A 57671-nucleotide genomic window follows, 5' to 3' on the forward strand; every position below is an offset into this window, starting at 1 on the left:
TGAGGGTCGCAGAAGATGACTGCGTTGATAGGCTATAGGTGGAAGTGCAGTAATGTATGGAGCCGAGTAGTACTAATCGCCCGACAGCTTCCTTTTTTCTTTTAACCGCCCCCTCTCCTCTGGAGAGGCTGGGAGAGGTAAAAGAAGTCTACGAAATAGTTAAGCAGTATACTATGTTATACCTTGAACTTATGAGTAGTTGAAAGAGAAGACTGACGCTTGACAGGATTAATTTTATTATTAGCAAACAAGGTCTTTGTAGCTCACAAAGAATCCCGCATGCCGTTACTGGCTGCATCTCTTATCACTCTTGTTGATCGTACACTAAAGTACTCGATCCCGGAAGGGGTCAAAAGACTTTGGTGGCTATTGCGGGCAGGATCACCTCTTACCATTCCGAACAGAGAAGTTAAGCTGCCCAGCGCCGATGGTACTTGGACATTGATCCCGGGAGAGTAGGTCGCCGCCAATTTATGAAAGCCTCGCTTGCAACCGCAAGCGGGGCTTTCTCCGTTTACGGAAAGGCCTGTCGGAACCGACAATTGCCCAGCCGCTTGTTTCACTCCGTACCTACTTACCTTAGCGCCATGCAAATCTTTTACGCGCTTCGGCAAACCGCGCGCCGCGCACGGCGGGCAGTTGGTGGGGGAATCCGCTTTCGGACTTACCTGCTGGGGATCATCCTGGCCATCCTGTTTCTGCTCCACATCGGGGCGATGGTAATCTTTGAAGGCTTGTCATTCGGAGACGCCGCCTGGCTCACCATAACGACGGCTACTACGGTAGGCTATGGTGATATGTCCGCCACTACTACGGCCGGCCGATGGGCTACGGTTCTGTTGATGTACATCGGTGGCATCTTTATCCTTGCTCAACTAGCTGGGCTGGTATTCGAAAATGCGCAGGATGGAATGGAGCGCCGCCGCAAGGGGCTCGTAGCCATTAAAACAAATAATCACATCGTCATCTTCGGCTGGCGGGAAGCTTACCTCCGTCGGGTAGTCCGGGAAATACGGTCGAGTATGTCGGATTTGAGCGATGCCGAAATAGTCATCGTCAGCCCCAACCTGGAATTACTTCCTGAGGATTTGATCAAGCTTGACGTCATCCACGTTCAGGGCGAATTGTACGACCCTGGCACTATCGCCAAAGTAAATCTTGCGGCAGCTGCGCGTATCGCCATCTTACCCGAGCGCGGTGACGATGAAACGGCCTATACTAATCTCGAACTCATTTCTCGGGTCAACACTTTTCCCGCTGACGTAATCTACGCCGCCAACAACGTCAATGCCCTCAAGATGGCGGAAGATCTTGGTGCCGCCGACGCGTTGATCTTCGACGCCAATTACCCCGAAGTCTTTGCCCGGTCAATCATCACCGTGGGAGGAGAAGATATCATCACCGAACTCATTGGCCGCAATGGGGTAGAATTGATCATGGTTCAACGACCCATGAATACTACTATCGGCGAAATTGTCACACTGACCGCGCCACACGGTACGCTACTAGGTGTCCAGACTTCGGGGGAAGGTCATTATGATCTTCATCCAGCTAAGGCAACCAAGATTACCAACCAAAGGCTGATTTACCTAGCAGACGTAGAAAGGCACCAATCAGATGAAGCGGCTCTTCAAGCTATCGAAGATGCCCTCCAACCGCTAATCGTAGCGTCAGAACTAATTCCTTACGGAGAACCCGCTAAAGTAGGATTGATCGGAACCACCAAACGCGTTACCGATGCCTTCATCGAAAGCCTCCAACAGGAACTGAATGACCAGGAGATCGAATACCTCGGCGCGGGTGTCCTCAGCGCAGGAGGCAAGTGGAAAAGTGAAGTTCTTCAGGAACTCGACGCCGTGGTGGTCATGGCCAGCAACCCTACGGACCCCGCAACCGATGCCCGGACTTACCTGCTCATCCGCCAACTCAGAAAACTGGGCTTTCGTGGGCGGATCATCGCGGAAGCCCTGCTTCCGGAGAGTACGGTGCGCTTTACTGAAATTGGCGCGAACAACATCCTCCGCCCCATCACCAGAAACGTCAATATCCTGGCGCGGTGCATCGCTACGGGCGCAGAGGAAATCCTCGATAACCTGTACAGTAGTACCGGCGACAGCGAACTGCTAGGCTTTGAGGTGAACATCACCGAAGCGTGGAGTACCTTCAGTGAGCGTATCCACTCCGCCGGCCTGCCCATAGCCTTTCGCAATGATTCGGGAGACCACCTTATTCCTACGGTTGATTTCGTCGCGGGCCGGGGAAAATTGTTTTTGTTGGTGGATACCGAAGCGAATGGAAATATCAAGATAGTGCGCCAAGTACTCCGTCCGTACTTGGCTGACTAAACTCCACAAATTGCCAGGCGAGCAGGGTGCCTCGGGAACTAAGTTCAACACCAGAAGTACCGTGTAATACTGGTCACCTCACATACAAGCGAGGACAAGCGCTATTAGGTGCTCATTTATTCCTCTGTGTCTCCAGTTTCATCCGTGGGTGGGAACCCAATGTGTACATGGATATTCTTTGCGGAATAATCCACCGCTTCATCGTAGGCTCCGGGCCGAACGTACAGGTCAGTAGCCAAATTCGAATCTGCCTGGTCCACGGCATCCTGAATGGTGGCGTGCCACGTGCCCGCTTCGGCGTTAAAGACAACGTCTTCGGCGGTCAGTGCGTAGATCGCGTAGGATTTGGCCGGTACGTTGATCTGAAATTGATCGCCCTCCGCGACGACCGTTGAGGTCGGTGCGTTCCCCGTCACTTCGGTAAAGAGCGGCGCGCCGAACTGGCTCACGCCCGGAATGGTCTGCTGAATGTCCAGTGGGACGTCGTTGAAGTTGATCGCCACAATCACCTCCGCTGCGCCCGGAGCTCCCCGCAGTTGGTAGACCATCGCCTGGTTACTTACACCACTGTTGTAGGTAGCCGTATAGGGCGTACCGAAACGGTTCAGGTAGTCTACGGAAGTAGCGTTGACGATGTACTGTTGGTGAATGCTCATCAACTGGGTCAATTCTTCGCTGAGATCGATCTGCGGTGCGTTGGGTAGCTCCGTACCAAAGAAGTCGGGGTAGAAGATACTCGGTACGCCCAACTGGTTATTCGTCATGATGTAGGCGTAGGCTAGTAAGGGGTCATTCATCACTGCTTCGCCGGGCCCTCTGAAGTCGTGGTTATTCACAAAGGTCACCACGTTGAAGCCTGTCAAATTAGTCGCATCACGCAGGCTGCGGTTGTATACTTCGCGCACGTCGAAACCACCGTTGTCGCAGGCTTGCTTCAAGGCTTCCCGAAGGGTGAAGTCGAATACCTTGACGGCAGCCTGCGACTTCGTTTTGCTGGCGTTCACGGCATTCACCCAGCCGGCTAGTTTGTTGGCATCGCCATCAAAGAATTCACCGACGACCATGCCCGGCGTCAAATTATTATCGTGGAGGTCGTCCAGTATCTGCCCTACGAAGGAAGGCGGGAAGTGCTTCACGGCGTCCATCCGTAGCCCGCCGATGCCTACGGAGTTCATGAGCCATTTCGACCAGTCCGCGTATACCTGCCGGGAGGAAGGGTTGGCCTGAACGACGTCGTAAAAAAATAGCAGGCTCTCCTCGTCCCCGTTGAGTCCGGTTGTATTTGTATTAGTAGAATTCGGGCGGAAGTTCTCAAAGTTCATCCCTCCTTGCGCACTGGGTAGTTGCGTAAAGTCCGTGTAGGTCTCGTACTTCAGGTCCGCGAGGTTGACGTTGAAGCCGTTTCCATTCGTCGGCTGGTAGTAGATGTCGTAGATCCGGTGGTCGGAGTAACCACTTTCAAAGTTGGTCAGGCTGATCAACAGATCGTCGCCGCTGGCCAGAAAGTCGTTGTCAGTGATCGTAAGTTTGAACTCATCGGTATAGCAACCACTGAAATCATAAAGGTTGGCGATCAAATCCTGGTCGAGTTGTACGTCATCGAAAGGTTGGCCACAGTCGCCGCCGCCGTTGGGTTCGGTCTCGTCGATTCGCCCCTGAAACGGCTGGTCCACACCGGCTACGGTTGCGTAGAACTTGTACCGGTTCGGCCCGAAATTCTGGGTTTTGGAACTGATCTTAATGTAGTAATCCCCCGCGCCATAGGTGCCACCGAGGGGTAGCCGGTTGCGGAAGCGGTCGCTCGGGAAGGGCTGTTCGCCGCCACCGTCGTAATTGGTTTCTACGTAAGCCTTTACGGCCGGGTTGTCCTCCGGCGCGCCGCCGTCGCGGTGGTTGTACACTACGTCGGCCACGGCTTCCATGCCCCCTTGGGTCAGAGAAGCAATTAGCGCATCCACCTCGGCACGGGTGCCAAAGCCGGTACGGCCCAGTCCGTATTCACCGAGGTCGTACAGATCCTTCGGGTCGTATCCATTGGAGCAGGCGCCAAAACTCGCCCGGCTCATCGGGGGGAGCCACACGTGGGTGATCCCGGCCTCGCCGAGGGTGGTGACCTGGTCGTTCAGCCGGTCCGCCCAGTTGGGGCCACTGTAACCGTTACAGCCATCCTTATCGTAATCCCAGTACCATCCCTGGAGCATGAAATCCTGTCCGAAGGCCATGCTGGAACAGACCAGGGCCAGCGCAAGTGCAAAAGTTCTCATTTGATCGACGTATGTATTCACTTAAGAAATCGATTGCGAAGATAGCCGTTTTGCATGTTTCTGGTAAATGCACCATCCCTGGCAAATCTTTCAAATACGTTTATACAGAACGCCCCACTGAAGATGACACAATTCAGGGGCGCTGCCGCAGGTGCAGAGTAAATAGGAAGGGTGGTGCCCACTAAGCAATGGACTAACCACGATGAATAGTTACATCTTTAATACCACAGGAAACGGGCGAGTAAAGGAAACGACATCGGGTAGCGAGCAGCCCCTAAAGTTCCTGGGTTCCGTAACGGAGGCGGATGGCAGGCCATAAAGAGACAAAAAGTCCAATATGTCCGTAAGACTTACGCTGCTGATCATCTCATTTTTGGCCTACAACTTCGCTGCGAGCGCGCAAGTGGGCGTCAACAATCCCGATCCGGAGCAGGCGCTCGACGTGAGTGGTAAGATCCGGGTAACCGATGATGCCACTCTACCTTCTAACGGGACCATCCGCTACAATGATTCTGAACAGTCATTTGAGGGATTTACCAACGGAGAATGGCAGACATTCAACAAAGCCGCCACTCCGGAAAACGTGGACTTCCGACAGATTTACGAGACCAGTTCCGCAGCCGATGGCAATTGGAAATTAATGCGAAACCAAGCCAGCCCGACTTCCGGTTTTGCTCAAAGTATTACCTCCGTCCCCTCGGGGAAGAAGTTTCTGGTGACCATGGTCGAATGCGTGGCCCGTGACGAACAACCGAACGAGTTTTTCTACGCCTGCGTTTCTCCGTCCAGATCTCCATTTACGGATCAGTTTGGTCTGCGCAACCCAAGGATCTATCTGTCGGGCAACTCCAATAACGGAAACACGGTCGTGCACGCCAATCGAACTCCGTTAATGACCATTCACGCCGGAGATTGGCTAGCGGTTTGGAACAGTTCCAATTCCCAAACCAGTCTGCGGATCGTGGTCACGGGCTTCATGGTTGACGCCGATGCTACGGATGACTACTTTAGCTACTGATCCCTTAGTAGGTACCGCTTCACGCCTTACATTGGTGGCCAAACGCTCAAGCTTATGGTCATCCGTTCCCTTTCCATCGCCCTCCTTGTTCTTTACCTCGCACCCGCGGCAGCGCAAAATGAATTGAAAGAAAAAGCCGCCGCCAGCGTAGACGAACAGTACGTGGCCCTGACGGAGCTGAGCGACAAGATCTGGTCCTACGAAGAAATTGCCTTTCGGGAAACGCAGTCCGCCGCGGCGCTGAAGGCCTACGCGCGGGCCAATGGATTTACCGTGACGGAAAATGTGGGGGAAATGCCAACGGCCTTCATCGCCGAATACGGCTCCGGAAAACCCATCATCGGTATCCTCGGGGAATTCGATGCATTACCAGGTCTGAGCCAAGCCACCGTGCCCGAAAAACAGCCCCTCAACGAAGGCGGCGCCGGCCACGGTTGCGGCCATAACCTCTTCGGGACGGCCAGCCTCGGTGCCGCCACCGCCATCAAAGAGCTGATCGAAGCGGGCCAACTGAAGGGCACCATCCGCTTCTACGGTACGCCGGCAGAAGAGAAATTTTTCGGCAAACTCTGGATGGTCCGCGCCGGCGTCTTCGACGACGTGGACGTGATGATGGACTGGCACCCCTCCGCCTCCACCAAAGTTTCGGTGCAGACCGGGCTGGCGCTGGTCGACTTCGTCGTGGAGTTCAAAGGCCAGGCCGCCCACGCCGCCGCCGACCCCTGGAACGGCCGCGATGCCTCCGACGGGCTGGAACTCTTTACGACCGGCATCAACTACTACCGCGAACACGTAAAACCGAGCGTACGCATTCATTACGATATCCAGAATGCAGGCGAAGTCGTCAACGTCGTACCGGACTACGCGCGGGTGTGGACGCGCGTCCGCGACGGCGACCGCCAGGGCGTGCAGGTCGTCTACGATCAGGTGAAACGCATCGCCGAGGGCGCCGCCATGATGGCCAACGTCGAGTACGAACTGACGCTGATCTCCGGCATCCACGAAGTACTGGTGAACCGGACGGGCGCCGCCGCCCTCCAGGCCAACCTCGAAGCCATGGGCCCGATCACTTACACCGAAGCGGAGCAGGAATTTGCGAAGGGCATCCAGGCCGCCGTGGGCAAACCGGAGATCGGCATCGAAAGCAAGATCGAACCCCTGGAAGAAACGCAGAAAACCCCGAGCGGTGGCTCTACGGACGTGGGCGACGTCAGCTATGTCGTCCCCACCATCCGCCTACGGGCCACCACGGCACCGAGCGGGACGCCCTGGCACAGCTGGGCCGTCGTTGCCTGCGGCGGCATGAGCATCGGCCACAAAGGCATGAAGTACGCCGCCGAAGCCATGGCCCGCACGATGGTCGATCTGTTTACGGATGATGATCTGCGGGAGGAGATCCGCAAAGAATTCGTGGAGGACCTGGATGGGTACGAGTACGACGGGATGGTGCCGGCGGGGCCGCCGCCGGTGGATAGTCGGTTTTAGGGGGATTCTTGGAGCTACATCACTCCCGAACCACCCGCCAAGCCCAATCCGAACTCCTCGATCTTATTACGTAAAGCCCAGTTTTGCTTGGCAGCGAAACAGTGTACCAACCACCGGGGTGAGCGTACTCCGCTACCACCGCCCCGGAAACATCCGTGAGCCGCAGGACGTCCGGCCCCGGTCGATGGACCGATACATCGCCATTACTCGGGTTGGGGTAGGGGAGGTAAGCCGCAGCGGGCAGGATAGTCCGGATCGGGCTGTACGCCACCGCCCCGTCGAGTTCCCACATCGCCAGGCGGTAGTAGCGTTCGGTGGATGGATCATCCTGCTGGTCGATTAGCTGGTACGCTGCGTTAGCTTTCACCCTGCCAAGTGTCTGCCACGCACTGCCTGGCGTGGACCGCTCCACCGTGAAGTGGGAGAAGCCGGGTAGCGGTAGGGCCGTCCACTCCAGCTGAACGTTTTTGCCGGTGCGGCGGGCGTCGAAGCTGAGGAGCTCCACGGGGAGGGCGCGGGCGGAATAGTCCCCGTACAACCGGGGTGCCTGAAACTGAGTGTTTTCCCGACTGGCAAAGGCTATGGCATTGGTAGTACTAAACACACGGGTGACGATAAAACTCACCCGCCCATCCGTATCGGCGTTGATAAAATCAGCCAGTGCTTCGTTGCTGAGGTTGACCTTTTCGCGCTGCCCCTGCCGGGTACTGAAGGTGCCGAGGAAGGTGGTGCGGGCGTGGTCCACCCCGCCGGAATTGGGGACGGCGGGGTCGTAGGTGCCCCCGTTAAAGTTGTTGTCCGTGATGTTGGCCGGAAGCGTTTCGTAGGTGACGCCGCCGTTGGTTGCCCCGCCGGTTTGGTCGCCTTCGATCCAGTCTTCGCCTTCGTCCAGATCGTTGAGGCCGAAGACGTTGTAGGACCAATCTTCAATCAAGCCGGTATTGGTGGTGGCTATCTCGAATTCCAGCAGCGAATGGTCGAGTTGCTGCACGTCGAGGCCCGTCAGGTCGAAGCGGACGATGAATTTATTGGGAAAGCTGAAGTTGTTTTTCGCCAGTAAGCCCTGCGAGGCACCGTAATTGTTGGTGAAACCGCCCCAACCCTGGGTGGACGCATCCGCACCGGTACCGCTGGCTACCCCGTCGGCGTCGTGGTCGCCCGTACTGGTGAAGCTATCGAAAACGTGGACGGTGACCCGGTCGCTGACTTCCAGGCTGCCGTCGTCCGCAACTAGCTCAAATTCGTAGCGGCCGGCTTCGGGGAACTGTACGGACGTGGATCGCTCCGTGGGCGAGACAATCGTAGCGTCTACGGGGCCAGCTACCTGCGTCCAGTTGGAGGCTGTAAAGCAGTTACCGGTGGGGTTGGCGTCGTCGTTGATCAGGCCCGTCAGTTGAGTCTCGTGGGTAGGGAGTAAGAGGATCTGTTCTTCGCCCGCCTCGATGGTGGGGGCGACGTTAGTCGCGGACTCGTCCACGTAGGCGACCAGGAGCGGCGTACGGATGACGTTGTCGGGGTTGGCCAGTTCGTTCGTTACTCCGTTGCGGGTTTCCCGTAGCTTGATGTCGTAGGGGTCGAAGATGTAGGTGAGTTCCTTCAGGCCGGCCACGCTGAGCTGGCTTTCGTTGGCGACGTACAGTGGTTTGGGGTCCACCTCTTCGGCGATCGTACTGTAGTGAAAGGCGCCGAGGATCTCCACCCGCGCGCCATTGTTCGCTTCAATGATGGTACCCTTCCGTTCCGTCTTGACGCCGAGTGCCCAGAGCATACCACCGTTGATGGTTACGTTGTTGACGTCCCGCTCCAGGTTGAACTGTCGGGCGTATACGTCCTGCTGGTTGAAGGACCAGGGGCCACCGACGACGTCCTCGATGAAGACGTCCCCGGAACTACCGTCAGGGTTGCTTACGTAATCGCGGATGACTGAGTGTTTGAGGATCAACATCCGGTCACCCGAATGGGAAATGCCGGATACGCTGACCATGTCCTCAATCACGAGAGGTTCGGTTCCGTCGCCAACGATGAAGCGGTAGGTGCCCGCCACCAGTCCCTTCGTACCGATGATCCGTTTCACCGTGGGTGGAATTACGAAGTCCCCGAAGGCAATGTACCGCTGGGGGAAGGGCGCCCGGGGTTGGGGGATGACGATGGTCTCCCGCCCGTTTTGCGCGGCGAAATCCAGGGCGTCGCGGATGGCCTGGCTATCGTCCTGCACGGAGCCTTCGCCGGCGAATCCGGGGTCGAGGGCGGCACCGAAATCCGCGATACTGACCCACAGGGACGTGTCTTCGTAGGCAATCTCGGGGGTCTCCAGTACCGGGAGGTTGAGGCTGCGCAGGACGTTGTCGCACAGGCTCACGGGTGGGGCGGAGGTGTATTCGTCCACCGTGCCGTTGGGGAGGCGGCCGAGGTCGAAACCGTTCTGGAATTCCTGGTAGGCGAGGTTCCAGCCGCTAAAGGTGACGTTGCGCATGAAGACCGGCCGCCGGTTCTGGTTTTGGAAACCGATCAGGCTGGAGGCGGCGCCGGTTCCCCGCAGTTCGCTGTCCACGAGGGTGATGGTGGAACCACCGTCGCCCTGGTTGGTGATGCCGCGGACGTCGCCCTCGAAATCTAGGTTACGGATGGCGACGGGGTGCTGGCGGTTGAAGAGGCCCACTTCCCCCTGGTTGCGGAGGGTGATGCGCTCCATCCAAATCCCGTTCTGGTTGCCGAAGGTGTAGATGCCGGTATCGAAACCGTCCACCACAATGTCGTTGTAGAAGGCGGGCCCGGACTGCTCGTTCGGGCTCAGGTTTAAGCCCCGGAAGCCCTGGCCGTCCTCACTGCGGATCTCAACGTGGTGGATGCCCCCCACGTTGCTGGCCATGAAGCGGATGCCGGTCGCGCCGGGGTTGCCCGTCCCGGTGGAGACCGTCAGGTTACGGATGGTGTTTTCAAAGGCCATGGCGGCGGAGCTGTTCGTATTGATCAGGCTCTGGCTGTTGGTCGGGTCCTGAAAATCCGGGTGGTTGTCGTCCAGCTGCAGGAGGGTGCGCTCCTGCCCGGCGCCCGTCAATCCGATGTAGCGGCGGCAGGTGAAGGTGGTCCCCGCTTCGCATCCGGGTGGGTCCTGCCAGACGACCGGGTTGGAGAGCCGGTAAGTTCCCGCCGGCAGGTAGATCAGTGTATGGCTGTCGTTAAAATCGAACAGCGCCTGGTTGATGGCTGCGGAGGCATCTACCACGCCGGTGCTATCCGCGTTGTAAGGCGGCTTGGTGATGTCCACGATCCCGGATTGCTCCGGGTAGGCGAGGGGTTGGGCGGCGAGGGAGCAGGAAAGGCACAGCAAGGCCAGGGTCTGGAGGACCAGGCGGGGGAAGCGGGGGGGCATTTTTGAGTAGGTTTTGGGGGGCGGGTTCAGGAGTAAAGATATGCGATTCTCGATTCTCGATTCTCGATTTTTGATTGGCTACCGCTGTTATCTGCTCACTGCGTTAGTTCCGGACTACTTTTTTGGTTCACTCCTTTCCATGGGGATTGGTGATACTCGATATTCGATTCTCGATTTGCTTCGCAGTACTTCGTGCTCTCGATTCTCGATTCTTGATTGGCTACCGCTGTTATCTGCTCACTGCGTTCGTTACTAACTACTTTCTGTCTTACTTCTGTTGGCGGCAGTACTCGCCACTCGCTACTTGAAACTCGCCACTCGCCACTCGCCACTCGTTACTTGAAACTCGCCACTCGCCATCTTTAACCCTGCACCCGCGGCAGCGCCATATGAATTGCAGTGGAGAGATCAAAAATGAAATCGGTTGGGTAAGCACTTACTAGGATTACCTATCTATGCGTAAATGAACGTTTTGAAAGCACTCTTTTTAGCTCTTTTCCTGGCCTGCGGGCTATCCCTGCATGCCCAGGCGGACCGGGCCTTGTTGAACGATGGTAGTCCGGTGTTTGTGAAGGTGGGCGTTGGTTTGTACCCCAATATTTCTGCGTTGATGGGGGAGCTTTCCGCTTCCGCCGGCTACCGGTTTAACCCGCGGTTTGGGTTGGGCGTAGAAATAAGGGGTAGCTCGAGACACAACGAAAGCTTTGGGAATAGCGTGACCGTGCTGGGGCTGCACTTACACCAGCAAGTGGGCCAGCGGTTTTTGCTGGGTTTGGGGGCGGGTGCTACACTAAAGGCCATTAAGGGGAGTGACGGTTTTACCGCCTACGAATATGACTCCGGCGGCACCTACGGGGCGTTCGACTTTGCTTATTACACGCGTTGGGGTGGGACCTTTGGTATTTACACCACGGTTGCGGGCGGCTCCAATTTTGAAAGACTTCAGTACAGTGATGCAACGAACTTATATGAACCGACGGGGGAGCTGGTAGAAGACGGAGTTGTGAGCGCGGGGTTTAAGGTTGGATATGCGTTTCCTGGGCGGCGGGGGCGACGTGAATAGGGAGAGATTTATTTTTGTTCATATCGTTGTCGGTACCTAAAAACGATACTCGCCGGCTATCCAGATACCGGATATTTTGCTCTTGACGGCTGCGGCTGGCAGGGCATCGGCCAGGCGATTGTAGGTGATGCGGAGGCCGAACCGATCGTTGTACAGCACGCCCACGGCGGCGTTGTAGCTCAGGGCAAGGTTCATTTCCAGCTCTTCGTTGCCGGACGTCTGCATGCCACCCGGAAATAGCGTGTAGCCGATGCCCAGCTGACCGTAAGGTTGTAGTTGCTTACTCGGTAGGACGTAGCGGAAACCAATCGGTAGGTCAATGGCAGTTGATTCCAGGACGGCCGTGCTCATCCTGCCTAGATTTTCCACCTCCTGTTCTACGCTGAAAGAATAGTAGCTGGGGGTGAAGTTGACTGATGCTTCACCGTCACCAAAACCTACCCCGTAGATGATTTCGACGCCTACCCGGACGTCGATCCCTGAGCCATAGTCGACTCCCCGAGTTCGCTGAACGGAGTTTTCCGTTGCGTAATTAAAAATATTAGGGCCCAGCAGTACCCCCAGGCTAAATGATTTTTGGCGGACGTTGGATAGCGATCGAGTGGTGCCGCCCTGACAATCGTTATACGCCACTACGGCATTGAGGAGCTCGCGCTCCGTGTACTGCACGCCCCTCATTTGTTTCGGGGTGCCACCACAGTCAAGCGCCGCCCGCAGTTGTTGTTGGTAGCGGTTATCGGAAACGATATCGCCGTCCTCGTTCAGGAACCGGTCAAATAGGAGCGCCACGAACTGTTCGGACTCAGTGGATAGGTAGTACTGCGGCCCGCCAGACCCCCGGAATAAGTAAAGGCTCGCCGGCCCCCTAGCCAGCTCCAGTAAGGGTAAGCGAGTGGTTGCGCGCGTGGCGGATTGCCGTTGGGTGACCGCACCCGCCGCCTGCCGACCCTCCGCAAATTCTACCGCGCGGACGACGTAGCGGTAACTGCCGTCGACGCCAAACTCACTAATGTCCGCCAGGCTTATTTCCACCGGGTTGCCTCCTCCAGCGGAAGCTTCGGTCAATACTTTTGGTGCCGCCCGCGCCGGCGTCGCAGGTAGGATGATCGAATACCGGTTACCGCTGGCGTTGAGGTAGTAGCCGTTGCGTTGGTCCTGAGCGAGTAGGGCGGTGGAGAGTGATAGGATGATGATAACCAGATAAGTGGCTAATTGGGGGGTGTATTTCATGGGGTAGGGTAGGTGTGGTTGGGTTTCGCCGAATGCAAAGAGCGCGAATAAAAGTACGTAAAGCTGAGTGAGGATTCCACGCTCACTAGTTGAACCCTCCGCGTAACGGAGTTCCGCCATAATTTTTTTGGCATTTGCGAGTTAATTCTTTAATCAATCGATAAGTAGCTGCACGCGCCAGGTGCGCCGGCTATCTACGCAACTAATTAATCGGCGCTGCCGCAGGTGCGAAGCAATGGATCAAGCGGTCCGGACCGGGCCAATTGTCAGGTATTAACCACTCTCGCGTAGGAAGTAAACCAGTTTAACTGAATGCCCAAAAACTCCGGACAACGACCTATCATATCAGCGGGATGGATATGTATTTTATTCTTCACGTCTTCTTTAGTGCTCTCCGGTCAGGATAATGCGCAAGGGGTTACGGGCCCTAATTTACTCCGGAACTCATCGTTCGAAACCCTCCGCAACCTAACTACGAAAGAACGGCTATCGACAAATGGCAACATGGCCTACCAAGTGCCGGGTTGGGAGGTCGCCGGGGGAAGCCTGGTCGTTTGTACCGCCGCTTACGACGGGGCCGCCGTGGACGATACGAGCGCAGACTGCGAGAAAGGCGCCGTCGTGGCCCCGGACGGGCGCGCCATGGTACAATTAGAATACTCCGCAAATTGCCTTTCACGGACCTACCGGGCGGGCCGCTGTTCGGATTACCTCGGCCAGCCTCTCGGCGCGCCACTGCGCCTGGGGACGACCTACGAACTGTCCGCGCTGATCTACGTGCCGACGGCCATCGACCCCACCTACGCCCGGCACGTCGGCTTTTCCCTTTATCCGGAGCACCCCGGCGTGAAGGCCAACCGGATGCTGGAGGGGCACGAATTTACCCTCGATACGGTCGTTTTCAACCAGTGGTACCGGGTGAGTTGGCGCTTCCGCCCCACCTGCGATCTCCAGTATCTGGCCCTCGGCGTATTTAGCGGCCGCGACGGACCGGCCACCTACCGCACGGGAGGAGGCCAGGAACGGTTCTATCTGGATGATCTCTCGCTCCGCGCCGTACCCGGTGAGGGAAGGGATGCCCCCGCGTTTTGCCGCACGCTCTCCCAGGAGGAACGAGTAGATTTCGTGGCGGGCGGTACCGCGTACTTCGCCAGCGGACGGGCGATGCTGGCGGAAGACCAACGGGCGGCCCTCGACTCGCTCGCCCTCAGAATCAGGGCCAACCCGCAATCGATCTACCGCATTTCCGGCCATACCGACGCTACGGGCTCCGACCACCTGGAGCTGTCGGACAGAAGAATCGATTCAACGCTCGCCTATTTGCAGCGCTACCACCAGATCTCCCCCCTGCGCTTCCTGCGGCAACCGGTTGGAACGGCCCGTGCCATTGACGCGGCCGTGGACGGGGCGAGAAACCGGCGGGTGGAGATCAGCCACCTCGGCGGGGACCAGGCAGCCTTACTGTACCGCCACTTACTGGAGGCGGTGCGGCGGGAGGATACGCCAACTGCCGGGGCACTGCTGCGCATTTGGTTGGCAATTGCTCCGGAAGAGCAGGTCGCCCTGGCTCCCTACGATCCCCGGTTACGGCCGGTATTAAAAATAATACCGAACCGTAAACGGCTGGAGGCCAGGATCAACGACAGGTACTCCCGGATCGACCGCGAAAATGGGACTTGGCTCCTCGATTCACTTTGGCGGGAAGACCAACTCCCCCGAACGCTCGGCCGCTACCTCGAAAACATGGCCTACTACGACCGGGAGATGGATGCGGATGATCCTTTCTGGGACGTCTCCTACCCCGAACTCACCGAAGCCATCATCAGCGCGAGGGACACCCGCCACGCCCTCCTGGCGCAGGATTGGTTAGCAGCAAACGGGTGGCCCCGGGCCTCGGTAGTCGGGGAAACAGCCGCTCGCGCCATTCCGCTCGCCCTGATCCACGGCGGGGACGCCGACGCTTTGGATCAAGCCCTGCCCCGGTTCAAAGCCGCCTGCCACCGGGGAGAGGCCGACTGGGCCTACTACGCCCTCCTCTACGACCGGGCCCAACAACTCCGCGGGCTCCCCCAGCGCTACGGCACGCAGTACGTAGACGGGAAACGGTGGCCACTGGAGAATGCGGATAGCCTGGCCAGTTGGCGGTGGAGGATTGGGTTGGAGTGAAGGGGGGGGTGATTGGGCCAGGCCAAATTAGTGCTGCCTTAGTGACAGTGAAGGTGGCTGATGATTATCTGGAACAGCTCGGCTCAGCTAGGGTGCACCATCGTAGTCAAGCCCCTCCTGGTAACCAGCGTGTGCGGTGCGGCTGATCTGCGGGATTAGGAAGATTTGAGGCTGATGGATCATTTGGGCGCTGGCGCGGGTGCGGAGTTATGGGGAAAATAGGGTGGGGTGGATCGTTGATGGTGGTTTCAAGTAATCAATATAGATCAATTTGTAAAGTTGAGTCATTAACTAAATACGCCTCGTCAATTACCAATCGATGAGAATACTTGTTCAAATTTATTATGGTCTTCCATTCGAGACCACACAGGGAAGTGTCTGAAACCGCGTATAAATAAAGTTTCTGAGGCTCACAAAATTTAAGTCTTGTATTTAGATCTCGCCAAAATGTAACCGAACTATCAAAGGGATTAATTCTACTGTCCGGTACCCAGGTAATTACCTGATTTTTATCTACTAATGAATCTATACAACGCAATTTTGTAACAGTATACTCATCGTTGTCGCAAAAAAAGACGTATTGTACTGTATTTTCGGTCCTGTTATTTACTATGATTCTGTCGGATTTTTCGTAGCAAGATTGAATGGAAATGGCAAACATTACGATGAATACCCATTTCAGAACTCGATATAAGGGAATCATAAAGACCAAGCTGTTAAATAAAATGGTACCCCCCCCCAACCCCTTATCAAAAATCGCACGATTGTGGGCGACGGAAGTATAGTTGCGAAACTCAAACGTTAATTGTGAGCATAAGAGGTTGGGTAATAGCAGGGCTATTAAGCAGGGTAGTAGTAAACGCATGTTTGTTTAGACTGGGTGGTAAATGTCGAATACAACCCGTTTATACATTGTTAATCAGCCTTGTTCGGTGGAGTCATAAAATTTTTCAAAAAATTTTAATTATCGCTTTTTGTAGCGATGTATTTCTCCGCTGTAACCGATTGTGTGGCAAAACACACAATTAATGGAACAATACAAATGGCTCGCTTGCAGCGATTACCCGCTCCGTAACACCAATACTGTTTTCGGTGAAATGGATTGAAAAATTAAAGTAGCTAACCCACATCCCTCAAATAATCTAATCGCTCAATCAACCAGGCAATTTTAAAGTTCAACTTTAAAATTACCTGGTTCCCTCTCTTCGCCTCACTCGTTCCCCATCACCCGGCACCCGCGGCAGCGCAAAAAAAACACTATCCCATCACCTCCCTCAAATACCCAGCCGTATACCCCCCACCATCCGCAACCAGCCCCTCCGGCGAACCCTGAAACACAACGTACCCACCCTCACGGCCCCCCTCCGGTCCAAGATCAATCAAATAATCCGCCGATTTGATCACGTCGAGGTTGTGTTCGACGATCAGCACCGTGTGCCCCCGTTCCACCAGCGCGTTCAGCGCGTTGAGCAGGATGGCCACGTCGTGGAAATGCAGCCCCGTCGTCGGCTCGTCGAAGATGAAGAAGATGTGTTCGCCCGCTTTCTCCCGCGTCAGGAAGCTGGCGAGTTTTACGCGTTGGGCCTCCCCGCCGGAAAGGGTGGAGGAGGACTGCCCCAGGGTGATGTACCCCAGGCCCACGTCCTGCAGCGGCTGTAATTTTTTGCTGATGCTGCTGTCTTCGGCGAAGAAGTCGACGGCCTCGTCCACGCTGAGGTCGAGGATCTCGGAGATGTTCTTGCCATTGTAGAGGACGTCCAGCAACTCCCGCTTGAAGCGCTTGCCGTTGCACTCTTCGCAGACGAGTTTGACGTCGGCGAGGAACTGCATCTCTACCGTCTGTTCTCCTTCCCCTTTGCAGGTGTCGCAGCGGCCGCCATCCACGTTGAAGGAGAAGTGGCCCGCTTTGTAGTCGCGGATCTTCGCCAGCTGCTGGTTGGCCATCATGTTGCGGATGGTATCGTAGGCCCCGACGTAGGTGACCGGGTTCGACCGGCTCGATTTGCCGATCGGGCTCTGGTTGATCATCTCCACCTGGGTGAGCACCTTCAGGTCGCCGGTGATCTCGGAGTGGGCGCCCGGGCCCTGGCTGGAACCTTCGCCCAGGATGCGGCGCAGGGCGGGGTAGAGGATCCCCTTCACCAAACTCGTCTTGCCCGATCCGGATACGCCGGAAATGACCGTCATCGCGTTCAGCGGGATGCTGGCGTCGATCTTCTTCAGGTTGTGCATCCGCGCACCCTTGATGTGTAGCCAGTTCGTCAGCTTGCGGCGTTGTTCCGGGACGGGGATCTTCATCTCCCCCGTCATGTACTTCGTCGTGTAGCTGTCCGACGCATCCTCGTAAATGTTCTCGTACGGCCCGGCGTAAATGATGTCGCCTCCGTGGACGCCGGCCGCGGGGCCCACGTCAATCAGGTAATCCGCCGCGGCGATGACGCCTTCTTCGTGCTCGACGACCAGGACGGTATTGCCCAGATCGCGCAGCCGTTTCAGTACGGCGACCATCCGCTCGGTATCGCGGGGGTGGAGGCCGACGCTCGGCTCGTCCAGGATGTACATCGACGCCGTCAGGTTACTGCCCAGCGTCCGCGTCAGGTTGATGCGCTGGCTTTCGCCGCCGGAAAGGGTATTACTGAGGCGGTTGATGTCGAGGTAGCTCAACCCGAGGTCCATCATGGACTGCAAGCGGTTATTGATCTCCAGCAACAGGCGGCGCCCGATCGTCCGGTCGTGCTCGTTGAGCTCCAATTCCTGAAAATGCTTTTGCAGTAGGTCGATGGGGAGGTCCAGCAGGTCCGTCAGCGCGTGGCCGCCCACTTTTACGTAGTCGGCTTCCCGCCGGAGCCGGCCGCCGCGGCAGGTGGGGCAGGTCGTCCGGCCCCGGTAGCGTGCAAGCATGATGCGGTTCTGGATCTTGTACAGCTTCTTCCCCAAGTCGTCAAAAAAGGTCGTGATGCCGCCGACGTGGCGGTTGCCGTCCCACAGCGTCCGTTTTTCGTCCTTCGTCAGGTCGGCGTAGGACGTGTGGACAGGAAACTGAAATTTGCTGGCCTGGCGTACAAAGTCCTTCTGCCACTGCCCGTAGGTGCTGCCGGACCACGCCGCCACCGCCCCGTCGTAGACCGATTTGCTCGGGTCGGGGATCACCTTGTCCTCGTCGATGCCCATCGTGCGGCCGAAGCCTTCGCAGGTCGGGCAGGCGCCGAAGGGGTTGTTGTAATTGAAGAGCGACGGGCTGGGTTCCACGAAGGTCATCCCGTCCAGTTCGAAGCGGTTGTTCCAGGTTGTAAAGTCGTCCGCACTGAGCCAGACGATCACTTCGCCGCCGCCCTCACCGAAGGCGGTCTGGACGGAGTCGGCGATCCGGCTTTCGTTTTCAGAATTGTCCTCGGCCACCACGAAACGGTCGATCAGGATCAGTACTTCCTCCTCCGGTTTGAGTTCCCGCAGGGTCTGAAACAGCACGTGTTTGCCCGATTCCAGTACGTCGTTGATGTCCGCCAGTTCGCCCTCGAAGAGTACGCGCGTGTAGCCCTTTTGCTGGAGCATCTCGAGCTCCTTGTGCAGCGTCCGGTCGTCGTATTCCTTCGGCAGTGGCGCGTACAGGTAGACCCGGCTTTTCACGGGTAGCCCAATGATGTGGTTCACCACGTCACTCACGCTGTGGCGCTTCACTTCCTCGCCGCTGATGGGGCTGAAGGTCCGGCCGGCGCGGGCGTAGAGGAGCCGCAGGAAGTCGTAGATCTCCGTCAGCGTCCCCACCGTAGAGCGCGCGTTGGCCGTCGTCGTCTTCTGCTCGATGGCGATCGCCGGGCAGATGCCCTTGATGTAGTCTACTTCCGGCTTCTTCATCCGCATCAAAAACTGCCGCGCGTACGAGCTCAGCGACTCCACGTAGCGCCGTTGCCCCTCCGCGAAAAGCGTGTCCATCGTAATGCTCGATTTCCCGCTGCCCGACACCCCCGTCACCACCACGAGTTGGTTCTTCGGGATCACCAGGTCCACGTTCTTCAAATTATTAGCGCGCGCCCCTTTGATGTAGACGGAAGTCCGCAAGTCCGCGGAAGAGAGGTCGGTATTTTTTGACAAGAACTGTTCTTTTTAGCTGTTTCGAACAACAAATATACGGATAATGTGGGCGCTGCTCCCGATAAAATGCGGGACAAGTTGGGCGCTTGCGCAGGTGCAAAGTGAGTAGGGAAAAGGACAAAACCCATTAGTAAGTACCGATTCTATTTACCCAACACGTCCAACCTCCTTTGAAGATTGGTCGGGTGGAGAGGGCTACCTATCACCCAAAGCCAACTCCCCCCCATCCGGTTCAGTGGCCCCTCCCCAGAAATCAGCTTTTTCCGTCTGCTGCAGGGAGCCCATTTGTCTTTCCGTCCCATTTCTGTGCACCTGCGTCCGCGCCCAAACTTTGTTAGTGAGTGTTGACAATCAATGCAGTACATTAAACAACTGATTGGTCCGGACGGGTTGGAAACTTTGCTTTTGCGAAGCGCCGGATAACTTACTACACCGCTTCGTTGGGCAGTTGCGCCCGCCACCTGAATGACCATTAGGATTGTCGACTTTCTTTTTAAATCATGCAAAAACCTATCTACACATGCAAAAATTATACACTAAAGGCGTCGCTTTCGCGGCCCTGCTACTGCTGCTTTCGGCAACGGTAGCCGCCCAGATCACCGGTACCGTGACGGACGCCGACGGCTTCGGCCTGCCGGGCGTCAACGTAGTAGTTAAAGGCACCACCACCGGTACCGTTACCGACGTTGACGGCTCTTTCAGCCTGAACGCACCGAGCGATGCCACGCTCCGCTTTTCCTACCTGGGTTTCGCCACCCAGGAGATTGCCGTCGGTGGCCGCTCGAACTTTGACGTACAGTTGGTGGAGGACGCCAACGTGATGAACGAAGTGGTCGTGGTGGGCTACGGCACCCAGCGCCGATCGGATGCCGTGGGGGCGATCTCCTCCGCCGGCCAGGAAGAATTTGGTGACGTAGCCGCCGCCCAGGCTTCGGAACTCATCACCGGTAAACTGGCGGGCGTGCAGGTCGTCAGCAACGGCGGGGTGCCGGGTTCGGGGACGAACATCGTCGTCCGGGGTATCGGATCCTTCGTGAATGCTTCGCCGCTGTACGTGATCGACGGCATCCAGGCTTCGAGCACCCTATTCAACCAGATCTCGCCCTCCGACATCGAATCGATCACCGTACTGAAGGACGCCAGCTCGATCGCGATCTACGGTAGCTCGGCGGCCAACGGCGTTGTACTGGTCACCACCAAACGGGCCCGGACGGGTGCCCCCCAGGTGAACTACAACGGCTACGCGGGCATCGCCCAACCCTGGAGAAAACTCGACCTAATGAACGCCGACCAGTACTTCGACCTCGCCGAGGAACTGATCGACGACATCCCCAGCACCGCGCCCCTGCTCAACGAATTGGGCCGCACCGACCGGACGGACTGGCAGGATGAAACCTTCCGCAATGGCCTCGTCCACGAGAACACCCTCAACATCACCGGCGGCACCGACAACGTGACCTACAGCGTGACGGGAAGCTACCTGGACCAGGAAGCCATTTCCGGCGACTTCAACTTCCAGCGGGCGAACGTGCGCCTCAGCCTGAACGAGAACATCGGTAGCCGGATACGCCTCGGCCAGACCCTCTTCTTTACCAACGAGAAGCGCGACGGCAGAACGGCCGACTTCGGCAGCGTCACCCGCCAGGCTCCCCAGTTGGGCATCTTCGACGAGACGAACCCCGGTGGTTTTACCAACGTGACCAATACCACTTTCGGCGCCGACATCCGCAACCCGATCGCCCAGTACGCGCTGGTGGACGAGGTGAGCCGGACCAACCGCACCTACTTCCAGTTCTTCGGTGAGTTGGACATTTTGAAGGGGCTCACCTTCCGTTCCCAGGCGAGTATCGAATACTCCAACTTTGCCTCGGAGAGCTTCCAGTTTGAAAACGTCAACGCCGGACTGACCAATCCCAATGAGGCGCGGGAAAGCATCGGTAACTTCTACCGCCCCCTCGTAGAGAACATCCTGACCTATGAATTAGAGTTGGGCGACATTCACCGCGTTTCCGCACTGGTGGGTAACACCTGGTCGGACGGGCAGCGCTTCCGCAACTACTCCCTCGTCGGTTCCGACTTCCCGAATACGACGATCCCCAACCTGGGCGCGGCCCAGACGCAGGAATTGGCCTCTTCCCCTGGCTACGGCGCGGGCGCCCTGCTGAGCTACTTCGGCCGCGTGCGCTACTCGTTGATGGACCGCTACAACATTGAATTTTCGATGCGCCGCGATGGTGTTTCCCAGGTCTTCGAAGAGGGCAACCGCTTCGGCAACTTCCCCGGCGTGGGTGTGAGTTGGGAGGTCCACGAGGAACCTTTCTTTAACGATGCCGGAGCAGTCTCCAGCCTCGCCCTTCGCGCCAGCTGGGGTAAATCCGGTAACTCCAACATCCGCCCCTTCACCTACCTGGCGAACGTATTCCGGGGAGGGAACAACAACGTCGGCTTCACCTTCGGCGACGGTAGCGTCTTTACGCCCGGTGCCTCCGTCTCCTTCAGCCCCACCGTTGGTTTGAAGTGGGAGGAAACGACCCAGACCGACATTGGCGTAACGGCCTCCTTCTGGGACTACGCCCTGACGCTGGACGTGGACGTCTACCGCCGCAACAACGAAGACCTGCTGGTGAATGTGCCAATCGCCACCAGTACCGGTTTCGGTACCCCCGGCCAGACGGCGAATGTACCGGCCAATGCAGCCAGCGCGGTGAACAAGGGAATCGAACTTTCACTGGGCTACAATGGCAACGCGGGTAGCGACTTCAACTACTACTTCAACGTCAACGGCGCTTACAACGACAACGAGGTGACGAGCCTCGGTAGCGACGACGCGACGCCCATTCGTGGCGGCGGTGCCTTCGGGATTGCGTCCACTACCATTACGGACGTCGGGACCAGCATTGGTGCCTTCTACGGTTACGTCGTGGAGGGAATCGCCATCACCCAGGCGCAGGTGGACGAGCTGAACGCCGGCGCCCCGAACAACGATGATGGCAGCCCGGGCACCTACCAGGCCGGTTTCGCCCCCGGTGACTACATCTACGCCGACCTGGACGGAGACGGACAGATCACCAGCGAAGACCAGCAAGTGCTCGGTAGCCCGCTACCCGACTTCATCTACGGGGCCAGCTTCGGTGCCTCCTACAAAGGTTTCGACCTGGCCGTATCTCTGCAGGGCACCCAGGGCGTAGAGACGTGGAACTTCCTCGACTACAACCTGGCCAACGGATCCCGCCTGTACAACAGCTACGCGGATTTCGCGACCGACCGCTACATCGACGAAACGAGCGTCAACGCCATCTACCCCAAGGTGGGCCAGAACGCTACGAACGACGGCAACCTGCGGCAGTCCTCCCGTTACATTGAAGATGGGGACTTCCTCCGCGTCCGGAACCTGACCCTTGGGTACACGCTGGATAACGACATCTTCGGTGGCATTACCCGCAATCTTCGCGTCTACGTCACCGCCCAGAACCTACTGACAATTACCGATTACGACGGCTACGACCCGGAAGTATCCAGCAACGGCAGCTTCCTGTTTGGTCGTGGGGTGGATACGGGGCAATTCCCGCAACCACGAACTTTCCTATTCGGTATCCAGGCCGGTTTCTAAGCCGGCGAGTGACCACGCGATCGCACGCGTTACCACCGAACCGCCAGGGGGAAATAACCCTAAACACTAAGGTGGCTGCGGACATCCATTTTACTTAAAGTTGCATAAATACCTTTTATAATGAAACTCAAATCCTTACTCGCGCTCTTTGCCGTCCTGCTCCTGGTGAGCTGTGACGAAGAGATCCTGGAGCAACCCAACCTGAACGAGTACAACGCTACGACCTACTTCTCCAGCCCCCCACAGCTGAACGAGGCCGTGGTCGCGCAGTACTCTACGCTGTTGCTGCAGGGGATGTACTCCCGCGATTACTACTTCATGTTCGACCTTTTGGGGAACGATGCTCAGCCTGGTAACGCCCTCCTGGGTGACCTCCGCGCCCTGGCTACCTATCAGCACGGGCCGCAAAACCCCCAGGTCAACCAAATGTGGGAGGCCCTGTACCGGATCTCTCTGCGGTCCAACTTTACCTTGGAGCGCCTCGATGATTACGAAGTGAAAATTGGGGAGGAAGACCTCATCAATCAGTACCGGGGAGAGTCCCTCTTCTTCCGGGGTTACACCTACGGCAAGCTGGCCCGCCTCTGGGGCGACGTCCCCTACCGCGGTAGCTACGACGAGCACCTTTCCTTCAACATGGCCCGCACCCCCGTCGCCGACGTTTGGGCCGCCGTGGAGGCTGACCTGACCGAAGCCATCGACCTGTTGCCGGATTCTTACGACGGTGCTAGTGCCGGCCGGGCTACCTCCGGCGCCGCCCGCGCCTTGCTGGGACGCTACCAAATGTGGCAGGGTGATTACGAAGCCGCCCGCGCTACGCTGGAACCTCTGGGTCCGAACGGCGCCCACAACTACGCGCTGGTGGCCAACTTCGACGACCAGTTCTCCGAAACCAACGGCCAGACCTCCGAGACCATTTTCGACATCAACCATGTCTGGACGAGCTGGAGCGTCGGCAACAAGTACTACATGTTTGGCGGCCAGGAAGGCTGGGGTGGTACGACCACCCACACCGGGCGGAGCCAGGAATACGGATTCAATGATTGGAACAACGTCACCGTTTCCCTCGGCCTCGTTAATACTTTCACTTACGAGGACGAGAGCGGGCAGACCTACGTCGACCCCCGGGCCGGCTTCACTTTCTACGGCGACGCCGCCAGTGGAGGGGATACGGACTTCTGCGCCAACGATAACCGTGGTGGCGACCCCACCCGCCCCCGTTGCACGGATACCCAGCCCTACAACTTCGACGTGAACGGCTACAACTGGCGGAAGTACAACCGCTACGAGTACAGCGCCTTCGAAGGGGAACCCGACAGTGAGATCAATACCCAGATCCTGCGCTACGCGGATGTCCTGCTGATGCTCGCCGAAGCCTACATCGAAACTGGCCGGGTGGCCGAAGGCATCGAGACGCTCAACATCGTCCGGGCCCGCTCCGGCGCCTTCACTTACGAGAACGTGAGTGATCAATCCACCGCGCGTGAGATCGTCCGCCGCGAACGTCGCCTCGAACTGGCTGGCGAGCAGAGCCACTGGTTCGACGTCCTCCGCTGGTTCGGAGAGGATGCCAAGCAAGTGATCGATCGTGAGGAAGGTTTGGAGCCCGGCACCAACACCGCTCCCTTCCAGCCCCGCATGGTCCGCTTCCCCATCCCTCAGGGCGAACGAGACGGTAACCCGCTGATGGTCGTTGAGAATGACTGGAATTAATTGCTACCCATCCACTTGACCTTAAAGTGGATCGGAATAGGCTGTGCCGCGAAGGGCTTTTGCTTCAAGCCATCAGCTACTTGCTTCTAAGAAAGAACCGCGTTCGGAAATATTTCCGGCGCGGTTTTTTCGTGGTGATGGTTACGCTTCCGTCATAATTCTCTCCTAACGAAAGGACCGGAAAATTCCCAACAACCCCGCCGCGAATCCTGACGTTATACCCCCAACATTCAAAATAAAAAACCACAATGGGCGCGGACCTACAATTAAATACCCAACTTTCTCCCGGAATTCAGGCAATGCTACCGATCCTCTACGCCGCGTGGGCGGATCGCCACCTGGACCTGAAGGAAATCCACGCCCTGCGCAAACGCGCCGCAAAACTGGACTTCCTCTCCGACGACGATAAGGGCATTCTGCTACGTTGGTCCGACCCCGCCAAGCCACCCACCCGGGAAGTATTTCAGCAGTGGCAAAGCCTCGGCCGCAACGCCGCCGAACAACTGCCCGCCGATAAGATGGCCAGCCTCGCTGAGTTGGGCTCCATCCTCGGCCACGGCGCCGAAGGGAAGGACCCTGCGCGGGCCGGCTATTGGGCCGAACAGACCGTCGCCCTTCTGGAGATCGAACGCGGCCTCGGCGGTGTGAAGGAAGATACCTACCGTGGCCTCTTCCCCCGCTACGAGGAACGCGCTAAACTCGATGAGGTCATCGAAGCGGCGTCCGTGGATCCCAAAGCCTTACAAGCGGTGCTGGACGGCGAATACGCCGGCATCCTGGAGAAAACCAAGGCCATCCTCACGCGCCCGGCCTTCGAGCGCAAGACGCTCCGTATCAAGGAAGAATACCGCAACCAGGTGCTGGAATGGACCCAGATCCTCGGTAAAGAGGGCATCGGCGCCCTGGCCTTCCCGAAGGAATACGGTGGCGAAGACGATATGGGTAAATACGCCTACGCCTTCGAAGCCCTGGGTTACCACGATCTGAGCCTGACCATCAAAGCCGGCGTCCAGTTCGGGCTGTGGGGCGGGGCTGTCGCCAACCTCGGTACCAGGCGCCACCACGATAAATACCTTTCCGCGACCGGCACGGCCGAACTGCTCGGTTGCTTCGCGATGACGGAAACGGGCCACGGCTCGAACGTCCGCGGTCTCGAAACCACGGCGGTGTACGATCCGCAGACGAAGGAATTGATCGTCCATTCCCCCAGCATCGGCGCGGGCAAGGAGTACATCGGGAACGCGATGCACAGTCGCATGGCCGCCGTCTTTTGCCAGCTGATCGTGAACGGGGAGAGCCACGGCGTCCACGCCGTCGTCGTGCCCATTCGCAATGAGGCCGGGGAAGTCCTGGAAGGCATCCGGGTGGAGGACAATGGGTACAAACTTGGTCTGAACGGCGTTGATAACGGCCGGCTCTGGTTTACCCGCGTCCGCGTGCCAGTGGAGAACCTCCTCGATAAATTTGGGGGCATCAGCGAGCAGGGTACCTACGAAAGTGAGATCCAGAACCCCAGCCGCCGCTTCTTCACGATGCTCGGTACGCTGGTGGGTGGTCGGGTCTGCGTCCCCCGCGCGGGCATGAGCGCGGCCAAATCGGCTCTAGCCATTGCCGTGCGGTACGGGTTGCGCCGCCGCCAATTCGCCGCCGACCCACTGAAGGCGGAGACGATCATCATGGATTACCCCAATCAGCAGCGGCGCCTCATCCCGTTAGTGGCCAAGGCCTACGCTACTCAGTTCGGCCTGGATTACCTGCTCGAACGCTACGTCGACCGCACCGAAGAGGATATGCGGGAGATCGAGGCGATGGCCGCTGGCCTCAAGTCGTACGCCACCTGGTTCGCGACGGCCGCCATCCAGGAATGCCGCGAGGCCACCGGTGGCAAGGGCTACCTGGCCGAGAACCGCTTCGCCGACCTCAAGGCGGATACGGACATCTTCACCACCTTCGAGGGCGACAACACCGTCCTCATGCAACTGCTCGCCAAATCCTTGTTGGCGGACTTCAAGAAGGCCTTTAAGGAGGACGGCAACTTCGCCGTCCTGAAGTACATGGGCCAGCGGATGCAGACCATAGTGATGGAGCAAAACGCCTTCACCGTCCGCCAGACCGACCGGGAGCACCTGACGGCGCGGTCGTTTTACCAGCAGGCCTTCGAGTTCCGTTCGCGCCGCCTTACCAGCACGCTCGCGCAACGTTTGCAGGCTTATATCAAGGGGGGCAAATCCGCCTACGAGGCTGGCCTCCGTTGTCAGACGCACATGATCGAGGCCGCCGAAGCCTACGTCGAAGCCCTCATTCTCGACAAGGCGCTGGCGCGGGTGGATAGTTTGGACCGAGCAAACCCGGCCCGCTCCGTACTGAAGAAAACCATTCAGCTTTTTGCGCTCCACACGATTGAAGGGCACCGGGGCTGGTATTTGGAAAGTGGGTACATCGCCGCGAATAAATCCAAGGCCATCCGAAAGGCGGTGGACGTCTTGTGCGCGGAGTTGCGGCCGGACGTTGGCTCGTTGGTGGATGGGTTTGGGATACCGGATGGGTTATTGGGGGCGCCGATTGCTTTGTAGGGGTTGGGACTAATTATATCTTATTTCCCGGATCCTATTTCTCGGATCCTATTTCCCGGGATCTGCCACGACCTTTGGTCACGGCTGATCCCGGGCTATCACGATGATCCCTACCGGGATCGTGTTTTAACAAAACGGATGGTGACGCTTATCTTTGGGAGTCGTCTTATCCGAAAAATGAAACTTATGCAAGTTCGAGAAATACTCTTTACGGCTACCTTTTTGGTCCTTACTCTCCTCGCCGGCTCCCAGATGCTGAACGCTCAGGTGAGTAGCGAGCGGATGAGCCACAGCCGTGGTAATAACGACGCGTTGATCCTGGACCTCCGCACCGCCGACCAGAAGATGGTCACTAAACTGTGGGAAGATTGGACCAAGGAGACTTTTGACGCCAAAACGAAGGGTGTGAAGAAGAGCAAGGGCGAAATGGCCACGCTCAACTTTGTGATGCCCGGGGTATCGCCCGGCAGCAAGGTGGATATGTACAGCAAGGTCGAAAAAGCCGGTAAGGATGGCAGCCAGTTGATGGTTTGGATCGCTACGCCCGATGGCTACGTGAGCGAGCGCCTCGACCGCAGTGAATACTACGAAGCCGAGAAAACGCTGATGCGTTTTGCCCTCGCCGTCAGCCGCGCCCAGATCGATATGGAAGTGGAGGAAGAAGAGGATACCCTCAACGACCTCGAAAAGGAACTCGCCCGCCTCCGCAAGGAAAAAGAGAATTACGAAAAGGACATCCGCGACGCCGAAAAGCAAATCGAAGAAGCTCGCGCCAAGATCGAACGCAACCTGATCGACCAGGAAAATAAAGCCCAGCAGATCGAGCGGCAGATTGATGAGGTGGAGATGACCAAGCGGAAGAAGGAGGACTTTTAGTGTTTTGGTGCTTTGGTATGTTGGTGCTTTAGTGTGTTGGACTGCCAAAGCACCAACATACCAAAGCACCAGAATGAAAGCCTAGAGGAATTGAGCTTCTAAAACCGTAACTCAAGCCTCAACCAAGCCCCAATGCCCAACCCCCTAGCCGTTCCCGACCCCACCGTAGCCGCCCGCCGCCTACTGGGCGCGGAACTCATCACCACCGTCAACGGCGAAGAAACGAGCCTCCTCATCACCGAAGTAGAAGCCTACTTCGCACCGGACGACCGGGCCAGCCACGCCGCCGGTAACAAACGGACGAAACGGACGGAAACCTTTTGGAGCCCCGCCGGAACGGCCTACGTCTACCTCTGTTACGGCATCCACGAAATGATGAACGTAGTGACCGGGCCAGCGGACGCGCCCCACGCCGTACTCATCCGGGCCGGCGCCCCCGCGAAGGGAATCGACGTAATTCGCCACCGCCGCAAACTGACGGGAGATACGCCCCGCCTGAGTAGCGGCCCTGGGGTAGTGACGAAGGCTTTGGCCATTGACCGCAGTTTCAACGGCGCCGACCTATTCGACCCCGCGGGTGAGATCCGGCTGAAATTACAGGCCAAACCACTACCCGAAGCGGAGATTGTGGCCACCCCGCGCATCGGGATCGACTACGCCGGTGAGCCGTGGGTGAGCAAGCCGTGGCGGTACTACGTGCGGGGGAGCAAGTACGTCAGCCGCTTGAATGACTTTAAGGAAACCTAAATGTTGGGCTCCCGCCGGTACTTTTTCCAGAATTTGACGTTCTTCTCGTTGGACTGTCTCTAAAGCAGAGGCCCGTCCTCGATCACCCAACTGCGTATGACCCTTTCTCTGAACCGTTCTGTATTTGTTTTCCGCGCCCTGCGTCTTGGCCTCCTCTTTGCCCTACTGACGCTCGGGACCTACCTCTCCGCCCAGGACGACGGTTTGGTGTACTACGATAATACCTACGACGACCAGATCAAATCCGTCCGCCTCCACGTGAATGGTTTCCCGCACAGTCTGCCCCTCATTGCACTGGACGGCAACGCCGTGCTCCGCCTGTCTTTTGATGACCTACGGGATGAGGTGGTCCGGTACAGCTACAAGTTCATCCACTGCGACCAGGACTGGCAGCCCTCCAACCTCAGCCCGCTGGAGTTCAACTCCGGTTACTCCGTGGATTACCTCGACGATTACGACTTCAGTTTGCGGACGCTCAAGAACTACGTGCACTACGACCTCACCTTCCCCAACCGGAACATGAAGATTGACGCCAGCGGGAATTATCTCCTGGTCGTGTACAATGCCGAGGACGATGAATTTCCCGTCATCACCCGCCGCTTCATGGTGCAGGAAAGCCTGGCCGGCGTGAGTGGCCGGGTGATGCGTCCGGCGGAGGTGGACAAGATCCACACCCACCAGGAAATTGACATGACGGTCAATACCAAGCAGATGAACCTGCGGGCACCCCTCCAGGAATTGCGGGCGACCGTCCTGCAGAATTACCGTTGGGATAATGCCGTAGTGGGTATCGAACCCAACTTCCTGGGCCGCGAATCCGTCCGGTTCGACTACCAGGGGAAGGTCCTCTTTCGTGGTCTCAATGAATACCGGAACCTGGATGTCCGTTCCATCCGCGCCCCCCGCTCCAAAATGGTGAGCATCACCAACGAGGGCGATACCTACGGAATGATGATGGAAGCCCAACTCCCCCGCGGCCGCCGTAGCTACCTGAACTACATCGACTTCAACGGCGACTTCGTAAACATCCGGGACGACGAGGCGCAGATCACCGTGGCCGATGAATTCCTCCAGCAAAACTTCGACCGTTTCCAGGTCGACTTCAACGGGGAGTACATCACGATGACCTTCGTGCTCGATACCGAGAACAAACAGGATAAGGACATCTACGTTTTTGGAGGCCTCACGGAAAACCAACTCAAGCCCGACTTCAAGATGGTCTGGAACCCCACCATCGGTGCCTACGTAGGCCGGGCCCTGATGAAACAAGGATTCTACAATTACCACTTCGTGATGGAACAAAAGCCGGAAGGAAAATCCACCCGCCCCGCCGACCGGCTGGACTACAGTTTCACAGAAGGCAGTCACGACCAGACGGAGAACGACTACCTCGGCCTCATCTACTACCGACCGCTGGGTGGCCGCTACGACCGGCTGGTGGGTTCGGTCAATCTGAATAGTAACGTGAATTGAGGAAGCGTCGATTCGACTCCCGGACACCAGGCCGAGTTTTAGGGCCATCGGCTCCCGACCTCCAGGTCGGGCTTTATTAGGAGGCTAAAGTTATCAGTCTGTAATTGGAAAAATGTGGCCTTGTTGATCTTTTTTCCTGCACCCTCATCCAAAGCAGAAGAGAGACGTAATAGGCTACGGAAAGTGTGAAAGACAAGTGTTGATAGACGTCGTACGCAAAGCATTTGCCCTTTTGTCAGCAACTCGCGGGTGAAGAGATTCCGGTGATGAGCAAGCCTACATAATACCTACCTTTACCCACCCCCAAATAACTTCACGCCCGCCGCCGTTGTCTTTCTCCTGACTATGCAATTTCTCTATCCTTCGTTTCTCTGGGCACTGGCCGCGTTGGCCATTCCCATCATCATTCACCTGTTCTATTTCCGCCGCTTCAAGAAGGTGGCCTTTAGCAACGTCCGCTTTCTGCGGGAGGTGAAGGAGGAGACGAGCATGCGGTCCCGCCTACGGAACTTGCTCGTATTACTGATGCGCTGTCTAGCCCTCGCGGCGCTGGTGCTGGCCTTCGCCCAACCCTTTCTCCCTTCCGAAAAGGAAGTCCTGAAGGGCCGCAAAGCGGTGAGTGTGTACGTAGATAACAGCTTCAGTATGGAGGCCAAAAGTAGCTCGGCTTCCTTGCGCCAAATTGCGGCGGACCGGGCCCGGGACATCATCAATGCCTACGGAGTGGAAGATCGATTCCAGGTGATGGATAACGACTTCGCCGGCCGCAATCAACGATTGGTCGGGCAGGAGGAAGCTTTGCAGTTGGTGGATGAGATTGAGGGCAGCCCCGCTTCCCGCCGCCTGTCGGTCGTCAACGCCCGCCAACGGTCGGCGCTGGGGACGGAGCAAATTGAAAATCGGATCACCTACCTGGTCTCTGATTTCCAGAATAACATTACAGACTTACGGGCAGACAAACTGGACACGAACTACGCCGTCAACCTCGTCCCCCTCACCGCCGTACGGGAGCGTAACGTGGCGATCGATTCCGTATGGTTTGAGGCGCCGGTGCCCCAGGTCAATCAGAATAACTTGCTGCTCGTCCGCGTCCGGAACTACGGGAGCGAAGACCTGGATAATATTCGACTCACGATGAACTACAACGGGCAGAACAAGCCCGAGGGTACCTTGGAGGTAGCCGCCGGATCGTCCGTTATCGACAGCGTTTACCTCAACATCACTCGCCCCGGGGTGGGCCGGGCGACACTGGCCATCAAGGACTTCCCCGTCAATTTTGACGATACCTATCACATCACTTTCCGTACGGCAGATAAGGTTCGCGTACTGAGTATTGATGACGATGGAACCCCCATTCGTAACCTCCGCGCCGCCCTCGGTGGGCTGAGTGTTTTTGCCCCGACCTACGTCAGCAGCCGTAATATTGATTACGGTCGCCTGGGCGAATACGATCTCGTCGTGATGAGTGAGCAACCGTCCGTTGGTTCCGGCCTGGCGGAGCAGTTGCGCCAGTACGTGGAGGGTGGCGGCAACGTCCTCGTCTTCCCACCTAAAAATGCGGACGTGAACAGCTATGGTACCTTCCTCCGCCGCCTCGGTGCCGGTGGTCTTCAGGCCTTCGAAGAGAAGACGCGGGAGGTGAGCAGATTGAACAGTCAGGAATTCGTATTTCGGGATGTCTTCCGTAACCGCTCGGCGAGTTTGCGGCTACCCGTCACTCAGGGTAACTTCCCCATTGGCCGGACGGGCCGCCGGGAGACGTTGCTTACCTACCGGGATGGTTCCGCCGCGCTGGCGAAGTATACGCTTGGTGAAGGCAACGTCTACCTCAACAGCTCCCCCCTGGATGCGGACGTAAGTAATCTGGCCCTCAACGCGGAGGTGTTCATTCCCATGCTCTACAAGATGGGCATCAGCTCCGGCCGCCGCCGCCCCGTGGCCTATTCGATTGGTAAGGACGAGGTCATCCGCACCAATCGTCGCTCGGCCAGCGCGGAGTTGGTTTATAAGCTGAAAGGCCCGGGTGGCGAGTTCATCCCTGAGCAGCGGGTGGTCGATAATTCGGTCCTGATTGGTCTCGGCGGCCAGGTCCTTCAGGCGGGCGTGTACGACCTTACCCTCGGCGATACGATCGTGGATGCCTTTGCCTTTAACTACGACCGCGCGGAATCCGACCTGTCCTACGCCGACGAAACCACCCTCCTCGCCCTCACCGACATCCCCAACGTCACTCTCCTCGACGCCGGCTCCCAGGCTAGCCTCATTGGCGACATCCGCGAACGCAATGAGGGTACGCCACTGTGGCGGTACTTCATTTGGGCGGCGCTTGGTTTCTTTCTGGTGGAAGTTTTGCTGTTGCGTTTTTGGAAGGCGTAGAGATGTCTCCGGTGGATTGGCTTCGCAGTACTTCGTGCACAAGAGAGCAAAGGAGAGATTGGATATGCTGAGATTATTGGCCGTCCAATTAGACTGCGTATGCGTTTAACCCCGTAAGGGGTTCACCTAGTAGACCGGAGTTAAAGGCGCAGCCATCTCGCCCCGGGATTTTGTTACACCAGTCAGATTGTCCCGGAGGGACAAGCAAATTAGCCTAGGGTCAAGAAGGCCGCAGGCCGAACGACCCTAGGTTTTCGTTAACTACGCGACGCAGGCCGAACGCCCCCAGGTTTTCGTTACCCCCACGCCAAAGGCCAAACACCCCCAAATTTCCATTATTCTCCGCAACTTACGCGGAGATAAACCCGTTTATTCTCCGCAAACGGCACCCATGTACATCCACCAATCACCAAATTGGCCCCACTTTACCTACAATCAGGAAGACACCTCCGCGCTTCTAAGCGAAGTCCGCTTTGCCCAGGGGAAGTTACTAGGCAGGGTCCAGGATTGGGGTTTTGACCCCCGGCAAAAGGCGAGCATGCAGACCATCGTTCAGGATGTCGTCACTAATAGCCAAATTGAGGGGGAGGTTTTGCCCGTTGACCAAGTGCGTTCGTCCGTTGCCCAAAAATTGGGATTGCCAGACGCTGGTCTGGTCGCGACTAGCCGTGACGTAGATGGAGTAGTGGAGATGATGCTGGACGCTACCCAACATTACGATCAACCACTGACGAACGAGCGCTTGTGGGCGTGGCACGCAGCCCTCTTTCCCGAGGGTAGGTCAGGGTTATCAAAGATTATTGTAGGCCGGTACCGAGATAATTCAGCGGACGACCCCATGCAGGTCATCTCCGGCTCTTTTGGTCGCCCCAAAATCCATTTCGAAGCGCCGCCCTCTACCCGTCTCTTACCGGAAATGAAAGCTTTGCTGGACTACATCAATGTGACTTCACAAAGAGAAGATCCCATCATTGCTGCTGCCAAAGCTCACCTCTGGTTCTTAACCTTACACCCCTTCGATGACGGCAATGGCCGCATCGCTCGCGCTATCACGGATAGTATGCTTTCTCGGGCGGATGGCTTTAAACAACGATTTTACAGCATGTCTTCCGCCATTTTAGCGGGCAGAAAATATTACTATCGTACGCTGGAATCCACCCAGAAAGGCAATGGCGACATTACCGAATGGATACTTTGGTTTCTAAAGACGCTGGGAACGGCACTTGACGAATCCAATACAATTCTCGCAAACACCTTTGCCAAAGCCAAATTCTGGCAGCGCCACGCCACCCTCCCAATCAACTCACGGCAACGACTGATCTTAAATAAAATGTGGGACGGCTACGCCGGAAAATTAACCAGCTCCCGGTACGCAAAATTCGCCGATTGCAGCCAGGACACGGCCGGTCGCGACGTCAATAAATTAATGGATTGGGGCATCCTAAAAATTGGCCCGGCGGGAGGAAGGAGCACTGAATACCTCCTAGTTAAAGAGGATACTCCCGCTGATTAATAAATAGGCGATAATCGTCTAACCCCGGAAGGGGTTCACCTAGTAGCCCGGGGTTAATGGCGCAGCCATCTCGCCTCGGGTTTTCGTTACGCGTCATCTCGCCCCGGGTTTTCGATACACCAGACACATTGTCCCGGAGGGACAAGCAAGTTAGCCTAGGGTCAAGGAGGCCGCAGGCCGAACGACCCTAGGTTTTCGTTATCTACGTGACGCAGGCCGAACGACCCTAGGTATTCGTTATCTACGTGGCGTCGGCCAACCCACCCCCGGATTTTCGTCCCCCCCAAAATCCCCCCCAAAACGTACCTTAGCCCCATGCTCCTCCGCCAACTCCTGATCACCGACGCCGGCAGCCCCCACAACGGCCAAACATTCGACCTCCGCATCCAGGGAAACGAGATCACCGATCTGGCGCTGACGCTGGTGCCAAGCGATGGGGAAGAAGAAATGACCTTCCCCCAAGGCACCCGTGTAGCCCCCGGTTTCTTTGACGTTGGCGCCTACCTCGGGGACCCCGGCCACGAAGAACGGGAGGACTACGACAGCCTCATCCGCCAGGCCGCCGCGGGAGGCTTCACTTCGGTGGCCGTCCTACCCAATTCGGATCCGCCCCGGCAGTCGGTGACCGACGTGGCCTACCTACTGGGCCGCAATGGGAACGGACCGACCGACCTCCTCCCCCTCGCCGCCCTGAGCCAGGACCTCGCCGGGAAGGACCTCACCCAAATGCTGGAACTCCACGATGCCGGCGCGCCCGCCTTTACGGATGGGGCTAAGAAAAGAGTCAGTGGCAGCCTGTTAAAACGCTCCCTCGAATACGCCAAGGCCGGTGATTGCCTGGTGATGGTGTGCCCCTACGACGAGAACCTCGTCCCCGAAGGGCAGATTCACGAAGGCCCCGTCAGCGCTCGTCTGGGTTTGCCCGGAATTCCGGAAATGAGTGAAACCATCGCCCTGCGGCGGGCGATCGAGCTCGTCCGGTACACGGAGGGGAAATTGATCGTTCATCTACTGTCCACGGCGGCGGGGGTGGAGGAAGTCCGCCGGGCCAAGGCGGATGGTTTAGCCGTCAGCGCTACCGTCAGTGCCCACCACCTTCAATTCACCGTTGAGGAGCTGGCGGGTTTTGATCCCAACTTCAAAGTCATCCCACCACTGCGGGAGGAGGGCGACCGGCTCGCGCTCATCGAAGGCGTAAGGGATGGGACCATCGACGCCATCGTCACCAACCACGTCGCGCGCCACGGGGAGGAAAAGGACCTGGAGTTTTTCTACGCGGACTTCGGTGCCCTCGGCTTGCAGACTGCCTTTGGCCAGTGCCTATCCGTACTGAGTGGCCAACTGAGTATTGAAGAGATCGTCCACAAGTTGGGGGCCGGCCCCCGGGCCCTGCTTGCCCAAGCTCCCCGGCACCTGCGGCAGCGCCAAAAAGCGGAGCTGGTGATCTTTACGACGGAAGGCGAAACCGAATTTTTGGCCGAACAACTACTCGGCAAGACCCAGAATAGCCCCCTGATTGGTCGGCCAGTGGCCGGAAAGGTGCTGGGCGTCGTCAACAACGGGAAGTTCCACGCGGCGAAGTAACTTTGCGTTATGGACATCAGCGTCGTCGTACCCCTGTTTAACGAAGAAGAAAGCCTGCCGGAACTGACGGCGTGGATCGACCGCGTGATGCAGGCCCACAACTTCAGCTACGAGGTATGGATGGTCGACGACGGCTCCACCGACAATAGCTGGAACGTCGTGCAGGAACTGGCCGCCGCCAACCCCAACCTGAAGGGCATCAAATTCCAACGGAACTACGGTAAAAGCCCGGCCCTCTACGAAGGCTTCAAGTACGCTACCGGCGAGGTCGTCATCACCATGGACGCCGACCTGCAGGACAGCCCCGACGAGATCCCCGAACTGCGGCGGATGATCGTGGAGGATGGTTTTGACGTCGTTTCCGGCTGGAAGCAAAAACGCCACGACCCGATTGGCAAAACGCTGCCTTCCAAGTTCTTCAACGCCGTAACGCGTAAGGTGAGCGGCATTCACCTCCACGATTTCAACTGCGGACTTAAATCCTACCGCCTCAACGTGGTTAAATCCATCGAGGTGTACGGCGATATGCACCGCCATATGCCATTGCTGGCGAAGTGGGCGGGCTTCAAGAACATCGGCGAAAAGGTGGTGGAGCACCGCGCCCGGAAGTACGGCTACTCCAAGTTCGGCCTTAGCCGCCTCGTGACTGGTTTTCTGGACCTGATGAGCCTCATGTTCGTCGGTAAGTTCGGCAAACGCCCCATGCACCTCTTCGGTACGCTGGGGACGCTGATGTTCGTCATCGGCCTGAGTAGCGTCCTCTACATCGGCGGCAAGAAGCTGTATTACCTCGCTAATAACTTCCCCAAGGAGCTCGTGACCCAGAACCCCTGGTTCTATATCGCCCTGACCTGCATGGTGCTCGGTACGACGCTGTTCGTGACCGGCTTCCTCGCCGAATTAGTGGTCCGTTCGAGTTCGGACCGCAACCACTACCTCGTGGAAACCGTCCTGACCGCGGCTGGTAAAGAAAAGAAAGCCGTGGAGTTTTAACCCACGCCGGGCGGAGCTGGCTGCTTCCGCGAAATCTCCAGAGATGCTCAGAGTTTACGACGATACTTACTTCATGCGCCAGGCCATCGCCCAGGCAAAAATGGCGGCGGAATCCGGCGAGATCCCCGTTGGTGCCATCGTCGTCTCCAACGACCGCATCATCGCCCGGGGCCACAACCAGACGGAGATCCTGAGTGACGTGACGGCCCACGCCGAGATCATTTCCATCACCGCGGCGGCCAATTACCTTGGCGATAAGTACCTCCACGACTGCACGCTGTACGTGACGCTCGAACCCTGCCCGATGTGCGCCGGCGCCCTGGCTTGGAGCCAGATCAGCCGCGTGGTCTACGGCGCCGGGGAGGACAAACGGGGCTTTATGCGCTTCGGCCGCGAGCTACTGCATCCGAAAACGAAGCTGGAATTTGGTGTCCTGCAGGAAGAATGCAGCCAGCTCATGACCGACTTTTTTGCGCGGCGGCGGCGCTGAGCTTGGGCTATCTTTACTCCGTGCGTTTCCTGATTTTTATCGTCTCCCTATTGTTGTTAGCGGCTCCGGTCGACGGGCAGCCCTACGGTTTCCTGACCTGGTCGGTAGAAGACGGCTTGCCACAGTCCCAGGTCACCGCCCTGGCCGAAGATCAGCGCGGCTACCTCTGGGTGGGTACGAACGGTGGTGGCGTGGCCCGTTTCGACGGCGCCTCTTTCAAAACTTTTGGCGTCGCGGATGGCCTGGCCGATAATTTCATCCGTGGCCTGGCGGTGGACGAAGCGGGCGTGATTTACGCCCTCACCCGCCGTGGTTTCGCGACCTGGCACCCCGACTCCAGTAGTTTTTCTTTGCAAGAAGTGGTGGATGAAAACGGCAAATTATTCGGCGCTGACGCAGGTGCCGTGCGGTGGGGACAGCTACAGGATAACCCCCGAAAGAAGGCATTAGAATTCAGCACCATTGATGCCGTTTACGCTCTGGAACCGGCCAACGACGGATGGCGGGTGGTGCCGGGAGACCAGCTCTTCCAGCAGGATGGCCCCGACCTCCCCCTGGCCAACGGCAACGTGCTGGTGGGGACGCGGACGCAGGGCCTCTTTCTCAATAATCAGCGCGGCGAACCGATCGCCCACTACACCGAAGAGGCGGGGGATTTACCCCACAACCACGTCCTGTCACTACTGCAAGATCGGCAAAAACGCGTCTGGATCGGTACCTCCGGGGGCGGGTTGGTACGGATGATCCCCACCGGCCTTCGCTACTTTGATACGGGCGACGGCCTGGCGGGTAACCGCGTATACGCCCTCCACGCCGGTGGGGGGGGGCGGCTCTGGATCGGTACTTCCCAGAAGGGCATCCAATACCTGGAGGATGGCGAATTCCAACGGCTACCGGGGGAGGACCCGACCTACGGTGCCAAGATCACCAGCATTACGGAAGACGGCGGTGGCCGCATCTACCTGGCTACCGACGGGCGGGGCATTACGGTGCTCGATTCCAACCGGGTCCGGCAACTTAGGCGGCGGTCCGGGCTGGCCTCGGAATACAACCTCAAACTCCTCCCTGACGGGGATAGCAGCGTGCTGGCCGTGAGTTATTCCGAAGGGGTGAATCGCCTGGAGTACTTCCCCGCACGGGATTCCTTTGCCGTCAGCACCGCAGCGGCAGATGGTTTGGTGGAAGGGTTAGCTCCCTTAAGCTTAGCCTCCGCGATTGCGGGGCCAAAGAACACATTGTTGCTGGGGACGACGCGCGGGGAGATCCACCAGCGATCGGTGGCCGGCCTATTCACCCCACGGGTTTTCGGCCAGGATAATGGCTTGCCGCCAGGGAAAGTCTCGGCGCTGGCGTTGCGGCTCGGTTCCCAGTTGTGGGTTTCGATTCAGGGGTACGGCTTGTACTATACCGACCTGCGGGTGAATGACCCTCAGTTTTTTCCGCTACCGGCTTCCTTTCAGGGGGTGAGTACCAATATCTTTCAACTGGTGGTGGACCCCAATCAATCCGCACTCTGGCTGGGGACGGAACGGGGCCTGACCCGGATCTTCCTCAACGCCGACGGGCAGCCGGATTACTACCGTGAATACGGCCGGGCGGAGGGCTTCCTCGGTGGAGAAACCACGCGGGACGCCGTAACCGTCGATAGCCTCGGCCGGCTCTGGTTCGGGACGCTCAACGGGCTGGTCCGGTACGAAGAGGACCGGGGGGATACCTACCTCGCTCCGCCGCCCGTCAATCTGGAGCGGGTCAATTTATTCTACGCGCCGGTCCAAGCGAGCGACTACGAAACGCGGGGTGGGGTGCCGGTTTTCCCTTCCTCAAGTAACCACTTCCAATTCCGCTTTGCGGCGGTGGACCTGACCTACCCCGACCGCCTGCGGTACCGCTTTCGCTTGCGGGGGGAGGAGGCCGAGTGGTCACCACTGACGGACGAGCGGGCGGTGCGTTACGCTGGCCTTAGCCCCGGCCGGTACACCTTCTTGGTAGAAGCGACGACAGACGGGGGGAAGACCTTCGGCGAGGCGGATAGCTACGCCTTCGTGATCGATACACCTCTATTTCGTTCCGGGTGGTTCCTTGCGCTGGCGACGCTGCTGCTGATCGGACTAATCGTTGGGGTAGCGTACGGTATTTATCAGCGCGTCCAGCGGAAGGAGGCAGCCCTGCGGGCGGAGTTGGAAACCCAGAATACCCTGCTGAGCCTTGAGCAGAAGGCGCGGCAATTGCAGATGAACCCCCACTTCATCTTCAATGCCCTCAACGGGATCCGGGGCTTGGTCGACGGCCAGCACGACGCGGAGGCGCGCGCCCAAATCACCAAGTTTGCCACACTGATGCGGGGCATCCTCAACAACAGCCGTCAGGACATGATCACGCTGGAGGAGGAAGTCGACGTACTGCGGGAGTACATTGAGATGGAGCGTTTTTGCCAGAATTTCCCCATCGACTACCGCATCCAAATTGCTGAAGAGTTGGACCCGGAGGAGGTCAGTTTACCGCCCATGTTGCTGCAGCCCTTCGTCGAGAATGCGATCCTCCACGGTTTAGCGGGTAAGGAAAATGGGGGCACAATCACCATCAGTTTCTCTTTGCGCGGCCGCAGGATGCGATGTCTGGTGGAGGACGATGGCGTCGGCAGAAAGGCTGCCGCGGCCAAAAAGGTCAACCGGGCGGCGAACCACAAGTCCGTCGCGGTAGAGGTGACGGGGGAACGCTTACGCGCCGCGGGTGGCTCGCTGGCCATCTCCGACCGGGAGGGTGGGGGCACAGTGGTGGAGGTCGTTACGCCGGTGGAGACTTGGTGAGGTTGAAGCTTAAGGCCGTAACCGGTAGAACCTAGGCTTGGTTTTTGGTTTTACAGGGTATCAGATCCCTGCCATTTGGATTACCCTTTATTCAATTTCCAACGCTCCTGATATGTGGAATAATTCAGTTGAACTTTTATTTACACTTGGTTTGCTGGTGGCTTTTGCTGGTTGCTCGCCTTCTTCCCCGGCACCTGCGGCAGCGCCCGTAACAGCGGAAAGTGAATCGGTGAAAAATTACCCCGCCTACGGAAACGTCAAAAAAATGGACGACCGGCTGGATGCCCTGATTGCACCCGGGCAACGGATGGAATTACTGGGTAGCGGATACGACTGGTCCGAAGGGTTGGTGTGGGTGGATGAATATGATTTTTTATTGTTCTCCGATATCCCAAAAAATAAGGTGCATAAATGGTCGGAAGCCGAAGGGGTGACGGATTACCTGGAGCCTTCGGGGTTTACGGGGGCATATTCTTCCTCCAAAGAACCAGGCTCCAACCGGCTGGTGATTGACCCCGCGGGAAAGCTGCTTCTCTGCCAGCACGGTGACCGCCGCATCGCGAGGATGGAGGCGCCGCTGGATGCGCCCGAAGCGAAGTTCACTACCGTCGTCGCTGAGTACGAAGGCAAGCGTTTGAATAGTCCGAACGACGCGATTTATCACCAAAATGGCGACCTGTACTTTACGGACCCACCCTACGGCTTGCCCGGGGTGGGGGAGAGCAGTTCGAAAGAATTGGATTTTCAGGGCGTCTACCGCCTCCCCGCCGACGGTGGCCCGCTGCAGTTGCTGACCAAAGAACTCGACCGACCCAACGGCCTGGCGTTTACGCCGGACCACCAGCACCTGATCGTTGGTAACTCCGACCGCGCTAATTGGAATTGGACGAAATATCCGGTCAAGCCTGACGGTTCCCTGGGTGCCGGCAAAGTCATCTGGGAACAACAAACTTGGGCGGATGAAGGAGTTGGTGGCCCCGACGGCATGCGGATGCACTCCAGTGGCCACCTCTTCGCCACTGGGCCGGGCGGTGTACTGGTTTTTCACCCGGATGAAACCCTGCTGGGCATCATCAAGACCGGGCAAAAGACGGGGAACGTTACTTTTGACGGCGAAGAGGAGTACCTGTACATCAATGCGGATAGCTTGTTGCTGCGGATTGAGTTGTTGCCGTTGACGAAATAAAAAGCCGATTGCCCGAAGGCTGTTTATTCATGTTTTCGTTACCAATGGGTAAATAGGTTACCCCAAAATTAATTTGATACTGATATGAAAGCCATCCTAGTTGAAGATATGCCGCAAGCCCTCAAGGCGCTGCAGGCTGATTTAAAAACCCATTGCCCCGACGTTGAGGTGATCGGGACGGCTGATAGCGTCGTCAGCGCCGCCAAATTGTTGCGGACCGCGAAGCCGGATCTACTTTTATTGGATATTAATCTCGGTGATGGGACGAGTTTTGATATTCTGGAGATCGTCCCCAACCTGAAAGCCCAGTTGATCTTCATCACGGCTTCGGACGAATACGCCATCAAAGCCTTCCGCTTCGCTGCCGTAGATTACCTCTTGAAGCCCGTGGATGGCGAGCAACTGAAGGATGCCGTTAACCGCGCCCGGGAGCGGGCCGGCGAGGTCGATACGGCCAGCCTGGATTTGCTAAAGGAAACCATCCGCGAGCCGAATAAGCTACCAGAACGCATCAGTTTGCATACTTCCGAAAATATAATGTTGGCGCGGATTGAGGACATCATCCGTTGTGAATCTGACGGCAACAATACCCGGTTTTTTATTCAGGGGGAGAAGTCCGTGTTTGTCACCAAGACCCTCAAGCACTTCGAGCGTTTGCTGGCGGACCACCATTTCGTGCGCATCCACCAGTCGCATTTGGTGAATTTTCGGCATATCGTGGAGTTCAAAAAAATTGATAGCGGGTACCTAAGGTTGACGAATGGGGATGAGGTGCCGGTGGCTAGTAGGAAGCGGGCGTTGGTGGTGGAGATGTTGCGGTAGGTGCGGAGACCCGACCTCCGGTCGGGTTGTCTATCCTCCTCTACTTTACCCGACGAAACAACAAATCATATGTCGGATTCAGATAGGTCCCATGCCAGTCCTCCCAGTAATCAACAAGATTAGCCTTTACGGGATTATTTAAAATATACCACATCACCAAAGTGAACTTTCCTTTACGAACGTCCCTATCGTAGTATTCATCATCCCAAAAGGGCTGGCCCGTTAAATTTAGAATGCGATTGCAAGTTAAGGCAGTAAATGTCTTGGTCGCTTTCATGAGCGGGCCAGCAGGGATATCGTAACCGGTTTTACTTTGTGCCAGTACATGTACGTGGTTCCCCATCACACATACTGCATATACGAGAATTCCCTTATTCTCCGCCAGAAATAGCCAAGACTTAATTACGATGTCCGCTAATTTTTCATCCTGTAGATGGTAAGGTGAATTTGGGTTTTTCTCTAGTTCGCTGTCGTAAAGTTCCTCAAATTTAGCTTCTCCATCTAAAAGTAATTCAGTTTTTCGAATTTCGTAGACTTCATTAGGCACACTGTTCAGGTTTAAGATAATATCTATTTTTATGTTTTGTCGCTGAAGTCTTAAATCCTGAACTTGAGACGCGGTTAGTGCACCCTTTAACCGGTAGATGATGTGCATCGGGATGTCACGAAAAGGGCGATGAGGTAGTTTTTTGAATTCGCGTGGAGGCACTCTTTTTGAGAATTTCGTTAGTTTAGAATAGGATTGCCCTCTAAGTTTCGTTGGGGTTGTTTAATGTATGTTGATGAATTTTAAGGCATAACCCGACCGGAGGTCGGGTCTCCAAGTGAAGGAACCGCCCTACCAACCCAACAAAAACCCATGCTTCACCACCCCAAGCTCCAACCCCAAAAAATCCTCCCGAAAATTCGCTACCTCAACTTCCGTAAACTCCGGTTCCGTATGCGTAGTCGTCAGCACCACCACCGGGCAGCCGGCGTTGTTGGCGGCCTTTGCGCCCGTCACGCTATCCTCAAAAATGATGCAATCTTGTAAGCGGACGTTGATGCCATCGGCGGCTTGCTGGAAGACCTCTGGGTTGGGCTTGCCCTTACTGACCATGCCGGAGTGGACAATGTGGCCCATATACTTTCGAATACCCAAAGCATCGATCACAAATTCCGCGTTTTCCTTGGGGCCGGCCGTACCGACGGCCATGGGGATACCCAACTCTGCGGCCCGCTCGATGAACTCCAGGGTGCCGGGGACGATGTTCTCCTGAATTTCCTCGGCGAAGATCTCCCGGTAGGCAGCTTCCTTATCCCAGGCGATCTGGACGCGCTCCTCGTGGGTGAAACGGTCGCCGAAAAGGCGTTCGAGGATTTCCAGGTTAACGCCGTGGATCTCCTCTTTCACCCGTTCCAGGCTGTAATCCAAGCCCAGTTCCTTCAGCTTACGTTGCCACGCGCGGTGGTGGACCATCATGTTGTTGACGAGCGTTCCGTCGATGTCGAAGAGGAGGGCCTGGAAGGTGAGGTTCATGGGTTGGTAGTTTTGGCAAATGTAGGGAAGTCGGTTTTTTGAGTTACGAGGTGCAAGTATCGAGTTGCAAGTTGCGAGTTGAAAGTATCGAGTTGAAAGTTGCAAGTGAGGGTACTCGACACTCGCAACTTGATACTCTCCCACTCGCTACTTGACACTCGCAACTCGCAACTCTCTCACTGCAATAAAAGCCCTTACCTTTGCGTCCTTAAATACGACTAACCCCAACCACCCGATGCAGAAGTTTTTCCCCCTTGCCGGCCTGTTCGCCGTGTGTTTAGCTTTTGGCTGTAATAGCCAGAAAGTGGTGACCATGCCCGAAACGGAAGTCCGTGACCTCCCCGAAATGACCGTCACGCCGGAGGCCAATGGCGTCATCGACACCGAAGCCACCGAGCCGGAAATTGCCAACGAGCGGCCCCGCTACAACCCCGCCGCCACCCGCGTACACGATCTGCTGCACACCCGCCTGGACGTGCGTTTCGACTGGGAACAGGAAATGGTGATCGGCCGCGCCGTACTCACCCTGACACCCATCTTCAAGCCGAGCAAGGAGGTGACCATCGACGCCAAGAACTTCGATATTCTCCACATCAAAAATGGTGCGGACAAAGACTACGACTTCCGGTACACGGAGGATAAGCAGCAAGTGGTCGTTACCCTGGACCGCGAGTACAAGAAGGGGGAGAAATACGACCTCGTCTTCACCTACAAGGCCACCCCCGCCGAAAGTGGTGGCTCCGCCGCCATTACCTCGGATAAAGGACTCTTCTTCATCAACCCCCGCGGTGAAGAGGAAGGCAAACCCCGCCAGATCTGGACCCAGGGCGAGACCGAGCACAACAGCCGCTGGTTCCCCACCATCGATAAGCCAAACGAGCGGACGACCCAGGAGATGTACATCACCGTGGACCCGAAGTACAAGACCCTTTCCAACGGTAGCCTCATCAGCAGCACGAACAATGCGGACGGCACACGGACGGACTACTGGAAGATGGACCTACCCCACGCGCCCTACCTCTTCATGCTCGTCGTTGGTGAATTCGACATCGTAGAAGACCAGCCCTGGAACGGCAAGCCCGTCAACTACTACATGGAAGACGGCTGGAAGGACCACGCCAAGGACATCTACCCCTACACCCGCGAAATGCTGACCTTCTTCAGCGACCTGACCGGCGTAAGCTACCCCTGGCCCAAATACAGCCAGGTAGCCGTGCGCGACTACGTATCCGGCGCCATGGAAAACACCTCCGCCGTCATCTTTGGCGAATTCATGCACGGGACCAAGCGCGACCTCATCGACGTGGACCGCAACGAAAAGATCGTCGCCCACGAGATGTTCCACCACTGGTTCGGTGACTACGTGACCTGCGAAAGCTGGGCCAACCTGACCCTCAACGAAGGTTTCGCCAACTACAGCGAGTACCTCTGGATGGAAGAAAAACACGGCAAAGACGCCGCCGAAGCACACATGCTCGACGAGCGCGGCGGTTACTTCGGCAGCGTCCGCCGCGGCGACGCCCACGAACTCATCTTCTACGGCTACGAGTCGCAGGAAGATATGTTCGACGCCCACAGCTACAACAAGGGCGGCGCCGTCCTCCACATGCTGCGTAATTACGTGGGTGACGAAGCCTTCTTCGCCTCCATCGAAAAATACCTGACCGACAATCAGTACTCCGCCGTCGAGGTGGACGAGCTCCGGATGGCCTTTGAGGACACGATGGGCGAAGACCTCAACTGGTTCTTCGACCAGTGGTTCCTCTCCGCCGGCCACCCCGCCCTCAAGCTGGAAACCGACTACGCCGATGGGATGGTAAAACTGACCGTCGAGCAGGAGCAGGACACGGAAGGCAACGTGCCCGGCGTCTTCCGCCTCCCCACGCAGGTGGCTGTTTTGACGAACGGAAGTACCGTCCCCGCCATATACGACATTGTTGTGGACCAGCGCAAGCAGACTTTTACTTTCCCCTCTAGCGTGAAGCCGGACGTAGTGATCTTCGACCCCCAGCATACGATTCTGGCTAACTACAATTACATTAAGTCCACCGACGAGCTCGCCGCTCAGTTCAAGGGGGCCCAAAGTTACATCGACCGCCACCTGGTCGTCCAACGCCTTGGCCTGAAGGACGATGATGCCGCCAAAACAGCTACGCTGACGATGGCGCTGAAGGATCCTTTCTACGCCGTTCGCGCCCTCGCCATGGACGCCATCACGACGCCAAACGCGGAGCAACTGCGCCTTATCACGGAGATCGCCAAAAGCGACAGCCGGAGCAGCACCCGCGCGGCGGCCATCTCCATGCTCAGCGAAATGGAGGATGCCGATAAGGCAACCATCAAGATGATCGCCGAGCAGGCCATTCAGGCCCAGCCTTACCCGGTTGTAGCCGCCGGCCTCGGTGCCTTGGCCAACATCGATCCGAAGAGTGCCGTCCGGACCGCCGAGAAAATGGAGGCGCTGGATAACTCCACCATCGCCGCCGCCATCGCGGAACTATACGGTAAGGCCGGTGACCTCAACAAGCTGCCTTACTTCGAAGAGAAGATGAAGAAGGGTGAAGGTTTCGAGATCATCAACCTGATGAGCGCCTACCAGTCCCTCCTCAGCAAGGCCGACGACGCTAAGCGCAACGAAGGCGTGGCGGGCATGAAGGCCATGGCCCTCCTGCAGACGAGCAGCCCCTGGCGCCGCCTCGCCGCGACGGCCGCCCTCAACGATATGCGTGATGCCGCAAAAGAAGCCGGCAAAACAACCATCGCCGACGAGCTCAAAACCATGATCGACGAGATCAAGGCCGCCGAAACGGAGCCGCAGCTGAAGCAGATCTATGGCCGTTTTGGACAGTAGAGAGTAATGAGGTGCGAGTATCAAGTTGCAAGTGTCTACACTCGATACTTGCTACTTGTAACTCGCAACTCGCAACTCGCTACTAAATACTACCAGACTAAGAAACGCGTTTTACTCTCCACATCCCCGCCCCAAAACTGAATGAACAAACTCTTCCTTCCCCTCTTCGTCCTTCTTTATTTTACGGCGCTGCCGCAGGTGCAGGCACAGTTGCAGATGCGCGGTGTGGAAGTGGGCCCGTGGGTAGGGACGGCCGTTTACTTCGGTGACCTGAATACCGACTTTAAGCTGAACCGGCCCGGTTTGGCGGGAGGCATTGGCGCGCGGTACAACTTTAACCACCGGCTGGCCGTCAAAGCCAGCGTGAACTACGGGCGCATCGAGGCGTACGACAGCGACAGCGATAATCCCTTTGAGCTGAACCGCAACCTCAGCTTTCAGAATGACGTACTGGATGGCACCCTTCAGTTAGAATTCAACTTCCTCAACTACATCCACGGGCACCGGGAGTACTGGTTCACCCCTTACGCTTTCGCCGGTATCTCCGCCTTCACCCACAGCCCCAAGACCATCGCCGATGACGGCCGCACGGTCAGTTTGCGGGAACTCGGGACCGAAGGGCAAATGCGGGGTGATGAGTACGCCATCATCAATATGGCCGTGGCCGGCGGCGTCGGTTTCAAGTGGGACATCACCTACGAGATTAGTATGGACATTAGCGCCGGTATCCGCGCCGGCGGTACGGATTACCTTGACGACGTCAGTACCAGCTACCCAGACCGGTCCGACCTCTTACGCAACCGGGGCCGCGACGCCTTCGAGCTCTACGACCGCAGCCTGATGGTCAACCAGGAGGGAGAACGCATCGACCGCGCTGGCGAACAGCGGGGAGACGATACGGTGAAGGATGTCTACATCTTCGCTGGCTTCGGTGTCAATTACTACTTCGGCGACGTCCGCTGTCCGGGACTGGGTGGGAAGCGCCGCTAGGTCTCTGCCCGCTGACGGAGTAATCTTCGCTGGCCCTCCTATCTTTGGCCCATGGTTCAGCAGTATACGTTCACCCTTGCTGCCCGGCGGCGAGGTTACCATATTATTACGCGGGAAGTTCTGGAGCACCTAAGTGACTTGCCCGAGGCTGGTTTCTTGCACCTCTTCATCCAACACACTTCCGCGGCCATCACCATCAACGAGGCCGCTGACCCGGATGTGCTCGTCGATTTTGAATCGGTCTTCAACCACCTCGTTCCCGAGAACTTGCCCTTCCTCGTCCACACCATGGAAGGGCCGGACGATATGCCAGCACACATCAAAGCGGCGATGATTGGGCATAGTGTGACCATTCCCATCACAAAAGGCCGCCTTAACCTGGGAACCTGGCAGGGACTCTACCTCTGTGAGTTCCGGAACCGGGCTAGCGGGCGGCGCCTGGTCGCTACGGTTTACGGATAGGTCTAGCCTTCTAAGGGCGGCTCCTTGGTAATCACGTCGGGTAAAATGTAAGTACGGTAACCCTCCCGCGGGTCGATCAGCGTTGGGTAGTAGTCCGGCCCCACTAGTCGGCCACCAATCTTCTCGGCCGCCCGGGCTGACCGGTAGTTGCCGGCAGCAATATTTAGGCAGGCCTTTTTCCCCTGCGCGGTAAGGTGGGCCACCATCAAACTCTTCATTTCCCGGTTGGTACGGCCACCCCAGTACGCACGGGCGAGGACGGTCCAGCCAATCTCCACAATATCCGTGTGGGTGGGGAGCGGTTGGAAGCGGCTCGAGCCAATCACTTCTTCCGTATTAAGATCCTCTACGAGCAGACAGCCACCGGATTTAAGGGACTGCTCGAAAAACTCCGCGAATACCTCTGGTAGGTACCTTTTGGCCGGGTGCTGGTCCCAGATCAACGGATCATGGGTGACGGCGTAGAATGCCGCCCGGTCTTCGGCGCATAGCGGTCTCAGGCGAATGGTTTTGCCAGTCAGGGTTGGTTGGAGGTCCATAGTTTTTGATTACCGCACCTGGAAAAGGGCATTCCCAAACAACAACTTCCCCTCTTCCCAAAAACCCCGGTAAAGCGGATTGTCCACCAGGTAAATAACTTGCCCTGCACCCATGTCCTGCACGCCAAAGATCAGTGTCTCCTGGATGGCGGCCTTCGCCTCCGCACCGATGAATCCGGAAATGGTGGGGTTCGTCCGCACGCGGCCGGCGTTTACGCCCTTGTCGAGATAGTCGTAAGTATCGCTGCCGGTCTTCAGGCTGAAGTACTGGCTACCGATCCCAAAACTTAGGGGGTGGGTGTTGTCCAGTTCTACCTCCACCACGGCACCGGGGTTGTAGGTGCTAATGAAGCGGCGTTCACGGCCGGCGTAGGGGAGGAGGCGGTGGTCGCCCGGTGCGGCCTTTGCCTCGTCCGCAGCATCGTCTTCCTTTTTATCATCCTTACCACCCTTCTTTTTCAGGTCAAAGCCATCCATCTTTTGGAGGGAGGCATTGGCGCTGCCGATGGCAATTAGCTTGCCGCCGGCCTTGATCCAGGTTTGCAGCTCGTTCGCTACTTTGCCGAAGTCGTAACGCCCCTCCGGTAGTACCAGCACGTCGAAGTCACCACTGAGGACGTCATCCACGTCCTCCGGGCGGAAGACGCTGGCGGGGTAATCCAACTCCCGTTCAAAGTACCACCACACCTGTCCGAATTGGTTAGGGTCGACATTCTCACCGCCCAGGATGGCGACCTTAGGCTGACCTACCAGCCCATAACGGCCGTTTCCGAGGTCACCGCCTTTGGTGCTGAAGCCGGTCTGAAGCAGCTTGAGCATTACCCCGTGTTGTTCGGCCGCGCTATGCACCTTATTCACGTACTCTGCCGTGTTACGGTTATCCGCTTTCGTGATGATGATGGAGCCAGCGGGGTAATTGGCCTGGCCGAAGCTGAAATCGTTCCCCGCAGTTCTTACTTGAACCCCGTGCCGGGCTAGTTCGCCCAGGATAGCTACGGAAGTAACGTCCTCCCAGGGGATGACGATGGCGTAGGCGCTCGCCATCTCGGCTACGCTCGGTAAGCTAGGGGCTGCGACCGGTCCGAAAGGCTCGGTCTTCACATTGATCCGCGATTTACTCGCGTAGGCGTCCAACCCGTAGGCGAGGGGAACGGACCAGCCAGTAATGTCGTAAGTCACGGAATCCTCCACCGTCGCGTCCGGGTCAAAGAGTACCTGCGTCAGTACGGACCGCGGCTGGTAAGCGGAAACGATTAGATCACCTGCGGCTACTCTCGTGTCGGCCGTGGCGCCGGTCCGGTAGCTGTACATCCGGCCCGTATGCTTTCCCGTGGCCCGTCCGTAGTGGATCCCGTTGCGGTCCAGCAGCTCCCGCAGTCGGCGCATTTTTCCCGGAGCGGTGGTCCCCGGCACGACGTAGGTCACATAATCTCCCTGTGGCCCGGCCTGGCTATTCTTGAAGTAGCGGCGGAAGTTTTCGGTGATCCGGTCACTTTCGCGGCTGGCGATCTCAACGGTGCTCAGCGAGGTAGTGGTATGGTGCTCGATGCGGTCGCTCAGCGTCAGCGTATCTCCATTGGGTAGGTCGATGGCGCGCCCGGCCCGGCCGTGTCCGCCCTGTTCGTAGGTCATACCGATCGATCCGTTGAAGGTAGGGTAGGTGTCGCCGTAGCTCGGGTAGAGCAAATCGAAGCGTTCCCGCGTAAAGTAAAGCCAACCTTCCCGGTCGAAGTAGCTAGCGTGGTTCTTCCCGATCTCCGTCTGAAATTCACATTGCCAATCCGTGATGTATTCGTGAAAGGGCGCTGCCGCGGGTGCGAAGTAATAGGGGCTGGTGTACCCCTGCTCGTGAATATCGGCGTGAATGTGGGGCATCCACTCCTTGTAAAGGACCATCCGTTGGCGACTTTCTACCTGGGTCTGCCAGGCCCAGTCCCGGTTAAGGTCAAAAAGGTAGTGGTTGACGCGCCCGCCGGGCCAGGGCTCCCGGTGTTCCTTGGCGTTAGGGTTCGTATCCGGACGGCGGTTACTGACCTGCCGGTACCAATTGGTGTAGCGATTGTAGCCATCAGGATTGAGGCTGGGATCGATGAGCACAATGACGTTCTCCAGCCAGGCGAAAGTCCGTCGGTTAGTCGGGTCCACCAATTCGTGCAGTACCCGCATACTGGCTTCGGAGCCCGCCGCTTCGTTGCCGTGTACGCTGTAGGAAAGCCACACAATGGCGATGTCCTCGAGCTCCGGATCGACCTTCCCTTCCAGTAGACCCGCCGCCCGCAGATTGTTCTCTCGAATCGCATCAATGCGGGCAAGATTCTCCGGCGTACTGATGGTCGCCAAAAGCAGGGGCCGCCCCTCGTTCGATCGTCCGTATTCCTGCAGGGAGACGCGGTCACTCTTCTCCGTCACGTGCTCGAAGTAGTCGACCAATTGGTGATGGGCCGTAAAGGTTTCGCCCAAAGCATGCGGTAGGAACGCACTCGGCGAGGAGATGTCCTGAGCTGATACGAAGGAAGTAAGCAGAATTGATACAAGGAATAGCAGACTACGCATGGGATATATTTATCGAGCACCACAAGGTAAGACCTGCTCGTAGACCGTCCCATCACGGTGTATGGTAATAAGTCACCCCGACCGAACTACTTGGCATATAGCCCCGACGCCTCAATCTCTCTGGCCACCGCGTCAGGAACGAGGTAACGCGCACTCAATCCCTCCTTCAACGTTTTCCGGATGTAGGTGGCCGAGAGGTGCATCAGCGGTGCATCGTAGATGGTCACCCGCCCGTGGGTAGCCAAGTCCCCTGGTTCGTACCCCGGCCGGTTGTAAACGTGAATGTCGTAATCCCGCAGAATGATGTCGTGGTTTTTCCACTTGTGCAGCGTAGCTAAGTTGTCCGTACCCATGATGAGGGCAAATTCTCGGTCCGGGTACTTATCCCGCAGCACCGCTAAGGTGTCGATGGTGTAGGAGGGCTTCGGCATCGTGAACTCCACGTTGCTGGCCTTCAGATTTGGCGTGTCGCCGATGGCGAGTTCCACCAGGTGGAGGCGGTCGTGATCACGCGCCAGGCTGGCCCGTTCCTTGAACGGATTCTGGGGGCTGACGACCATCCAGACCTCCGTCATTTCCGTCTTCGTCGCCATGAAGTTGGCCAGGATCATGTGCCCGACGTGCACGGGGTTAAAGGAGCCGAAGAACAGGCCGATCTTACGTGTTGCCATAGGAGGGGTAGAATTCTAAGCGCTTGCGGGGAGTGTACAATCACGGAGTAAAAAGAACCCTTCGTTCCCCTTCTCCTGGTAGAGCGGCATGAGCAGATAACCATCCTCCGGGCTACGGATCTCGCCCCTTACGTCGCGGGCGATGACCGCCCCCTTCTCAACGGGTTGAAAGTTGACGTAACCCGGGTCCATTTGGAACCCATCCGATTGCGTGATGTGATGGACGTACACGAGGTCCGTCAAAAGAGGCAAGTTAGCCGCGGCTTCTTGCAGTAATTCATCGTGGTACGTTCGTACGTCTTCCGGCCGGACGCAGCCCAAAGCCCGGATCAAACTAAGGACGGCCGCCAGCGAGAGTTCAATGGACTCCGGATCCTGGTGCCCTCCCGCCTCGAAGGTGACGGCGCGGATGGGGAAATTGGTCTTAAAGTTGTTCCCCCGGAAGTAGTGCAGCGTCGTCCCCTGCAAACCACTCAGCATTCCCTTGATGACGGGGACGAACATACCCGCAGCCAGATCCAGACTAGGGCGATCGTCTCCGGTTATGGAGAAGATCCCCCCACTTGCGGTGGTAGTGTGGAGATCGATCAGGACGAGTTCACTCAGGGGCGCCTCCTCCACGGCGGTCTCGATGCAGGCCAGGAGCTCGTGGAGTTCCCGATCCTCGGAGGTGGCGAAGGACCGTTCCCCGTCCGGTGCGGGCCGCCAAATACGGTTGAGGTCGGTATCAATGTAGCGTACTCCCTGAGACAGTGCCTCCAAATTCCCCCGTAGGGCCAGCAATTCTCCACGAAAGGTGAAACCGGGATTGATGTCCGGTTCTTCCGCCAGGAGCTCAAACAGACGCTCCAGCGCCCGGACACCAGCTGGCTCATTACCGTGGATGCCCCCAATGGCCACGACGAGCGGGCCCGGTTCGCTACCGCGATAATGGCCAATTATTCGGCCGGGGAGAGCGTCTTGCATGCAGGGGGGATCTGTGTTTTGAGTGCTTAAATTAATCGCCGCAGGCTAAAAGTAAAAAGCGAGGGCGATAAACTGGCTGAGGAACCCAACGGTGTAACCCGTGTAGAGTTGAAAGTTATCGTGAGCCTTCAGCGCCAGACGCGCGGTACCCACCAGCCCGGCCAACAAAATCACGATCAGCGCCACCAACGGCACGCTGATGGAAAGGCTACCAATGTCAATACCTTCCCCCCGGAAGATCCAGGCGGAGATCATCGCCATTCCGGCCAGGCCGCCCATCCCGACGGCGTGGAGGCTGATCTTATCCATCACGTTGATCACGAAGGCCACCGCCAGACCAATGACTACCCCCAGCAAAAAGGCCGAGAAAATCGTAGGCGTCTGCGGCTCCTGGCTGAGGTTGTAGTAGATCCAGAAGTAGATGATCATGACCATCAGCAGGGGGCCGATCCGCTCCATCTTATCCTCCATCATAATGCTACTCACCATGTTGAGGAGTCGCATGATGATAATGGAAATCACCGGGATGACGGCCGTGTACAGCACCATCATCAGCAGCGTGAGCAGCGTCCGCTCGCTCCCAAAATCGTTGCTGCCAAAGAGAAAGGGCTTGATCATCACCAACAGCAAGAACATGTAGGTCGGCACGAACAGTGGGTGGAAGATTCCACTCACGATCAGTGCCCACAGAGGGCCAGGTAATTTTTTGCTGGGCTGGGTAGCAAGGGTCATAAATCAAAGGTAGCGTTTTGCCGGCCGGTGTTGCGTTTACCGGAACAGCCGGAAAGTCGTCCGACGGTTCTGTTCCCGGCCCGCAGGGGTGTCGTTGCCGGCAACGGGTCGCGCTTCGCCGTAGCCAAGCGTTGAGATGCGGGATGCTTCAATCATTTTTTCCCTCACGAGGTACTCCTTTACGGCTGCCGCGCGCCGTTGGGATAGCTCCAGGTTATCGGTCTCTTCCCCCACGTCATCGGTGTGGCCCGCCAATTCTACCCGGAGTTCAGGGCTGGATTGTAACGTGGCTGCGAGGCGGTCCAGTTCGGCGAAGGAGACCGGGAGGAGGTCCGCGCTACCGGAGGTAAAGAGGACGTTTTTGAAGGCGATCGAGCCATCCGTCTCGTTGGTCTCCACCGTTTCCACTTCACTGATTTTACTCAGGGCAATCTTGACCAGAAGCGGGTCGTTGGCAGTTCGCCCTTCGGCTACCGTGAAGCGTTCGGAAGCAAATAAGTAACCTTCCCGGTCGACGGTAAACGCGTACTCCGCCCCGGCGGGCAGTACGGTGAGAAAGCGCCCCCGTTCGTCCGTACTGCGCACCTGCGGCAGCGCCTGATCATCCAGTGCCTGAATGCTGACTTCCGCTACGAGTGGCTGGCCGGTTTCCGCTTCAATCACTTCCGCAGCTACATAAGTTGCCGGGCGCGGCCGCAGGTGCGGTGGAAGTGGGAAAGACCAAACGTCGATCTGAATGGCCTCCGTCGTTTCATCGTAGTAACGCTTACTGAAATAGGCTTCCGTAGCTTCGAGCGGGATGAACATATTGGTCTCATTAGCCGCCGTATTGATGGGGTAGCCAAGGTTCTGAGGTGGGGAAAAACGGTTGTCAGCACCCAGTTTGGTGACGAAAAGATCGTCCCCACCAAGGCCAGGGTGGCCGTCACTGGTAAAGTAAAGCGACCGCCCGTCCGCCGCCCAGAAAGGATACTGCTCGTTGCCCTCAGTGTTGAGGGCCGTCAGCGGACCGGGTTTGGACCAACCGCCGTCCGGAAGGCGCGCGCTGATGTAGAGATCCGCTCCGCCGGTGCCACCGGGTCGTTTGCTAGTGAAAACGAGGTAACGGCCGTCCGCGCTTAGCGAGGGTTGCGATTCGTAGTAGTCCGTGTTGATGCCAAATGACTGGATGGCCGTGCCTGCCGTAAACTGACCCTCGCGACGGGTGCTCTCGTACAGGTCGCAGCCTTCGCGCGGGCCCGGCTGGTTGCAGCTGGCGTAGACGAAATAATTGCCGTCGGCGGAAACGGACTGTGCCCCTTCGTCGTACTCCGTATTGATGCCGGGAAGGGGAGTGGCTTCGCTCCAGGAGCCATCCGGCTGCCGGTCGCTCACGTAGAAATCTTCCTGCCTTTTCTTGACGCGGCGGGTAAAGATGAGCTGCTGCCCGTCCGTACTCAGGGTAGGGTGGTACTCAAAACTTTCCTTAGTGTTGACGCCTCCCACGACCGGTGCGGGTGAGAAGTCGACGGGGTTGCGGGCAATACTGTCCGCAATAATTGCCCGGCGGAGCAAGGTTTTTGCCTTGGCAAGTTGCTGTTCGCTACGCCCCTTCGTTTCCTGGTAGGAGAGATACTGCCGGTACGCATCGAGGGCGCCGGAGAAATCACCCGCCAGGCTGAGTACGGACCCTAATTCAGCGTACGGCCTCCCCTTGGGGTCGGGGGTGACGCTGATGCCCTTGCGAATATCCGCGGCGGCGGCTGTGTACTGACGCCGTCCCTTCTTGGCCAGAGAACGGAGGTAGTAAAGTTGCTCATTGTCCGGCTGCTTTTCGATCAACGGGTTGAGTTTGCCGATCGCAGCGGACCATTCCTGAGCGTCGAGATCCATCCGGGCGGCAGCCAGTTGTTGGGTCTCCTTTTTGTTGAAGGTGTTGCTTCCTCGCTGCGCCGTTGCGCAACTGCTAAGGGTGAGGAGTAGGAAAAGGTAGAGAGGGAGGCGCATGGTGGGGTTTGATGTCCGCGAATTTTTGCTTTAACGCCAGCGCCTGGGAAGTTGTTACCGGTTGGACGAAAGGGAGGTCTCCAAGCCGAGAAAGCCCCGCACGGAGTTTCCGGGCGGGGCTTTTCTAGGCCAGTATCTTCAGGCGGTGGATAGTAGCAGAAGCTGTTTAGATGGCCAGGGCCACAGCTTTAGGTTGTTCCACCGCGGGGCTAAAATCCTTGCCCGCGAGTTTGAACTGTTCGGCTGCCTTTTCCTTATGGCCTCCCTTTTCCAGGGCTTTGCCGTATTCGTGGTGGATTCGGGCAACCTCCGGTGCTTTAGCGTCTTCGGGAGCTACCAGTGCGTGCGCGAACGCCTTGTAAGCTTCGTCGAGGCGGTTAGCGTCAGTGAGTAGCTTGGCAAATTCGAAGCTTACCCGCCGATCGTAGCGTTCCAGCGTGGCGATTCGTTGCTTACGCTTGAAGAACATGTTGAAGACCCGCAGGGCATCATTGGGCCGGCCCAATTTAGTGTAAGCATCACCGAGACCAACCTGTGCTTGCCAGTAGATGGGCTGGTAGGGGATGCTGTTCTTCGTCACGGCCTCAAAATCTTCCGCTGCTTCCGCCCATTGTTGTTTGCGCACGTGAACAATGCCGCGCCCGTAGTGGGCTTCTGGCATCCGCGGGTTGATCTTCAGGCTCTTGTTGTAATCGTAAAGCGCGTCATCGATGTTATTAAGGCTGAGGTTGGTGAAACCGCGGCGTTCGTAAGCCTGCGCGTGGTTGGCGAAGCGTTTGAGGACCTTGTCCATCATTTTGATGGCTTCGGCCTGTTGGTCATTCTGCTCAATGAGTTCCCGGCCCTTATTAAAGATCTGGACGGTAGTGCGCTCCGCCTTTGGTTCCAAGAGGTGGTGAGCTTCCATCTTACCCGCATTCAGTACCCACATGTTGAGGCTGCCGGCAATGCTGAATTCTACTACCCGTTGCAGGAGATTGAGCGTATTCAACCACTGGCGTTTGCTGCCAATCTTCACCGTGCGGGGCACTACGAAGGAATTCTCCTCTTCGATAAAGTGGCCCTCTGCCTTCAGCATGATGTCGTCCTTATAGAAATGTTCCATCCGGTGGACGTACTGATCGTGCACTTGTTTGAAAACGGATTCCTTACCGAACTCCAGTTGGCCCGCGATAATCACTTTGTATTCGATTGACATTTCTATTAGTGGTTTACTACGTTTTTGGAACTGAAAACTAGCGGCGGGGCCGGCCAGGCACAAGGAGAGGCTACCGACGCAAATGCCACCGTAAGGAAACGATGCGCGTCAGCCATAAAAAAGGCCGGCTCGAAGGAACCGACGGATACAGTAAGTCGAAAAGTGGATGCCTGGAAACCGCCTACTTGGTGAATACCAACAATCGCGGGATTACAAAAATGCACAGATTCGGAATGATTTCCTAGCCATTGAGATGCTAATTTTTGTTGAGCCCCTTTTTATAGCGGTTAACGCGGCTTTATTGTTTACTCGCTGCGTCAATACAAATAAAAAGGGCTGCCCGCTAGCGTTTAGCGGACAGCCCTTTGAGCGTGATAACCAACGGTTTAGTTAATGTTCACACGTTGCGTTGGCTCGGAAGCTACGGGGATTACAACCCGGTTCTCACGGAGCGTCTCACCCACTGGGCGGCTTTCACCGAAACCAATCATGGTCAGCTTGCTGGAAGAAGCGCCTTTTTCAGCAGCGTAGTCCTTAGCGGAGCTGGCACGACGCTCAGAAAGCGCTTGGTTGTACTCGTCGGATGCGCGGCGGTCAGCGTGGCCTTCGAAGCGGATGGAGAAGTTGCTAGCACCCGGCAGGGCGAGGAAGCGGTCAATCTCTTCGATGATCATGCGGTCGGGGCGGTCGAGGCGGGATACGTCCGTGGGGAAGTAAATGCGGTCGATGTCGATCGTGCCGATTGCTTCGTTGAGGCGGATGTAGGAGAAGTCCTGCCCTTCAAGGAGGGTACGGTAGCGAGCGATACGCTCGTTGAGGTTCTCGGGGCGGTCCGTGATCTTTGGAACGGGGCAACCGTTGCGCGAAGCGGGGCCAGCCTCGTTGGGGCACTCGTCGTCTTTGTCGGCGATGCCGTCACCGTCACTGTCAGGGCAGCCATTGGTGCCGCGGGGGCCAGCTTCTGCGGGGCAGTCGTCGTCAGCATCAGCGATGCCGTCACCGTCGCCGTCGGGGCAACCCATGGTAGCACGTGGTCCTGCTTCGGTTGGGCACTTGTCGTCGCCGTCTGCGATGCCGTCGCCATCAGCGTCGGGGCAACCGCCGAGGGCAGCTAGGCCAGCTTCGGTTGGGCACTTGTCGTCGATGTCAGCAATGCCGTCGCCGTCACCATCGGGGCAACCCTTCAGGGTAGCGAGGCCGGCGGTCTGTGGGCAGCGGTCATCTTTGTCAGCTACGCCGTCACCGTCCGTGTCGGGGCAACCCATGGTAGATTCGGGGCCGGGCTCGTTGGGGCAGGCGTCATCTTCATCAGCGATGCCGTCTTTGTCAGTGTCTTTCTTACCGAAGCCGGTAGAGAACGTGAGACCGGTAAGTACGTAAGCATCGTCATCATCAGGGTTGGCGG

At 57.4% G+C, this 57671-nt stretch carries 36 protein-coding genes and 2 rRNA genes (1 of these 38 running past the window's edge); 24 read left to right on the forward strand and 14 right to left on the reverse strand.

Annotated features, from left to right (window positions below):
- The 3 genes from A3850_RS01580 to A3850_RS01590 form a co-directional block, all read left to right on the forward strand.
- A 23S ribosomal RNA gene (locus tag A3850_RS01580) occupies positions 1–97 on the forward strand; the annotation flags it as partial.
- Positions 98–358: 261 nt separating this feature from the next.
- Positions 359–472, forward strand: a 5S ribosomal RNA gene (gene rrf, locus A3850_RS01585).
- 115 nt (positions 473–587) lie between these two features.
- Complete coding sequence (locus A3850_RS01590) at positions 588–2345, forward strand: potassium channel family protein (protein ID WP_068213424.1); 1758 nt, start codon at positions 588–590, stop codon at positions 2343–2345.
- A 116-nt stretch (positions 2346–2461) separates the two neighbouring features.
- Here the strand turns inward: A3850_RS01590 and A3850_RS01595 are convergent, their stop codons facing one another.
- Complete coding sequence (locus A3850_RS01595) at positions 2462–4609, reverse strand: alpha-amylase family glycosyl hydrolase (RefSeq protein ID WP_068213427.1); 2148 nt, start codon at positions 4607–4609, stop codon at positions 2462–2464.
- Between the two features lie 337 nt (positions 4610–4946).
- On the opposite strand from A3850_RS01595, the gene A3850_RS01600 reads away from it, so the two are divergent.
- Entirely contained in the window at positions 4947–5627 is a 681-nt protein-coding gene (locus A3850_RS01600) for a hypothetical protein (protein ID WP_157500809.1), read from the forward strand.
- A 54-nt stretch (positions 5628–5681) separates the two neighbouring features.
- Entirely contained in the window at positions 5682–7112 is a 1431-nt protein-coding gene (locus tag A3850_RS01605; RefSeq protein ID WP_068213435.1) for an amidohydrolase, read from the forward strand.
- 19 nt (positions 7113–7131) lie between these two features.
- Here the strand turns inward: A3850_RS01605 and A3850_RS01610 are convergent, their stop codons facing one another.
- Complete coding sequence (locus tag A3850_RS01610; protein ID WP_068213438.1) at positions 7132–10485, reverse strand: glycosyl hydrolase family 28-related protein; 3354 nt, start codon at positions 10483–10485, stop codon at positions 7132–7134.
- A 463-nt stretch (positions 10486–10948) separates the two neighbouring features.
- Between A3850_RS01610 and A3850_RS01615 the strand changes: the two genes are divergently transcribed.
- Entirely contained in the window at positions 10949–11548 is a 600-nt protein-coding gene (locus A3850_RS01615; protein ID WP_068213441.1) for a hypothetical protein, read from the forward strand.
- A 36-nt stretch (positions 11549–11584) separates the two neighbouring features.
- On the opposite strand, the gene A3850_RS01620 is transcribed toward A3850_RS01615, so the two are convergent.
- Entirely contained in the window at positions 11585–12778 is a 1194-nt protein-coding gene (locus A3850_RS01620) for a hypothetical protein (RefSeq protein WP_157500811.1), read from the reverse strand.
- 504 nt (positions 12779–13282) lie between these two features.
- On the opposite strand from A3850_RS01620, the gene A3850_RS01625 reads away from it, so the two are divergent.
- Positions 13283–14944 carry an OmpA family protein gene (locus A3850_RS01625; RefSeq protein ID WP_068213447.1) on the forward strand — a complete coding sequence of 554 codons (1662 nt, stop codon included), beginning with the start codon at positions 13283–13285 and terminating at the stop codon, positions 14942–14944.
- 1257 nt (positions 14945–16201) lie between these two features.
- Here the strand turns inward: A3850_RS01625 and uvrA are convergent.
- Complete coding sequence (gene uvrA, locus A3850_RS01630; RefSeq protein WP_197493963.1) at positions 16202–19036, reverse strand: excinuclease ABC subunit UvrA; 2835 nt, start codon at positions 19034–19036, stop codon at positions 16202–16204.
- Between the two features lie 520 nt (positions 19037–19556).
- Between uvrA and A3850_RS01635 the strand changes: the two genes are divergently transcribed.
- From A3850_RS01635 to A3850_RS01700, 14 genes are all read left to right on the forward strand, one after another.
- Complete coding sequence (locus A3850_RS01635; protein ID WP_068213451.1) at positions 19557–22646, forward strand: TonB-dependent receptor; 3090 nt, start codon at positions 19557–19559, stop codon at positions 22644–22646.
- 120 nt (positions 22647–22766) lie between these two features.
- Positions 22767–24359 (forward strand): RagB/SusD family nutrient uptake outer membrane protein, encoded by a 1593-nt coding sequence (locus tag A3850_RS01640; RefSeq protein WP_068213452.1) that lies wholly within the window; start codon positions 22767–22769, stop codon positions 24357–24359.
- A 248-nt stretch (positions 24360–24607) separates the two neighbouring features.
- The gene (locus A3850_RS01645; protein ID WP_068213454.1) at positions 24608–26932 is read left to right on the forward strand and encodes an acyl-CoA dehydrogenase; all 2325 of its coding nucleotides are present in this window, start codon (positions 24608–24610) and stop codon (positions 26930–26932) included.
- Between the two features lie 186 nt (positions 26933–27118).
- Positions 27119–27808 (forward strand): hypothetical protein, encoded by a 690-nt coding sequence (locus A3850_RS01650; protein ID WP_157500813.1) that lies wholly within the window; start codon positions 27119–27121, stop codon positions 27806–27808.
- Positions 27809–27940: 132 nt separating this feature from the next.
- Positions 27941–28555: a DNA-3-methyladenine glycosylase gene (locus A3850_RS01655; protein WP_068213460.1), complete on the forward strand. Its 615-nt coding sequence runs from the start codon at positions 27941–27943 to the stop codon at positions 28553–28555.
- 96 nt (positions 28556–28651) lie between these two features.
- Positions 28652–30028 (forward strand): DUF5103 domain-containing protein, encoded by a 1377-nt coding sequence (locus A3850_RS01660; RefSeq protein ID WP_068213463.1) that lies wholly within the window; start codon positions 28652–28654, stop codon positions 30026–30028.
- 345 nt (positions 30029–30373) lie between these two features.
- Positions 30374–32404 carry a BatA domain-containing protein gene (locus A3850_RS01665; protein ID WP_068213467.1) on the forward strand — a complete coding sequence of 677 codons (2031 nt, stop codon included), beginning with the start codon at positions 30374–30376 and terminating at the stop codon, positions 32402–32404.
- Between the two features lie 391 nt (positions 32405–32795).
- The gene (locus A3850_RS01670; protein ID WP_068213473.1) at positions 32796–33917 is read left to right on the forward strand and encodes a Fic family protein; all 1122 of its coding nucleotides are present in this window, start codon (positions 32796–32798) and stop codon (positions 33915–33917) included.
- Positions 33918–34232: 315 nt separating this feature from the next.
- Entirely contained in the window at positions 34233–35501 is a 1269-nt protein-coding gene (locus tag A3850_RS01675) for a dihydroorotase family protein (RefSeq protein ID WP_068213477.1), read from the forward strand.
- A gap of 9 nt (positions 35502–35510) precedes the next feature.
- Positions 35511–36494 carry a glycosyltransferase family 2 protein gene (locus A3850_RS01680; protein ID WP_068213480.1) on the forward strand — a complete coding sequence of 328 codons (984 nt, stop codon included), beginning with the start codon at positions 35511–35513 and terminating at the stop codon, positions 36492–36494.
- A gap of 43 nt (positions 36495–36537) precedes the next feature.
- A complete protein-coding gene (locus tag A3850_RS01685) occupies positions 36538–36984 on the forward strand; it encodes a nucleoside deaminase (protein ID WP_068213483.1) in 447 nt (148 codons plus the stop codon).
- Between the two features lie 20 nt (positions 36985–37004).
- Complete coding sequence (locus A3850_RS01690) at positions 37005–39791, forward strand: two-component regulator propeller domain-containing protein (protein WP_068213485.1); 2787 nt, start codon at positions 37005–37007, stop codon at positions 39789–39791.
- Positions 39792–39903: 112 nt separating this feature from the next.
- Positions 39904–40977, forward strand: a complete 1074-nt coding sequence (locus A3850_RS01695) for an SMP-30/gluconolactonase/LRE family protein (RefSeq protein WP_082921558.1) — start codon at positions 39904–39906, stop codon at positions 40975–40977.
- Positions 40978–41061: 84 nt separating this feature from the next.
- Positions 41062–41799 (forward strand): LytTR family DNA-binding domain-containing protein, encoded by a 738-nt coding sequence (locus A3850_RS01700; protein ID WP_068213487.1) that lies wholly within the window; start codon positions 41062–41064, stop codon positions 41797–41799.
- A gap of 40 nt (positions 41800–41839) precedes the next feature.
- Here the strand turns inward: A3850_RS01700 and A3850_RS01705 are convergent, their stop codons facing one another.
- A complete protein-coding gene (locus tag A3850_RS01705) occupies positions 41840–42508 on the reverse strand; it encodes a transposase (RefSeq protein WP_157500815.1) in 669 nt (222 codons plus the stop codon).
- Between the two features lie 129 nt (positions 42509–42637).
- Positions 42638–43318 carry an HAD family phosphatase gene (locus A3850_RS01710; protein WP_068213490.1) on the reverse strand — a complete coding sequence of 227 codons (681 nt, stop codon included), beginning with the start codon at positions 43316–43318 and terminating at the stop codon, positions 42638–42640.
- Between the two features lie 235 nt (positions 43319–43553).
- On the opposite strand from A3850_RS01710, the gene A3850_RS01715 reads away from it, so the two are divergent.
- From A3850_RS01715 to A3850_RS01725, 3 genes are all read left to right on the forward strand, one after another.
- The gene (locus tag A3850_RS01715; RefSeq protein ID WP_068213492.1) at positions 43554–46169 is read left to right on the forward strand and encodes a M1 family metallopeptidase; all 2616 of its coding nucleotides are present in this window, start codon (positions 43554–43556) and stop codon (positions 46167–46169) included.
- A 141-nt stretch (positions 46170–46310) separates the two neighbouring features.
- The gene (locus tag A3850_RS01720; protein ID WP_076639913.1) at positions 46311–47159 is read left to right on the forward strand and encodes a DUF6089 family protein; all 849 of its coding nucleotides are present in this window, start codon (positions 46311–46313) and stop codon (positions 47157–47159) included.
- Positions 47160–47210: 51 nt separating this feature from the next.
- A complete protein-coding gene (locus A3850_RS01725; RefSeq protein WP_068213496.1) occupies positions 47211–47621 on the forward strand; it encodes a secondary thiamine-phosphate synthase enzyme YjbQ in 411 nt (136 codons plus the stop codon).
- Between the two features lie 2 nt (positions 47622–47623).
- On the opposite strand, the gene A3850_RS01730 is transcribed toward A3850_RS01725, so the two are convergent.
- The 8 genes from A3850_RS01730 to A3850_RS01765 form a co-directional block, all read right to left on the reverse strand.
- Positions 47624–48160, reverse strand: a complete 537-nt coding sequence (locus A3850_RS01730) for a GNAT family N-acetyltransferase (RefSeq protein WP_068213499.1) — start codon at positions 48158–48160, stop codon at positions 47624–47626.
- A gap of 9 nt (positions 48161–48169) precedes the next feature.
- Complete coding sequence (locus A3850_RS01735; protein ID WP_068213502.1) at positions 48170–50713, reverse strand: M14 metallopeptidase family protein; 2544 nt, start codon at positions 50711–50713, stop codon at positions 48170–48172.
- A gap of 86 nt (positions 50714–50799) precedes the next feature.
- Entirely contained in the window at positions 50800–51384 is a 585-nt protein-coding gene (gene nadD / locus A3850_RS01740; RefSeq protein WP_068213505.1) for a nicotinate (nicotinamide) nucleotide adenylyltransferase, read from the reverse strand.
- Positions 51385–51399: 15 nt separating this feature from the next.
- Complete coding sequence (locus tag A3850_RS01745; protein ID WP_068213508.1) at positions 51400–52350, reverse strand: succinylglutamate desuccinylase/aspartoacylase family protein; 951 nt, start codon at positions 52348–52350, stop codon at positions 51400–51402.
- A gap of 45 nt (positions 52351–52395) precedes the next feature.
- Positions 52396–53082: a hypothetical protein gene (locus A3850_RS01750; RefSeq protein ID WP_082921559.1), complete on the reverse strand. Its 687-nt coding sequence runs from the start codon at positions 53080–53082 to the stop codon at positions 52396–52398.
- Positions 53083–53118: 36 nt separating this feature from the next.
- The gene (locus tag A3850_RS01755; protein WP_068213512.1) at positions 53119–55068 is read right to left on the reverse strand and encodes an OmpA family protein; all 1950 of its coding nucleotides are present in this window, start codon (positions 55066–55068) and stop codon (positions 53119–53121) included.
- A gap of 166 nt (positions 55069–55234) precedes the next feature.
- A complete protein-coding gene (locus A3850_RS01760; RefSeq protein ID WP_068213515.1) occupies positions 55235–56266 on the reverse strand; it encodes a tetratricopeptide repeat protein in 1032 nt (343 codons plus the stop codon).
- 386 nt (positions 56267–56652) lie between these two features.
- Positions 56653–57671: the 3' portion of a DUF6089 family protein gene (locus A3850_RS01765; RefSeq protein ID WP_068213518.1), read on the reverse strand. Its footprint extends 616 nt past the window's final position; 1019 of the gene's 1635 nt are visible here — the last part of the coding sequence; the start codon falls outside the window, past its right edge; the stop codon is at positions 56653–56655.

The sequence above is a fragment of the Lewinella sp. 4G2 genome (assembly GCF_001625015.1).
Classification (GTDB): Bacteria; Bacteroidota; Bacteroidia; order Chitinophagales; family Saprospiraceae; genus Neolewinella.

Coding starts and splice junctions, on each gene's coding strand:
- A3850_RS01590 (WP_068213424.1), top strand. CDS start 588: ATGCAAATCTTTTACGCGCTTCGGCAAACCGCGCGCCGCGCACGGCGG.
- A3850_RS01595 (WP_068213427.1), bottom strand. CDS start 4,609: ATGAGAACTTTTGCACTTGCGCTGGCCCTGGTCTGTTCCAGCATGGCC.
- A3850_RS01600 (WP_157500809.1), top strand. CDS start 4,947: ATGTCCGTAAGACTTACGCTGCTGATCATCTCATTTTTGGCCTACAAC.
- A3850_RS01605 (WP_068213435.1), top strand. CDS start 5,682: ATGGTCATCCGTTCCCTTTCCATCGCCCTCCTTGTTCTTTACCTCGCA.
- A3850_RS01610 (WP_068213438.1), bottom strand. CDS start 10,485: ATGCCCCCCCGCTTCCCCCGCCTGGTCCTCCAGACCCTGGCCTTGCTG.
- A3850_RS01615 (WP_068213441.1), top strand. CDS start 10,949: ATGAACGTTTTGAAAGCACTCTTTTTAGCTCTTTTCCTGGCCTGCGGG.
- A3850_RS01620 (WP_157500811.1), bottom strand. CDS start 12,778: ATGAAATACACCCCCCAATTAGCCACTTATCTGGTTATCATCATCCTA.
- A3850_RS01625 (WP_068213447.1), top strand. CDS start 13,283: ATGGCCTACCAAGTGCCGGGTTGGGAGGTCGCCGGGGGAAGCCTGGTC.
- A3850_RS01635 (WP_068213451.1), top strand. CDS start 19,557: ATGCAAAAATTATACACTAAAGGCGTCGCTTTCGCGGCCCTGCTACTG.
- A3850_RS01640 (WP_068213452.1), top strand. CDS start 22,767: ATGAAACTCAAATCCTTACTCGCGCTCTTTGCCGTCCTGCTCCTGGTG.
- A3850_RS01645 (WP_068213454.1), top strand. CDS start 24,608: ATGGGCGCGGACCTACAATTAAATACCCAACTTTCTCCCGGAATTCAG.
- A3850_RS01650 (WP_157500813.1), top strand. CDS start 27,119: ATGCAAGTTCGAGAAATACTCTTTACGGCTACCTTTTTGGTCCTTACT.
- A3850_RS01655 (WP_068213460.1), top strand. CDS start 27,941: ATGCCCAACCCCCTAGCCGTTCCCGACCCCACCGTAGCCGCCCGCCGC.
- A3850_RS01660 (WP_068213463.1), top strand. CDS start 28,652: ATGACCCTTTCTCTGAACCGTTCTGTATTTGTTTTCCGCGCCCTGCGT.
- A3850_RS01665 (WP_068213467.1), top strand. CDS start 30,374: ATGCAATTTCTCTATCCTTCGTTTCTCTGGGCACTGGCCGCGTTGGCC.
- A3850_RS01670 (WP_068213473.1), top strand. CDS start 32,796: ATGTACATCCACCAATCACCAAATTGGCCCCACTTTACCTACAATCAG.
- A3850_RS01675 (WP_068213477.1), top strand. CDS start 34,233: ATGCTCCTCCGCCAACTCCTGATCACCGACGCCGGCAGCCCCCACAAC.
- A3850_RS01680 (WP_068213480.1), top strand. CDS start 35,511: ATGGACATCAGCGTCGTCGTACCCCTGTTTAACGAAGAAGAAAGCCTG.
- A3850_RS01685 (WP_068213483.1), top strand. CDS start 36,538: ATGCTCAGAGTTTACGACGATACTTACTTCATGCGCCAGGCCATCGCC.
- A3850_RS01695 (WP_082921558.1), top strand. CDS start 39,904: ATGTGGAATAATTCAGTTGAACTTTTATTTACACTTGGTTTGCTGGTG.
- A3850_RS01700 (WP_068213487.1), top strand. CDS start 41,062: ATGAAAGCCATCCTAGTTGAAGATATGCCGCAAGCCCTCAAGGCGCTG.
- A3850_RS01710 (WP_068213490.1), bottom strand. CDS start 43,318: ATGAACCTCACCTTCCAGGCCCTCCTCTTCGACATCGACGGAACGCTC.
- A3850_RS01715 (WP_068213492.1), top strand. CDS start 43,554: ATGCAGAAGTTTTTCCCCCTTGCCGGCCTGTTCGCCGTGTGTTTAGCT.
- A3850_RS01720 (WP_076639913.1), top strand. CDS start 46,311: ATGAACAAACTCTTCCTTCCCCTCTTCGTCCTTCTTTATTTTACGGCG.
- A3850_RS01725 (WP_068213496.1), top strand. CDS start 47,211: ATGGTTCAGCAGTATACGTTCACCCTTGCTGCCCGGCGGCGAGGTTAC.
- A3850_RS01730 (WP_068213499.1), bottom strand. CDS start 48,160: ATGGACCTCCAACCAACCCTGACTGGCAAAACCATTCGCCTGAGACCG.
- A3850_RS01735 (WP_068213502.1), bottom strand. CDS start 50,713: ATGCGTAGTCTGCTATTCCTTGTATCAATTCTGCTTACTTCCTTCGTA.
- nadD (WP_068213505.1), bottom strand. CDS start 51,384: ATGGCAACACGTAAGATCGGCCTGTTCTTCGGCTCCTTTAACCCCGTG.
- A3850_RS01745 (WP_068213508.1), bottom strand. CDS start 52,350: ATGCAAGACGCTCTCCCCGGCCGAATAATTGGCCATTATCGCGGTAGC.
- A3850_RS01750 (WP_082921559.1), bottom strand. CDS start 53,082: ATGACCCTTGCTACCCAGCCCAGCAAAAAATTACCTGGCCCTCTGTGG.
- A3850_RS01755 (WP_068213512.1), bottom strand. CDS start 55,068: ATGCGCCTCCCTCTCTACCTTTTCCTACTCCTCACCCTTAGCAGTTGC.
- A3850_RS01760 (WP_068213515.1), bottom strand. CDS start 56,266: ATGTCAATCGAATACAAAGTGATTATCGCGGGCCAACTGGAGTTCGGT.